Source organism: Acinetobacter sp. 797_lipA, assembly GCF_058243025.1.
This window is the reverse complement of record NZ_JBZAYQ010000001.1, coordinates 1,614,799-1,672,469: the sequence shown is the minus strand read 5'-3', so window position 1 is coordinate 1,672,469 and position 57,671 is coordinate 1,614,799. Positions and strand designations below refer to the sequence as shown.

Below are 57,671 nucleotides of genomic sequence, written 5' to 3'. Positions count from 1 at the left end.
GTACGAATCACCATACCTACATGTAGTTGCTGCTGAAAAACATTGACGCGAAAACGTGAGACATTGGGAACGCTAATTGCAAAATTACACTCCAGCTCAGTTTCGAACTCTAATCGTTGCTTTTCGTTCATTAAACTATAAGCAAAGAGTTTGGTCTGATCAGATGGCAAGTTTTGTTGACCCAATGGCTTCATAAGGCCCTGATGCTTAATACTTGGCGGAAAGTCTGCAGATATAAATAAGTCTGAGCCACCATACTCAACCACTTTGCTGAGCATGTGAAACATCATCCGACGGGCTTCTTCTAAAAGTTCTGCAGAATACATAGTGTTCTCTAAAAATTAGTGCAAATAGCTGACTTTAAAAAGCATTTCTTTTATTCAAAATACAATTTTTATCGTGTTGTTTCAGGCTTCTGATTTTGCATAAGTTTATGCTCTAGCTCAACCTAATTTATCGTTTGATAAATAACTTTTAGCTTATTTTTCAATTTATTATCTTCATTTATTGAACTAAATCACAAAAAAAGACCTTTCAATGAAAGGTCTTTTTGGCTGCATTGATTAAGCACTCCGTTGAACAGCATGGCTGCGTAATGTATCGGCAACCTCTAAAAGTACTTGCTCGGTTTTTTCCCACCCTAAACAGCCATCGGTAACAGACTGACCATAGACCATGTCATCTATAATTTTCTGATTGCCATCAACCAAATGACTTTCAAGCATGACACCACACACATTGCTTTGCATACGTTCTGCAACAATGCTACGCAGTACATCAGGTTGATTAAGTGGGTTTTTACTACTATTCCCATGACTACAGTCTATAACCAACGCAGGTAATTCACCTTTGACTTTATCTTGCATATGACGAATATCTGCTAAAGCATAGTTAGGCCCAGAGTTTGCCCCACGTAAAATCAAGTGTGGCTTCGGATTTCCTTGGGACTGAAGCATACATGCCATGCCTTGCTGCCCAATTCCCATGAATTGGTGAGGATTTGATGCAGACTGAATCGCATCCAGAGCAATTTGAATTGAACCATCTGTGCCATTTTTGAAACCAATGCTGAATGGCATATGACTCGAAATTTCACGATGAATCTGCGACTCGCTGGTACGCGCACCAATGGCTCCCCATGCCAACAGATCATCGAAATAAGCAGTCGCCATTGGACTTAAAATTTCTGTAGCAATCGGCAGTCCCATTTCAATAATCGCTAAATACAATGCTCGAGACTGCTCTAATCCCAACTGCATATTGGAAGATCCATCGAGTAGAGGATCGTATAAAAAACCTTTCCAACCCACTGTTGTCCGTGGTTTTTCAATATAAGCACGCATCACAAAGAAAATCTGATCTGAAACTTTGGTTTGTAGTTGTTTTAACTTTTCAGCGTATTCTAAAACCGCAATAGGGTCATGAATGGAACACGGGCCAGTAATGACCATTAAACGATGGTCTTTGCCATCTAATATATTTTGAATGGTTTGACGCTGTTCAGCAATTTGTAGTTTTAATGGCGCTGAAAGTGGCAACTGCGCTTTGAGTTGCTGCGGCAAACTTAAAAGTGTTTCTTGAACTGTCGTTTGAGTACTTTGTAGTGCAGTATTTAGAGCATTCATTGGTTTGTATCCTTTGGACTGTGGTCTTCAGTCCGATCTTTTATTTGAGCGTTATGGGTCTAATGGATTGCTGGGCTAAAGTCATAAATTGACTAAAGTAAAACCAATAAAAGTTGCTAAAGTATGAATAGTTAGTTGTTTTCATGAAGTACTCCAAAAATTATTAAAACAGCAGATATAAAAAAACCTGACCAGGGTTGCCGATCAGGTATTAACTAGGTGGGCAACCTTTTGATGCCCGAACGCGTTCAGGCAATTATCTAAATTGCCAAAAGTAATAATTTGCGTTAGAGATTACAGGTTGCTTTAACATTTTTATATCTTCAAAAATATGTTATCTGAAATTTAAAATACGCTGATTTTTTTGCTTTTACAACACTTTTTTATACAAAAAATTCTGTTCTATTCCGTTTAAGCCTTTGCCTTTAACTTAATGGCCTATCATGTTTGAGTTCATGAGAACAGTCGCTATGAAGCCTAGTGTAGTTTTAGCAACTGCATTTCTGCCTGCTGAGCACAAACAGGCGGACTAAACAGATAACCTTGCCCAATATGACAGCCCATATTTCTTAAAAGCTGCAATTGCATTTCAGTTTCAATCCCTTCAGCTACGATATCCATTGATAAAATCGGGCCAAGTTTGGCTAACCCTTCGACAATGGCATAAATCGATTTATCATCACTTAAACGCTGTACAAAAGAGCAGTCAACTTTAATAATATCAACGGGATAGTCACGTAAATGAGTAAGAGAGGAATGCCCTGTACCAAAATCATCCAGTGCTATTCGCACACCATTTGCTTTGAGTTTTTTTAAGGCTCGAACCACGTATTCATAGCCGCGTTCAGCCAAATGATATTCAGTGACCTCGATTTCAACAAATTTCGAGGGGATGCGGTAGGCTTTGAGACGTTTTAAAAAGATCTCTGCAAAATTATCACGCATAAACTCAACAGGTGCTGCATTAATTGAAATAGGTACAACTTGTAAGCCTTTTGCACGCCATTCAGTAATTTTTTTAAAAACCTGATGCTGCATAATCTCACCAATACGGCTGGATAACTCATAATCATTAAAGGCTGCTGCAATTCGTGCAGGACTTTGAATGTTATTCTGATCATCACGCCAACGTAAGAGCGCTTCATAACCGATAATTCTTTCTGAATCTAAACACACTTTCGGTTGAAAGAAAGCCTCGATGGCAACATTACGAATAATTTGATGCGCACAATTAAGTTGTTCAGATTGCTCCCGTACCGCATTAAACATATCCTGATCAAACATGCGCATACCACCGCGGCCCTGTGCTTTAACATCATTCAGTGCTGTATCGGCACACTTGAGTAGCTCACTGAGGTCATTGGCATCATCTGGATAGAGGCCACATCCAATACTCATGCCACCATTGATGTAGTTCCCCGAAAATGTGATGGGAATCTCGAGTTGTTGCAAAATCTGCTGGGCAATTTGGTTGAGCTCACCTATATCCTGCACATTCGGAATAATCACACCAAACTCATCCCCACCAAGACGTGCCAAGAAAGCACGCCCTTCTAAAATTTGTTTTAAACGTTTCGATAAAATTCTTAAAAGGTGGTCACCTGCGGCATAACCGAGTGTGTCATTGATGGTTTTAAAGTGATCTAAATCCATCAACATGACGGCTAACTTTTGTTTTTTATCACGTGCACTACTATACAGTTTTCTGATTTTTTCTTTAAACGCACGTCGGTTATTTAAACCGGTTAACTCATCACGTTCACTGCCTTGTTTTAATTTTTGTTCGGTGAGATATTGCAGCGTGATATCACGTGAAACACATAAAATACTCTGGGTCTCTCCGTCAACATCAAGTACAGGTGTCAGAACATTATCCCAATAATAAACTTTACCGTCCGATAAACTCATGCCATTAAAACGGGAAATTTGTCCTTGGCCTGCATCATGCAATGCTTTTTTGGCTTTTTTACGCACCGCAGGAGGCAAAAGTTCGACCCAAGACATACCAAAGTCCTTAACATCTGCACTTCCCAATAACATGACACATGCCGACTTATTCATATGTGTGACCGTGCCATCTGGCTCAACTACAATAATGCAGTCTACGCTGGCATTTAACATATCCGAATGGGCACGTAACAGCGCCAAAGACTCGATATAAATTTTCATGCCCTGATGAATATCAGTGCAACTCAGTTGAAATCCAGCTGTCGAGCGATCCATTTCACCTTGGACTAAGAACCAATGATACTGGCCCTGATGATTACGAATCCGACAGGTTTTTTCAAATGTGAGCTCGGCAATTATCGGTTGATGCAAAAATTCATCTAATGCTGGCACATCTTCTGGATGAATATATTCGACCAAATTGAAGCTATCTGCGGATAAATCCATTCCTCCCACATACTGACGTAAGGGTAAATTTATATATTTGCAGACGTCATTATGAATCCAAAAAAGCTGAGGAATAATATCAATCAGATGGTGGTCTTTTTTTGAAGTAGAACGCTTTCCTGCCTGTTGATCATAAGCAATATTTTTAGATTTATTCTTAGGCTGTGAATGGGTTCGAGACATAATAATTATCTGCAACTTAAACTTGCTGGTTTAGTCCATAACCAGACATATTGTTTAAAAAAGAAATCAAGCAAAGTCATGAAAAACAATGAAAAAACAAAAAAGTAAATATAAGTATAATGACACTGCGTGATTACCATCACAATATGCATCATATACAACTTATATCAGCGTATACCAATGAAAAATTGCAACTATTACACAAATCAGACAAATAACTGCGAGCGGTTTTCAATAGCAAATGAGCATTCATTTGAACGACACAGCAAAGCTAAACAACTTTCAGTGAAAAACTAATAATAACAATAATTTATTTTAAGTAAATAGCGACTATTCACATAATAATCACATTTAATCCTACTTACACAAAGACATCATATAGAGGGGTTTCACGCCCTACTTTTATGCAAAAAAGCAGAAACCTGATTGGTAAATATTATCCAATAATGTTTCTGCTCTGGTACATACTTGTGAGCTATGATTTAAAGATTTTTTTCTTCAATAAACTCAAATTGTGTTTCAGAAAAGACTGTGTAGGGTCACTTTTTTCATAACACTCATTTGGCAGTGAGTATTTAGCCAATTTCACCCAAACAGATGAAAACTGTTTGATAAAGCTCGCTTCATTGTAATGAATCCCATACTCTGCACACAGTGCTTTAATTTTGGGTGCTACTTGTGCGTAGCGATTGGCAGGCATGTCTGGGAAAAGATGATGTTCGATTTGATGACTCAAGTTCCCGCTTAAGATATGCAAGCCCTGTGTCCCACTAAAATTACTTGAGCCTTGAATTTGACGCAGATACCACTCGGCCCGTGTTTCATTGTCAATATTGTCCATTTCAAAGTTTTCAGCATCTTCAGTAAAGTGACCATTAAAAATCACCGCGGATGCCCATAAACTACGAATAACATTGGCTACTGCATTTCCTGCAAAGACTGGCAGTGCATTTGGCCCAGCAATGATGGGGAAAAAGACATAGTCCTTAATCACTTGGCGTTTCATTTTCTGCCTAAAATCATATGACTCTACCCAAACTTCACGCCAAGTTTTTGTTTTATAGGCCACCACATCTTCTATATGCAGATTTTGTATACCAACATACCACTCAAAAAACACCATCAATTGTGCAGCTAAAGGTAGATTCAACAAAAAGCGAGGTTCCCAAACCTGTGCATCGCTCACACGGACTAAGCCATAGCCGACATCATGGTCCATACCAACAATATTGGTGTAGGTATGATGGATATAATTATGCGTATGTTTCCAGTCGGGGCCTGTGGCCATAGTATCCCAGTCATAATTTGCCCCATTGAGACTCGGGTCATTTAACCAGTCAAACTGACCATGCATGATATTATGCCCAAGCTCCATATTTTCTACGATTTTAGATACTCCCAATAAACCTGTGCCCAAGAGCCATACTGGAGGTAACCATCCTGCAAACATGAGCATTGCACGTGCGCTTATTTCGCTATAACGCACAAAATTTCGGATTTTGTAAATATACTCAGCATCTTTTTCATTGAGATTTTCCATCACTTCACGACGGATCGCTTCAACTTTCACACCAAACTCTTCGATTTGTGCAGGACTTAAATATTTGGATTTACTGCTTTCACTAAAATAAACGGGAAGATTCATATCTATACCTTCTTAAAGGTTGATCACAACAGGACTAACCGCCTGTGAAATGCATAACTTAATTTGTGTGTTATTGTTTTGATCAAGCTCGCCTGTGAGCAGATTCCGCACCACGCCCTGAACTTTTGTACATGAACAAGTATTACAAATGCCCATACGACAGCCATGTGCGGGACGTAAACCCGCTTGTTCTGCACTGTCTAATAAATTGCTTTGGGCCTGAAACTGTTGCTGCGAACGTTGAAACGTGACCAGTTGAGCACTTTGGGTGTGATCGACAACAATTTGAAAGTATTCGGTATGCAGATGGTCAACTAAGCCTAAAGCCTGATAAATTTTTGTCAGGCTTTGCATCATATTTGCAGCACCGCAGGCATAGCATTCACGTTGTTCAAAACCTTCAACCTTTTGGCTAAGCAAGTCTTGGCTCAGATGTTGTTTATGGGTCAATGTATTGAAATGGTGATATTTAAACTGTGGATAATGTTCAGTAAGTTGTTGCAGTTCTGCATGAAAGGCATCATCCCGCGTAAAGTAAATGAGATCGATATTGGAAACTGTTTGTGGGCGTTTTAATGCTGCTTTAATCAATGCATAAATTGCGGTAATACCACTCCCCGAGGCAATCATCAATGCAGAGTGAGGCTGAGGTTTTAAAACAAATTCGCCCTGCGTTTTGGAAATTTCAACTACACTTTTTACAGGCTGTTGAGTGAGTGCATTTGAAACTTTGCCCTGTTGTTTGACAGCAATCACAAGATTGCCATTTTCTATAATCTCGACAATCGAATAGCTGCGCTGCCAACGTACACCAGCAATGAGTACTGTCACTAAGATACTTTGCCCAGCTTGATAGTCGGTTGCTTTAAAATGATGATTTGGCTGTAACTGCATGTACACGAAGTCATCTGATAAGTGATGCTTTGCAACAATCCGCGCTTTGGCTTTTTTCCATGCCCATAGCGGATTTACTTTTTCAGCCAGAAAATCGATGAAATCTTCGCGTACCCATTCAGGACGGTATTCAACATGCTTTCCCATAGTCACCCTCTGCTTTAGTTTATTTTTATACAAGTGTGCATTATTGAGACATCAAGATAAGGTGAGAACCTATTTTCGACTATGTCATAAAAGGACAAAATCTAACGAATTGACATTTTTTATCATTTTTGTCTAACAACATGAACAGTTTTGCCAATTCACTTTTCTTCAAGCAAAAAATAAAAAACCAAGCCGCAGCTTGGTTTTTAAACACATTACAGCGAATTAGTCTTCAAAATGAATCACCGTACGGATTGATTTTCCATCATGCATTAAGTCAAAGGCTTCATTGATTTTGTCGAGACCCATGGTATGCGTAACAAATGGCTCTAAACGAATGTCACCAGTCATGGCTTCTTCAACCATACCAGGCAGTTGTGAACGACCTTTTACGCCGCCAAAAGCAGTTCCTTTCCAGGTACGGCCAGTAACCAGTTGGAATGGACGTGTTGAAATTTCTTGGCCTGCACCCGCTACACCAATAATCACCGACTGTCCCCAACCACGGTGTGCACATTCAAGTGCTGAGCGCATGACATTGGTGTAGTGATCACCCCCCCCAACCAGTCATTTCAACAATGACTTCTTGTACAGGACGGTCATGATCTTTTGGGTTTACAAAATCAGTTGCTCCGAATTCTGCTGCTAATTTATATTTGTCAGGGTTCGTATCAACCGCAATAATACGGCTGGCTTTGGCTTTTTTTGCACCTTGTACAACAGCTAGACCAATACCACCTAAACCAAAGACTGCAACGGTATCACCCTCTTGTACTTTGGCTGTATTTTTGACTGCACCTAAACCAGTGGTCACGCCGCAACCCAATAAGCAGACGTGTTCAGGGTTAGCATCTGGATTGATTTTAGCCAAAGACACTTCTGCGACAACGGTATATTCAGAAAAGGTTGAACAGCCCATGTAGTGATAAATCGGTTGTCCATTATAAGAAAAACGCGTTGTACCATCGGGCATCAGACCTTTGCCCTGCGTCGCACGGACTGCAACACATAGATTGGTCTTGCCTGACTGACAGAATAAACACTCGCCACACTCAGCTGTATACAGTGGAATAACATGATCACCCGGCTGAACGCTGGTTACACCTTCACCGACCTGAACTACGATACCCGCACCTTCATGGCCTAAAACTGCTGGAAAAACACCTTCAGGATCATCACCAGATAAAGTAAATGCGTCGGTATGGCATACACCTGTATGGGTAATCTTGACTAAAACTTCACCTTTTTGCGGTGGAGCAACATCAATTTCTACAATTTCCAGAGGTTGTCCAGGTCCAAAGGCAACAGCTGCACATGATTACATTTTCGCTATCCTTAACAGGTCTTTAACAGATGCGCTACAGTAACCGCTTTTTATTCTCTGTTTCAACCTATAACATGTGAAATATATAACTTATAAAAATTAGGTCTTTAAAAGAAATATGGCGATACCAACTCATTGTCGACCCCTGATTTTGCTGAGCACCGTTTTAACACTCGCGGGATGCCAGCTCGCCCCCAATCAGGCTAAGCCTTCAGCCCCTGTAGAGGTATATGCAGAGCATTGGCTCAAGGGTCAAGATGTATCTGCACAGCAAAAACAGGGACTTACGGCTTATTTGGCGTTGGACGAAGCATTTATGAGCATTGCCTCACGCTTACACTTGATACGAGAGGCCAAGCACAGTCTAGATGTCCAATACTATATTTGGGGAGATGACTTTATAGGCCATATGATGTTGCACGAACTGCTGAATGCTGCGGATCGTGGCGTGAAAGTACGTTTATTGATTGATGACCAAAACGGCACGGCACTTGATGAAACTTTCAAAAAGCTGACCGCTCACCCCAATTTTGAAATCAAATTATTTAACCCTTACAAATACCGTCATTTACGTGTGATTGATTATGCTTTCCGCTTCAATCACATTAACCATCGTATGCATAACAAGCTGATCATTGCTGATGGTGCAATTGCGGTAACTGGTGGTCGTAACATCAGCAGTGAATACTTTGATGCCAGTGAAAAATTCCAATTTACCGATTTGGACATTTTGTTTTATGGGCAAGCTGTAGAACATGCCAATAGCGTCTTTCTAAATTTCTGGAATGATGATCTCAGTTATACAATTCCCCAATTAGTGGGTCGTGGAACAAAAGAAGAACTGGCTCAATTAAAACAGCACTATGAAGCGGATGCCTTAGATAAAAATGTGATTGAACAGAAAATTGATTTGGCTCGGATACAAGTCGATTCAGAGCTAACCAAACATCCTGTTAACTGGGCAAAAGCACATTTCATTGCCGATTCTCCCAATAAAATTCGTGGTGAAGCAAAGCCGGATGAAATCATTGTCAAACAAATGTTCGATTTGATGGGCAAGCCTGAAAAGCATATGGAGCTGGTCTCCGCATATTTTGTTCCAACCACAGCAGGTGCCGACTACCTTTCCAATTTGGCAAAAAATGGAACTCGAGTTCGGGTCTTAACCAATTCGTTATTGGCTAATGACGTTGCCATTGTGCATGCATTTTATAAAAAATATCGCCGTGGCTTACTCGAAAATGGCGTTAAATTATATGAATTTAAACCCTATATCGAACGAGAAAAATACACATGGTATGAAGTGGCAACTGGTCATGTGATTCCAGCTAAAGGTCGAAGTTCCTCACGGCTACATGCCAAATTTTTTGATATAGACGGAAAAGTCTTTGTCGGTTCGTTTAACTTTGACCCACGCTCAGCCCATTTAAATACAGAAGTGGGCTTAGTGATAGAGTCAGATCAATTGCAAAATGCAATCTCACACAAGTTAGATGAATTTCTCCCGCATATTGCATATGAGTTAAAGCTTAATCCTCAAGGCGATATCATTTGGCTTGAACATCAAAAAGATGGAAGTGTCATTGAACATCAAAAAGAACCCGAAACTACAAAATTTCAGCGTTTTATGATGAAAGCCGTGTCATACCTACCCATTGAATGGATGATGTAATTACATATGAGTGACATCATAAATATTCTCTAACGTACGATAGCTTTCCGTTTGTGCTGAGTGCTTTGTTTTTTAGGCTCAGCTTAAAAATGCTTTATCTATTGCTCTTCTTAATGAACAACTTTGAATATAAGACTCGAACAGAATAATTGGATCTGATACCTAAATTCATGCAAGGGCTTGAAAGGTTTTACTCAGTACATACTTTGATTTAACATGCAGCCCTTCTTTTTTATCTCTCCTTTATAAAGTTTAGTAATGCAATTTTTTGATTTAAGTCGTCAGTTTAATCTCAGTAATATTTTAACCCCCTACAAAACGCTAGAAGAGCTTGCTCGACAAGAATGGTTTCTAAGTAAAGTGCGTGTTGAGCATGACTGCTTGAGTAACAGTAACATCGTTGAAGGCCAAGTCGTTTTAAAATCTAATCAAAATATCCAAATTGAACTGGAGTGGCTAATCCAAGATACAGGCCATGAACTTTTGGTTCAGTTTAAAGGGATCGAAACAGCTGCAAGCGAAGAGACTTTTGTTTTGGTGAAAGGTGCACAATTGATCGATGAATCGCAACAGCCACTTTCGGCAGGTGCACTCAGCCTATGGATTGATGGAACATTATTTCCTATGCTGCCACAACTACGCAAACAGATTAAAGCGCGGCTTAATCTCTGGGACTATGTTGAGTACGAAGACTAAAGCAGACCAACTATCTACGAATGGCTGGAACATTCAGTCATGTGGATAATCCAAATAGTGACCTAAAGTAAGCCTATTTCAGAAAATAAGTTGTAATAAGCCTCGGCTTTTTTCTCTAAAGCCAAAGGATAGGCACGAGAAGAAGATGGCATCCGATAAAGCCTCAGCTCTCGCCCAGCAAAATGTGTCTCGGACTTCATGCCAATTTGTGGTTTTAACGTACCTGTAGGCATAGACAGCATAAGCGTATCAGTAGCTTTATCGCCAGTGGTCATCACACTATGACATTCGGGCATTTTTTCAAGTAAATGTTGCACATTGGTTGGGGTAATAATGTGCAAAAACTTATCTGAAGCATTGCCTTTTTGGCGAATCACTTCATAGGCCGTATCAAAAATCGCAATGCCCCTTTCATTTAAAAATGTACGGATCTGTTGTTCTTTAAATGTCTTCTGCTCGATATTGAGAAAATAATTTTTATCTTGGAAAAAACACAAGCCAAATATTTTCCACATATCATTTTGAAAATTTGGATAGTAAAAGTCCATTTTCCAGCGGGTCTTGGGCGGCGGAAAGCTGCCCAGCATCAATAATTTGGCATTAGCTGGCAGGAACGGTTTAAGTGGATGTTTTTCGATTTCAACTGAATGTGTCATAAGCTATAAAAAATTTGTCTTTATTGCATTTTAAAAAGATTGGCGTATTTTTTCAGCCACTTGTTTACTCCAATACTGATAAATTTCTTTGCTGGGGTGGAAACCATCATCGGCCATAGCTAAGTTTAAAGCCAAAAACTTCTTTAGATCGTACTCTATCCACTCCATCTGATTTTGCTGTGCGACAAATTGGCCTAATTCTAAGTTCATTGCTTTGGCATATTGACCAAACAACCATGCAAGTGGGTTTGGAAGTGCAGGAAACTGATCCATCGGGGGGACACCAGATGAAATTGTTAGTTGTGGACTAAATTTATGTTTGAGTATGTGATAAAGCTGTTTCTGTTTTGCGATCCAAGCCTGCGGCGAAGTGAATTTTGTAATGTCATTTACGCCCACAGAAGTAATGATGACATCAAAATGCTGTGTATCAAGCGTTTGGATGGACTGAATGACCTGATCTGTGGTGAATCCCGTCGTTGCGTGTAAATAAAATTGAATACTAAACTCAGAGGACAGTTCTTTTAAAATTGAACCCAATAAGGCATCATCTTGAACATTTACACCAACACCAGCCGCCGCTGAATCCCCCAAAATGAGCAAAGCAAGCGACTTACCCACGCCTTTTTGTCCAATGCGCTCTCCTTCGGGTTCAGCCAATCTTGGTGTATTTTTTTGACGGCATAACCTTGAAATAGAATGACTGGAATCAAAGCCAGCGTATAAATTTTTAATCGCATATTCAGTGACTGGGTCTAAGCTAGCGGAGAGATGAAAATAGTATACGTTGAATTGCACCGATACACAGACTTAAATATTCTTCAGAAATATTGCTGTAAAGTAAATAATAAAACATCTATTAAATCAAAAAATTATAAGACTTAATGTTATTCTAACAATTTGAATCTTTGTCTTCGGCTATTTTTCTAAGTGACAAATATAATCTACGACCTCACTTGCCATCATACTAAAGCGACTGTTGGCAGGAACATCAAAACTTTCACCTGCATGATACAGTCTCATTTCAGTCTGTAGCCCAATTTTAACTTGGCATTGACCTGAAACAATTTCAATATGCTCTGCGACATGCGTTTCAAAAGTCAGCGGTTGATCTGTAGGCAAAATAACCCCAAGGGTCTTTTGTGAACCATCTTCACATTGAATGACATGACTGATTGCGCGCCCACCAAAATGAACATTGGGCTTTTTTCTAACTGAAACAAAGTCGAATTGTGTGGACATCTTGATCACCTTTTTTCTTCAATGCTACCTCGAGTTTATGACCAACTCATGAATGCACTCAAATGATCATCTGGAAATAGCAACGTGTGTTTAGAAGGCAGTGGCATAGTTAAAAATAAAAAGGCTGATTTACAGCCTTTTTATTTCAATCATTAACCCAGTTTATTGACCAATTTCAGCGGTAAAATTTTCATTGCTAAACCAAGTGGTAACCACGGCCATTTAGGAACATAGGCTTTTACAGGGGCTTTTTCAATTTCTGCGGCCAACAGTCGTGAACCTGTTTTTTCATCCACTTCAAAAGGTAGTGGTTTTGCACCCTCATTGATTTCTGTACGAATATAGCCAGGGAAAATCGTGGTGACTTTAATTGGGGTATTGAGCAGTTCTGCACGAATACCTTCGGCCAAATGTGCAACACCTGCTTTACTTGCACCATACGCTGTCAAATGTTTCGGCATACCGCGGACTGCACTCATAGAAGAGATAACAACCAAATGCCCTGTATTTTGCTCACGGAAAATTTCAACTGCAGCTTCACACTGCGCTAGAGCTGAAATAAAGTTGGTTTCAACCGTGGCTTTATTAATCGCAAAACTGCCTTTGCCAACTCGACGCCCATCTCCAATTCCAGCATTCACAATCACACGGTCTAAATGACCAAATTCTTGTTTAAATGCACGAAAAACTTCAAACACTTGATCGTAATTGGTCACATCTAAAACTTTAGGGATGACTTTTATCCCGTACTTGCTTTCAAGTTCCTGCTTTAAACTTTCAAGGCGATCTAAGCGTCGTGCACAAATTGCTAAGTTATAGCCTTTTTGTGCAAATTCGCGCGCCATACCTGCACCAATGCCAGAACTTGCCCCTGTAATTAAAATTGTTTTAGCCATGTCTTAATCCTGTCCTTAGATCCATGTCAGTAAGTTTGAGTTTTCGGCTTTAATAAAATGATGTTCATTGAGACTTAAAAGCTGCGGTTCATTGCCCACCAGTCGTAATGTGGTCATGCTGCTGTTGGCAATGGCCCAATTAAGCGCAAAGGTTTTATTTGGACTTAAACCCAACAGCTTACCTGCAACCACTGAAATTACACCGCCTGAAGTAAACACCACAGCATAGCGCGGTTTGCTTTGAGCCAGTTCATCACACAAATCTTGTAAAGCGACTTCAATCCGACTTTTAAATTCAGGCCATGATTCATCGTATTCATGGTGATAGTCGCCACTTGTCCAGCGTTCAATTGCCCCTTCAAATATCTTGGCCAAATATGCACGTGGATTGGATTCTTTAGCCACATCAGCTTTGAGTAAATGTGGCTCATTAAAACGCGGTTCGTAATGAGCAAAGACTTGCTGATGATTGAACTCATTCCATGCAGAATTTGTTAAGACATTTACTTCAGGAAAGCACTCAGCCAAAGAAATACATGCCGTTTGTTGATGTCGCTGCATAGAGCCTGAAACCACCACGGGTGCTTCTTTTAAGATCTGGTCAAAATATTGACCCAAAATTTTAGCTTGGAGCTCACCATTGGGAGAGAGTTGATCATAACTTTCTGCACCAAAGGATGCTTGCCCGTGGCGAATGAAATAAATAGTGGTCATTTGCCTAATATTTCCTTCATTTTGACAATGTATTTTTGAGCGACTTCATTGGCTTCAATTTTTTGTAAACCAATCAATTTAAGTGCACGAATATGGAGAGCATGAATCAAAATCCAAAAATCTTTGAAGGCAGGGTTATTGGTCTGTTTGTGGTGATAGCGATAATAAATTTGCTGGGCAATCACGGCTAAACGGAAAATACCAAAGACTTCATAAAAGGTCCAATTTTCTACTTCTAAACCTGTTTTTTCTAAATAATAATCGACCACTTCTTTACGTGTGAACATGCCTTTAAGATTTGTCGGTTGACGACGTGTCGCTTTAAAAAGTGCACTATCCGACTCTTCAACCCAATATGCCAAAGCCGAACCTAAGTCCATGAGTGGATCGCCAAGCGTTGCCATTTCCCAGTCTAAAACGCCAATAATTTGTGTCGGATGATTCGGATCTAAAATAACATTATCAAAACGCCAATCGTTATGAATTACACAAGTTTTTGAGTCTGCTGGAATGTTATCTTTCAGCCACTTTCGCACATATTTAAATGAAGGGACGTTAATGGTTTTGGCTTTTTCAAAACGAGCGTCCCAACCTTCCACTTGACGACGACAGTAACCCTCACCTTTACCAAGGTTCTCAAGTTCTGTGCCTTGGTATGGCACTTGATGAAGTTCGATCAATTTATCAATCACATTGACACACAACTCACGAACTTGGGCTTCTTTAAAATCTAGCTCTCTCGGTAAATTGGCACGTGGAATAATGCCTTCTACACGTTTCATCACGTAGAAGTCACAGCCAAGAACAGATTCGTCCTGACACAATGCAACCATTTCGGGAAGTACAGGATAAAAAGGGGTTAAATTCTTTTGCACATGATATTCACGTGCCATGTCATGTGCAGATTTAGCTTTGGTACCTTTGGGTGGGCGGCGTAGAATTAGATCGACATTGTCGTATTTCAATCTATACGTCCAGTTAGATGCACCGCCTGAGTATTGCGTGACTTCAACCTGCCCTTGTAGATCGACACCTTGTGCTTTGAGCCAGTTTTCTACGGCTACAGCATCCAGTTCTTCACCTGCCCGAACTGTTCCACCTACATCAATCGCTGACATTCTTTTTTCCCAAACTCTCAATCTTTTCTTTATAACTTAGAAGATCATCTATTCTTATTTCAACACGATGAATTAAAGAGATGATCTTCTCCTCTATTATTTTTTACGACGCGTACTATAGCCACGTTTTGCCAATTCTAATTTTGCAATCATGCCTTTATGGACTTCATCTGGTCCATCAGCCAAACGCAGTGAACGTGCTTGAGCGAAGAAACCTGTCAAAGGCGTATCACGCGAAACACCTGCTCCGCCGTGAATTTGAATCGCCATATCGACCACTTTTTCAAGCACACTTGGCGCAACTACTTTAATCGCAGAAATTTCAGTTAACGCTGCCATATTCCCTAAAGTATCCATTTTATACGCAGCATACAAGGTTAATAAACGTGCTTGATCAATTGCGACACGTGCATCAGCCACGCGCTCTAGGTTCCCACCTAATTTTAAAATTTCTTTGCCAAATGCAGTACGACTCATACCACGATCGATCATCAACTCTAAAGATTTTTCCGCAGCACCAATGCAGCGCATACAGTGATGAATACGACCCGGGCCTAAACGACCTTGGGCAATTTCAAAACCTTGACCTGCACCACCAATAAAGTTGGAAACAGGAACACGAACATTACTAAAGCTAATTTCGCCGTGACCATGGGGTGCATCGTAGTCACCAAAGACTGGTAACATTCGTTCTATTTTGACTCCAGCCGTTTCAACAGGCACTAAAACCATCGAGTGTTGATGGTGGCGATCTTTAGTTTCATCTGGTGTATGTGCCATAAAAATAATTATTTTGGCATTGGGGTCACCTAAGCCTGAAGACCACCATTTACGGCCATTTAGCACAATCTCATCGCCTTCGATCACGGCTGTTGCTTGCATATTGGTCGCATCGGATGAAGCAACAGCTGGTTCTGTCATACAGAAAACAGAACGAATTTTTCCATCTAAAAGCTGCGTAAGCCACTCTTGCTTTTGAGTTTCAGAGCCATAACGCCACAATACTTCCATATTGCCACTGTCAGGCGCATTACAGTTAAATACGGTCGGCGCAAGAAGACTGCGACCTGTGAGTTCTGCAATATGAGCGTACTCTTGAACCGATAGACCTTGGCCCAATTCAGGACATGGCAAAAACATATTCCATAAACCCGCAGCTTTTGCTTTGGCTTTGAGCGTTTCAAGTTGTACAGGCCACTGCCATTTGGTCCAGTCGCCACCTTGGTTCAGTTCATGTACCTCATGCCAAAAGTCAGTTTCGATCGGCTCAATTTCGTTTTGAATAAATTGTTTGGTACGTTCTACATAATCTTGAGCACGTGCTGAAAGTTCAAACATGGCTGCTTCCTTCGATCTATTTTGATATTTTCGCTTTACATCAACATAACCTGAAAACTAATATGAACAAAATGATTTTATTTTATAGATCAGCATGAACAGTATTCATAGTAAGTCACCCATTGATATGGGGCTTTTTCATCGCATCGATATCAATTTATACCCGCTTTTTATTGCAATTTATGAGCAAAAAAGTATTTCTAAAGCAGCTCAAATCTTGTCGATTACGCAGTCTGCTGCTAGTCATGCCTTGCAGCGTCTACGTAGCCATTTAAAGGATGATTTATTTGTTCGCTCTGGCAGCCAAATGCTTCCAACACCTTTTGCAGAACAAAATTACCTAATTATTAAAAATGCTTTAATTGCAATTCAAAGTATTTCCATGCAGCAGCAAAGCTTCGACCCCAACATGGTTCAAAGCCTAAAAATTGCGATTCATGATGAAATCGAACCAATTGTTTTCCCAAAGTTAGTTGCTCACTTTCAGAAACTTGGACTAAGTATTCAGTTCATGAGTAGCAAGCTTGACCGTAAAACAGTAGATGCTGATTTAGTTTCTCAGCAAATTGATTTTGTAATTGATTTGGAACAAAACTTTGGCGATAAAATTCAATTTGAGAGCTTGGTCAAAGACCAGTTTGTGGCTTGTACTCAGCTCCAGCAAATCAATGCTGAATTGTATTTGGCTGCACCGCATATTGGTGTATCTTCGCGGCGTACTGGTGTTTTGGTTGAAGATGTTCATTTAAATCGTAAGCAGCTGTCTAGGCAGGTTTTTTTGCGTTGTCAGCACTATTCCACTGCGCTACAAATTTTAGAGCAATATCCCAATGCGATTTTAACGATTCCTCAAAATATTTTGAGCCATTTACATGTTTCCCCTCTACTCAATATTTTTGATGTTCCTGTAAAACTGACGCAAATGAATATTGGAATTTTTTGGCATAAAAATTTAATAGAGAATAAAAGACATCATTTTTTAAGAAGCGAAATTTATAAAATTTTTGCTTAGGCTATTTTATATCTCATAAATTTGCTTAGGCTATTTCTAGATAAACTAGCTATTGGCTTTTTTATTTTGTTAAAAGTTTGTTCCAGTTTACTTGTTTAATTAAACATCTATTTTATTATAAAAAATAAACACTTGAGATCACTTAACGCATTTTAAATAGTGTATCTGCCATACAATGTCTTTTTGATATTTTTATTTTCCATTGCTCTCCTCTATGTTTGATCACCTGTCCAATAGCTGGCTCATCGGTATTGGCTTCGCCCTTTGCCTGATACTGGTATTTACTTTTTATAAAATACAAAATGCTCTCAGCCAATTTCTCCATCCCTTTAAAAAAGGTAAAACCTATTGGTGCCGAATTACGGCTATAAGTGATGGTGATACGCTAACATGTTATCGATTTAACTTTCGACGCTCAGAAACCAAATTACGCTTTGCCTATATTGATGCGCCTGAGTCCACTCAAAGCTATGGGCCTGAATCAAAACGCTTAATCAAAAAAATGGTTTATCGGAAAGTGGTTCGTGTTCGCATTACAGACATTGATCGTTTCGGTCGTTGTGTAGGTGAAATCTACCGTTTTCGGAGAAGTATGAATGAAGAAATGGTCAAACGTGGTGCGGCATGGGTCTATGAAGACTATATTAAAGATAAAAAGCATTTGAAACATATGAATGCTTTACAAAGCCATGCGAAAAAGCACAAGAAAGGTTTATGGCGCGGCACCCGCCCTATTCGTCCGAGTGACTACCGGAAAATGAAGAAGTAGTCGATCTGTAAAGACTAAGTCTAAAAAGCCGCTCCATATGAAGCGGCTTTTTAATTGATTATTTGAAGACTTTAAAGCGTACAGCATCATCCACAAAGCCTTTTTCTTTGGCTTCGCCCTCAACCGAACCAAAGACCAGTTGTGCACGCAGTTTCCAACTTGCAGGCACATCCCACTCAGCATGGACTTCTTCATCTACAATTGGATTGTAATGCTGTAAAGATGCACCTAAACCTAAGGTATGTAATGTAGTCCAAGTTGCAAACTGCGCTATTGCAGTTGAATGCTCTGCCCATACTGGGAAATTTTCAGCATAAGATGGAAATTGCTCTTGTAGACCCTGAATTACATCCAGATCTTCAAAAAATAAAACTGTACCTACACCTGCTGCAAAACTGGTCATTTTTGCCGTTGTTTTAGCCGCACTTTCTTCATCTTTAGCATAAGACTTCAGTTTTTCAGCCACAAAAGTCCAAAACTTTTCATGTTCCGTATTAAATAAAATTACCGCCCGAGATGACTGTGAATTGAACGATGATGGGCTTTGTTTAATGGCAGTTTGAATCAAATCAGTTAAAAATTCAGGGCTATGGTCGACCTTTTTACCAATGGCATAAATGGTACGACGCTTTGTGATTAAGTCGATGAACTGATTTGACATATTATAAAATCCTTACGGTTATACTGTGAATGATGACGCAATGTATCAAGCAATATTAATTCCAACATTTGACCAAATAATAAAATTTATTGCTTTAGATGCAGTTTAAATACTTTCTTGTGCTCGCAAATACATAGTTTTGCTATCGATATAAAAAATCCTCCATTTGGAGGATTTTTGAATGACTTAAAATTTGGCTTCTAAGACTTGAGTGGAAATTTTATTTTTCCATAAGTCACGAAGAACGGGTAGATAGAACTTTTCACCCAGTTCAACCAATTCTGCATCGATCAATGCATGAATCTCATGCATAAATAAATAATCGAGTTCAACTGTTTTCAACTGTTGCTGTGCTTTTGCAAAGTCTTTGCGCTTTTGTTGTGCACGTTTCACTAGAGCATCGGCAAAATCTTTATCTTTAAACTGTTTGATCGCGTTTAAGCGTAATTCAATCACGCCCCAACCACTCAACAACAGTTTGAAAAGTTCAAAGTCAGCCGTAGTTGATTCCCATGTCATTTCTTCAAGATTTTCATTTTCAGGTAGTACAGGAAGTAATAACTCCATAACACTTGGGAAAATCTTTTTGAAATTTAAAACAAATTTAACAGGATGTTCACCCGGATAATCGTTAAATTGCACGTTTTTCTGAACATCTGTCAAATAAATATCAAGCATGGTAACTCATCAGCAGTTTATCTTTAGTCGACCATTGTACCGACTTCGCCCAAAGATAAAAACCGCTGATGTTCATTTGCTCTTTAGTTGAGCATCTGGACCAAGGGCTATTTTACATTTGGTGAAATCATCTGCTCAGGACGCACCACCTCATCAAACTGCTCTGCCGTGACCAAATTCATTTCTACCGCAACTTGTTTTAAGGTTTTATTTTCCTTGTAGGCAGTTTTAGCGACCTTGGCTGCATTTTCATAACCAATCACAGGATTTAATGCTGTGACCAACATGAGTGAGTCATGTAAAAAGTGATCTATTTTTTCGCGGTTTGGCTCAATACCCACTGCACAGTGATCATTAAAGCTATTACATGCGTCACCCAAAAGCTGAATCGACTGCAACAAATTAAACGCAATCACTGGCATGAATACATTCAACTCAAAGTTACCCGATGCACCCGCAACATTAATCGTGGTGTCATTGCCTAAGACTTGAGCCACCACCATGGTCATCGCTTCACTTTGAGTCGGATTCACTTTCCCCGGCATAATACTTGAGCCTGGCTCATTTTCTGGAATACGTAACTCGCCAAAACCACAACGCGGGCCACTTGCCAACCAGCGAATGTCATTGGCAATCTTATTCAAACTTACCGCAAGCGTTTTTAATGCACCCGAGGCAAACACTGCTGCATCACGCCCAGCCAATGCTTCAAATTTATTTGGTGCAGTCACAAAAGGCAGTCCAGTCAACTGTGCCAGTTGCTCCGCTGATTTTTCTGCATAATCAGGATGAGCATTCAGCCCTGTACCTACAGCCGTTCCACCTAAAGGCAGCTCATACAAACCTGAAAGTGCTTGTTGTAAACGCTTTAAGCCGTGATCGAGCTGAGAAACATAACCGCTAAATTCTTGGCCTAAGGTTAAGGGTGTCGCATCTTGTAAATGAGTTCGGCCAATTTTGACGATGTCAGCAAATGCTTGAGACTTTGCCTCTAAAGTATCTCGAAGCTGGGTAACCGCAGGAATCAGTAATTCATTGATCTGAATACTTGCTGCGACATGAATCGCCGTTGGGAACGAGTCATTGGTCGACTGAGCACGGTTCACGTGATCATTCGGGTGTACAGGTTTTTGTGCGCCTAAAGGATTGCCGAGTTTCTGATTAGCAATATTGGCAATCACTTCATTACAGTTCATGTTGCTTTGTGTGCCTGAACCAGTTTGCCATACCACCAAAGGAAACTGACTATCCCACTGCCCTGCAATCACTTCATCCGCAGCACCCACGATGTATTGCGCCAATTCTTGTGGAATTTGGTTAAGTTCAGCATTGGTCTGTGCTGCTGCTTTTTTCACTAAGCCCATGGCACGAATCATTGGACGTGGTAGACGTTCACTGCCAATTTTAAAGTTTTGCAAACTACGCTGAGTTTGAGCACCCCAAAGTGCTTCGCTCGGTACTTCAACTTCGCCCATCGTGTCATGTTCAATACGTGTTTGCATTTTAACCTCTTCCTTTTTAAGTGAATTGCAAAATGATTATTTTGCGCTTGTTTTCCTTATCTTAATGATTAAGCAGAAATATGCAAATGATAATCGTTATCCATAAATTAATTAACGGCCATCTAAACTTTGTCGGTAGAAACGCCATCCATCTTCAAGGGTCTGTTCTAAACTGCGCTTCGCTTGCCAGTGTAAAACGTTTTTCGCTTTACTACACTCTGCTGCGACCTGATCTAATTCCACAATGTTCGAATCAACTACATCGACTGTAGCAATGTCACTTTGCGTCACGCTTTCAACTTTTTCAACCAACTGCTGTATCGACACACTTTGACCTGCGATATTAAAAGCTTCACAAGCAAACTGTTGAGTGCTTAACCATTGTAACGAAGCAGCAATCGCATCACAGGCATCGAGGATATGTAAAAAACTACGCTCTACGGTATGGTCTGTGGTTTGTGCACTTTTTCTAAGTTCAATATGATCACGCTGTTTTGCAGCGACTTGCATCAACAGTGGAATAATATTTTTCGGTAAAGGCGGAAACAATTCTCCGAGCATCGCATTTTCAAATGCGCCTGCGACATTGCCCATTCTTAAAATTGCAATTTTCCATTCATTATCCGTTTTTGCTGTATCTCGAATAATTTCTTCGACCATTTGCTGCGATTTTATATACGGGTTTGGATAGCCGTAATTCAGCTCTAAATCTTCTTCTAAATGTAGGCTGGATTCACCATAGACCGCAAGACTTGAAAGATGAACCAAAGTTCGGACACCTGTGCGCTGCATGGCACGCAGTAAACTCATAATACAACTGACATTGTCATTATAGTATTCCAAAGGCTTCAGTACCGATTCTTCAAGCGATTTAAAACTTGCTGCATGGACCACTGCATCGATGGAATACTGCTCAAAAACTTTGTTTAAAGCAGGCGTATTTCGTATATCAATTTTGACAAAAGGCACGTACATGCCACTAATAAATTCTAATCGTTCAAGAGTTTGCAAGTTCGCATTGGATAAATTGTCTACAATAATGACCTCTTGCCCATGCGCCATAAAGCTCAAAGCAATATGAGAGCCTATAAAGCCTAAACCACCAGTCACTAAAATCATTGTATACTACCTTTTTATTATGAAGTCCGAATGTACCAAGCAAGGTTTGGACATTCCTCTAGTGAAGTTTGATGAGTACTTTATTACTAATTACCTCCGCACCGAGTTCAATTCATGCATGGCATGCTTTAGGTTTAGCACAAGCACTGCATGGGAAAAATGAACCCTTTCGAGTGTTTTTCTACCAAGATGCTGTTCAAGTTGCCAATGCCCTGCAATGGGTACCTGACGACCAACGGAATCTATGTTCTGAGTGGCAAAAACTCGCCATTCGCCTACCCGTTTGTGTAAGTGCAGCCTTAGCCCGAGGAATTACCGATGCCGAAAATGCACAGCGTCATCAGTTAGCACAGCATAATCTTGCTACAGGTTTTGACTTGGTAGGCCTAGGGGAACTAGCCGATGCCGTTCAGTCTGCAAAGCGCTTAATTCAATTCTAAGTGCTAAGTTTTCAAGAATTTGTTGCTTTTAAAAGGTATATTGTGTGAAATCTGTACTGGTTATTTTAACCCAAGCCAATTTGAACTCTTTGCAGGTGCATGAAAGCCTCTCTGCAACCATGGTTCTTGCGACTTTTGGCTGTGAAGTCAAAGTCTTATTACAAGATGCTGCACTCAGCTTATTAAACAATGCTCAGTCATTTGAACCCTTAAAACATGCGTTTAAACTGGCTTCAAATATGGTTGATAGCTTTGAGTTTTATGACCTGAGCCCAATTTGGATTGAAACCAACAATCAAGCTTCTGCTTTTGTTCAACAAACAGAGCAAGAAATTGAATGTGTTGAACTCAATGCCAATTTAATACAACAGTTTGACCATGTGTTGTATTGGTAAGGAAACAATTATGAGCAAAACACTTTATCTCATGCAGTCTCCATTTTCCGCGACGGAACAAGCGCTGAGTAAATTACAAAACCTCTATCAATCAGGGGATGATGTGGTTTTAATGGGTGATGCAGCCCTTTATATAGAGCATACTTTTATTCAGCAGTTAGCTTGTGTATTTGTGCTTGAACAGGATGCTGAAAATATTGCTGCTGTCCATCCGAGTAATTTAGAAACCATCAGCTATACTAGGTTTGCTGAGCTATGCTTAAACCATAGTCGTTGTATCAGTTTGAAATAGTTTTGAGTGTTTAGATGAATTTAGAATTAGACCAAGATGGTCATTTAGTCGATTACACCATTTGGAATCAAGATGTTGCAAAAGATTTAGCAAAATCTTTAGAGCTTGAATTGACCGATTGGCACTTTGAAATCCTCATGGCAGTGCGTCAATTTTACCAACAGTTTGGACACTCACCTGCAACACGTCCGCTGATTAAGTTTTTAATGAAAACAGTCAGTGCAGACATCAATAATGCCATACTGCAAGAAAAGTTTAATACTGGGCTTGTAGCGCGCCATCTGAGTCGTTTGGCAGGCGTGCCAAAACCTGCAAACTGTTTATAAACTTAAGCTTGTTTAACGTCTGATTGAGCAGCTAAAGCATCGACATAAACCTGTGTCGGTATCGCTTTGATGTCTTTGGCATGTATGACATCACCACATTCGTTACAAACCAAATGTGGCTGAATGCTATGCCCGCAGGTTTTATGAATAAATTGCACGGGACGACCTAAACCCTCGTCCATCCATTGATCGGCCCATGTTGCCATGGACATCAGCACTGGGTATAAAGCCAAACCTTTTTCAGTCAGACAATATTCAAAGCGCTCTTGACGATCTGTATAGGGTCTTTTCTCCAAAATATCATGTTCAACTAAGCGCTTTAAACGCTCAGAAAGCACATGACGAGTGACACCCAAGTTTTGTTGAAAACTTTCAAAACGGCGTGCACCCAAGAATGCATTTCGTAAAATCAACATCGTCCACCGATCGCCAATCACCGACAGCGTTCGTGCAATTGAACACGGTTGTTCCCCGATCTCATCCCATTTCATTGTAAAAAACCAAGTCTCTCTTAGGTCTAACGTTAAAAGATTTAAGACCATAAGAAAAGCTCTTTTTACCCAGCTTTTCTTATGGTTTTTTAACATTTAAGACGGCTCAAAGAAATCTGAACGTCATGAAGGCTTAAGCACAGCTCATTTCAGTATTTTGGGGTTGGTCAGGGATCATAAAATCTTCCATTCCCAGCTCACCTTTTTGATATTCATTGAGACGTTTTTGAATGACATAATACAGCGCTTTTTTGTGCGCTTTTGACAGGTTCATCTGTTGAAGTTGTTTCTTCAAATGCCCTAACAACAGATCTATGGGCTGTTCCTCTTCTTCCATCAAATACAAATAGCCAAAGATCGCACCACTTAATAGCGCTTCAAAAGAAAACCCATGCGAGACATTGTATGCGACCGATGAAAATACACGTTCAAATGCACTCAACTTACGCAATGGATCACGCCCAACCCGACTACATGGATCTTTATAGGCATACTGGCAAGATTGATCAAAACTTCGGGCTAAGCGCGTTAAATCATTTTTGCGTTTTGGCAGATAATGCGCCAGACCCTGCGTCACTTCTGCAAGCAGCTTTTCAACGTAGTACTGTACTCGCAGGTCGCCCATCGCTACACCAATGGTCTGATGCCCGAGTAGGCTGGCATACCACGCAGTCATGGCGTGTACGCCATTCCATAAGCGGTTTTTAATGAGCTGAATATCTGAAATTTGATCTACCAAAATCATTTGACGCATTTTACTGAGTAAGGGACTTTTGTTTTCCACATAGATCGGCATATCCATTTCAGCATTGAAAAGGATTAAATCCATATGCTGTAAAATATGACTCGGTTGGAAATTTTGTCTTAAATCTTCTACATATTCACTGGCACGGCGTTCTTGTTCTGCACTCAGTTTACTGACATCTTCAACTTCAATTTGATTACTCTCGTCATCAAGTTGATATTGCTTAAAAATATTGTATTTAATGCACAGTTGACGATATAGATTTTTATCGCTCAGCTTAGATACCATACGGTTGACGACCGTATCGCAGAAATAGTGTTGCTCTAAAATAAAGTCGGCAACAGCATGGTCTGTTAACTCTACCAATGCTTTACGTACTCGCTCTAGAACCAACTGCTTAGCACCAATTTTATTTAAGATAATTAACAGCGTCAGTGGCGTTTGAACTTGCTCATCTTGCGCCAGATAGCGTGCATAGAGGCCCTGTGCAATGGTTGCTGCTTCACTGACTAAAGCATTTTCCGCCAAACAAATCGCAATTAAACTCGACTCGACATACATGGCATGCATCTGCTGTAAGTCTTCAGCATCAATAATATGCATATTTTCAATACGCTCATCATAAGACACTTGCCCATAGCGAATACAATACGCCCCAAAAGCGTTTACAGCTGAACGGTATAAACTGTTTCGGGTAGATGCATAGATTTTTTTAGGACGCGTATAGCCATCCCAATGCGACAGTATTTGTGCAATATAGCCTCCGCCAATGGCACCAAATCCATGAATTCCCACGGTCAGTTGATTTAAAGTTTGGGGAAAGCTTTCTTGTAAATTGGGCATTTCCAGATGCGTGCTATAGATATCTAATTCCGTTAGATAGTCATACATATTTTCAAAATAATAATTGGCATGTGCCAACATGCTTGCATTGGGTTCTTTAATATCTTTAAACAGTACACAGATGCCCCCAGCATCATGTGCCGAGCGGATACCATTTTCCGAGTCTTCAAACATAAAACACTGCGCAGGTTCAAGGTTTAGTTTTTGTGCCGCACTTAAGAAAATTTCAGGATGTGGTTTCCCCTTTTCAACCTCATCACCACACACCAAGACGTCAAAAAACTTATAAACATTGGCATTGATTAAATACTCTTCAGCAATCGCTCTTCGACTCGAGGTCGCCACAGCCATACGTAATCCTGCTTTACGTAAGCGTTCTAGAACTTGTACCAAACCTTTTTTAATCGGCACACCATATTGGCGCACTGTTTCTAATTCTAATTCATCTGCACGCTTACGAATCTCAGCATAGGGAACTTCCTGTCCATATTGCTTTTGCGCCAAGGCCTCCGCACTTCGGGCACTTAAACCTAAACATGCCATAAGGTAGGCATCTGAAAACTCAACCCCAATCAGCTCTTTGGATGCCTGTTTCAAGGTTTGAAACCGTAAACGCTCGGTATCAAACATTGTTCCATCCATGTCAAAAAGCGCACCATGCACAATATCATTCTTAAATTTAAACATTTAGCCTCCGTTTTTATGTTTGCACTTAGACTATACAAAAATCGGGCACAGAGACTTTGATCTGATTTTATGAAACATTTTTGTCTGTTTATTGATCAATAAATTAGCATTTAGGCGTTTTTTTGTAACCACTAGGTAATATTAAGTAATCAAAACGTAACCATGTAGATCATTTTTTTAATAAAGCGTGTCTGAAGATAAAACTTCTAAAAATGAATTTGATCTTTATATTCATCAATGATCGATAACCATGCACGTGTTGCAGGATTCATCACCACGGTTGAATTCCATGCCATATTTAAGTTCCACCGCAAGCTTGGTTGTTCCACTAGACTGACGCTGAATTTTGCGCGATCTAACTGCTCACAATAAATTTGCGGCAATAAAGCAATACCGACACCTGACTCGACCATTTTGGCAATAAAGTCCCACTGGCTACTTTTGCATAACACTTTGGGTTCAAAACCAGCCGCCATCGCCGCATCTAGAATCACATGGTTTAAAGTAAAGGTGTCTGCATACAGTAAAAATGACTCTTCTTTAAGTTCAGCAAACTGTACCACATCGCGCTTTCTCCACTGTGAATCGTAGTTGGAAAGCAAACACAACGGTGAATCGATAATTTGAATGCCTTGAATGCTGGGTTTTAACTCGCCCAATAAAATCCCAACGTCAATTTTTTTGGCCAAAATGGCTTCTTCAATGCCTGTTGCACCGACTTCTAAAAAGTTCAACTCAATGTTGGGATACAATTTGTGAAATTTAACAATTAAGGAACTCAACAATACTGAGCCTAAAGGTGGCAACCCCAATCTCAGCACACCTTGTTTCAACCCACGAATTTGATCTGCTGCTTCAAAGATCTGTTGCTCCTGCTGCAAAATCTGCACGGCATGTAGATAAACTTGTTCTCCCATATAGGTCAGTTTGACTTCTCGCTTGCGCCCTGCTTCACCTTTATGAAATAGAGGCAGTCCTATCTCGTCTTCTAATTGTTTTAAAGATTTACTAATAGTGGGTTGAGTCACAGATAGTTCCTCCGCAGCAAGACTAAAACTGTGACTTTTCACCAGCTGCACAAATATTTTTAGCGCTTTAAAATCCAAAATTATTCCAATTAAACATAATTATTATTTTATTATTCATAATTACAAGATCAGGTCAAACTTAAAATAACACCAACAACTTATACTCTGTGATCTTCCAATGCGTTCGTTCAAATTGCCTTATTGTTCTACTCTTCAAGTAGGTTTGCTGATTGGGATTTGGTATATCGGAACGCTGATACAAGTCGCCCTGTCTTTACCGATATCAGGTGGGGTCGTGGGTCTAACGCTTTTACTTATTTCTCTGTTAGCGGGTCTATTTAAGCTGGACTGGATTAAGTCGGGTTCGGATTTACTTTTAGCTGAACTGTTGTTGTTTTTTATTCCTTGTATTATTGGCTTAATCAAATACAAACATCTTTTTCTTACCCAAGGTTGGCAACTCGTTTTATCTATTGTCCTTGGGACCATTTGCGTGATGACCTGCACTGCATACTGTGTTTTCTTGGGCTTTAAGCTTGAAGCCAAGTTTCAAAAAAAGCCCAAGCAGTCACAGCAGTTGAAAAGTCACATTTAAGGAACGATCATGCATATTCATTTCGTTGCCTTGATCTGTTTTATTGGAACTGTACTGGCCTATCTTTGGGGTAAAAAGTTTTATCAGAAACACCCGTATGTATTGCTCTCACCAGCGGTTTTTATTCCCTGTCTGATTATTTTATGTCTGGTGTTTTTCAACATTCAGTATGACAACTATATGTACTACAGCAAATGGTTAGTCTGGATGTTAGGTCCTGCAACGGTCGCATTTGCCATCCCGATCTATGAATATCGCAAAGTCATTCAACAGCATGCTTTTTCGATTGCTTTGGGCATTATCATGGGTATGTTGGTTGGCGTAGTCAGCTCTTTTTACTTGGCACGTTTATTCCATTTCGATGCTGCAACCAGTTATAGTTTGATGAGCCGCTCTATCTCTACCCCTTTTGCCATGGAAGTCACACAAGCCGTCGGAGGCTCAGTCGAGCTGGTGATTTTATTTACTGTGATTACGGGGATCGTTGGTGGACTCTTGGCTAACAGCGTATTACTTGTTCTAAAACTGGATTCTAAATTTGCTCAAGGTGCGTCCTTGGGTAGTGCCGCACATGGTTTTGGTACCAGCACTGCTTTCAGACGTCATAAAGAAGAAGGCGTCGCGGCCTGCCTCAGTATGGTTTTGGCAGGTATCTTTATGGTTCTTTTTGGCCCAAGTTTAATTCACGCTGTTGTTTATCTTCTTGGTTAATCCTCTTCGATCAAGGATCTCATGCCACACTACTGAGATCCTTGTTGGCTTGTATATGTTTAAAGCTAAAGTACATCATCAGCCCCGTCATCAACGCCAATAAAAAATAATAGGGTAAATGTTGATTCCATTGATATAAGCCTGTACTTAGTAAAGGTGCAAAAACGAAACTCAGTGCTTGCGTAGCTGTGCATAAACTGGCAATTTTAGTTTGTAGCGTGGCTGGTGCGGTTTGGGCTGCCCCCGTGGTAAAAGCTGGAATTAAACAGGCCACGGCGATACCATAAAAAATATAAGCTACTTGGAAAGTCCAAATCTGACTGGCACTCAGTGAAAGTAATAAACCTAAAACCATCGTCACAAGACCGGTCCAAAGTAATTGTTTAATTGACCATTTAAACCATTTTGAAATCATCAATTGCATCAAAACCAGTGCTATCCCCACAATCAATGAACACTGAGAAAAATACACTGCACTCTGATACGTATCGAAATGGAATCGATCTTGGATATAAAATCCAGCGGTTAAATTCAGGGTGACAATCGCGACATATAAGCTAAAGCCCAGCAATAACCAAATCCCTAACTTTGACCATTGCAGCTTTTCTATAGACACGTCTTGTAATTTAGCCGTGGTATCCTCCCGTTCTTGAGTCTGTGATGCTTGCTTTCCTTGAAAGCCTAGTACAATCCAAGCCGCCATACCAGTTAAAATAGCCACTGCACCCCACAATGGTGTCAACATGCTCCATGTCAACAATAATGTCGTCGCTAAAGGACCTATCACCACGCCTAAACTGTTCAGCGCGCCAAACTTCGCCATATTCTGGCTACGTTCCTGTTCACTGTGAAAAGCCGTCATGACATAACTCTGCAGCGCAATTTGTGGCATCGCCATAAAAAAGCCAGTACTGGCACGGGTCAATATCAATAAACTAAACAAAGCAGCAAATGAAATGGCATAACTCAGCCCATAACTGAGTACCGCCGCAAATAAGCCCCAAGTGATCGCCATACCGATAAAACCGATACTTAAAAGCTGATAAATACTAAATTTTTGGGTTTGTTTAGAAATATAAATAGCTGAGATGGCCATCACCAAAGCACCAGCCGAAACCAATGTACCCCCTTGCAGTTCCGTCAGCCCCAGTTGCCGAATAAACGGTGCAAGTAAAGGTAAAATCATCGAAAAACAAGCGCCATTGGCAAGGCTGCCTGCAATAAAGATTTTGTTATTGCTATTCATTTTATTATTTAAACCATTTCTTAAAGCGAGATTACAAAGCAAAGAGGTAGCTGAAAGCTACCTCTGGTTGTGCAATTAGTATTTTAATGTGTAGCTCAAACCATAGGTTCGACCTTGAGCAGGTAAGCTTGAAATAGCACCATAAACTGACTCCACCGCTTGACTATAGACTGATTTATAGTCCGTATTCCAAACGTTATATACACCAAATCCGACCGTACCTGGACCTGCTTTGGCATTGGCTATGACGTCCATTGTTGCAAAGCCTTTAATTTCAGCAGGAACCGTTGAACCGTACTTTACAGCATCTTTTTTGGCTTTATCAGTACCACCAATAGCAAGAGCTTGAACGCGCAGGCTCATGTCATTGTTAAACTGCCACTCAGAAAATGCCGTGCCTTTTAGTGGTGCAACACGGATTGCATCTAGCTCTTGCCACTTTCCTGCGGTATTTTTAAATTGTCCGCGGGTGTAAGCCATGGTTCCACCCACTGTCCAATTTGGCTGCAGTCGATATGACAGATTTCCTTCAACACCATAAACGCGCTCATCGGTATCTAGTACTTCAATCGTGTAGTTGGGACGGCCAAACTTTAAACTTTTATCTGAGTCATTATAGAAAGTGGTGACACTTGCATTTAAACCGTTTTCAGCTTGTACACGCCAGCCCAGCTCATAGTTATTGACTTTAATTGGATCAATGGTTTGACTATTCACAGTAAAACTTGCGGGTACATCACGAAGCATACGTTGAATATCAGGTAAATTTGATCCTTGAGAAAAGTTTGCAAAAACTTGTTGAGCATCCGTTAAGTGATAAAGTGCGCCAAAATTAAATAATGTCGCATCATGCTTTACCTTACCGCCATTTAAAGTTTTGGCTTGGTAGCCTGGCTGCAAGTCCGCTGTAATTGCCTCCATATACGGCGTCGACTTATCTACTTGGCTTTCTACACGCTCATAACGTACCCCTGCTTTTAAACCTAAACGATCCGTTACATCAAAGTCCGTTTGCACAAAAGTACCCAACTTTTCTGTTTCTACATCAGGTCCAAAGGCATAATAATTAAAAGGTTTATAATTTAGCCCGTTGCTGGCAACAAATGCAGCACTATCATACATTTGAATATTTTGTTCATCTTGTTCATTTTCATAATCAATGCCGTAGCTGAGTCCCAAATTGTGACCATTTAAATCAAACTGTTTCTGCAAAGCAACACGCGCACCGTACACATCAATATCTGTTTCCGATTGATAAACGAGGTATAAACCGCCACCCATGGCTTGAGCTGAAGGAAACCAACGTGCCTGTTCGTTACGATAATACGCTTCGGCATTTAAGGTATGACCCAATACATTTTGATTTTCATACTGTGTATTAAACGCATAGCGTTCAGTTTGAGGTTGAGTCTCAAGTTGCATGCCTTTAACTGCAGCAAGACTGGCTGTATAAGTCGGGTCTCGTTTTACATAAGCTAAATTTGGACCATAATCAGGCCCATACTCACTGTCTTGTTCATCATTAAAATATTGTGCACCAAAACTTAAACTTTGTTCATCTGAAATATTCCACGTCAAACGACCATTGAGGTCCAATGTGTCCGTATCTTGGCGGTCAGTCTGCGCAACCTCAGGTCCTATGCGGTTGCCATGGCTATCCTGAATTTCACCGCGTGTGGTATAACTTGCACCGAAAGCTCCTTGCAATGCACCTTGATTAAATAAGACACTTTGTGATGCTTCATAGGCCATAGCATCTGATTTAAAGTTATTACCCGCCGTCACCCCAACTTTAGTTTCAAAGCTAATTGGGTCTTGACCACCACGTTTAGTAATAATATTAATAATCCCGCCCGTTGCTCCAGAACCATAAATACTGGTCGCCCCTGAAACCACCTCAATACGTTCAATCATTGACGGTTGAATGCTATTTAATTGGCGCGAACCATCGCGATAACCTGTTTGTGGTACACCATCAATCATGTACTGCACCACTCGTCCACGCATGGTCATGCCATAGTTTGAGGTTGTTCCGCTACTCGGTGTAAGAGATGGAACCAATGTTCCCAAAATATCTGCAATGCTCTTGCCAGCATTGGCCTGTTTTTCAATTTCAGCTTGATCGATGCTATAAACTGTGCCCGCAATGTCCGCAATACTCTTTGCAGAGCGGGTTGCTGTCACCACAATCGGTGCAAGTTGTGTGGTTTCTTTTTGTTGGGCTTCAACACCGCTTGTCTGACTTGCTGAATTTGTTAGAACGTTATCTTGAGCATATAACTGTGTACATACAGCCAGTGTTAAACAAGTCAACTGCATAGGTAACATAAAACGGTTCATTTCTTTGTCCTTTTATTAAATTTCTTGATTCAACAGTTTTTGTTGAGTTTTTTGATGACGTGCAATGATGTATTGGCTCAGTAGTACACTGACTACAGACGCAACCGCCAACACCACATAAAAATTGCCATAGCCAAGTGATTTGGCTAAAAAGCCCGATGTAGCTCCCCCGATGAAATAAACCAGTAGCTCAAAGCACACTAAAATAGTGAAATCAGTGCCTGCCTGTTCTTTGGAACTGCTTTGCATGAAATAGGCATATAACGAAGTCATCGCGACATAACGAATCGCAAGCATGACAATGACAAATCCCCCCAAGAGCAAATGCCACTGGTTTAACCAGCCCAAAATAATGGCTGCACCAATCACCCCATACAACGCCGTTCGACACCACCCCACCCAAATGAGCAACTGTGTAGCCTGAATTTTTTTCAATAAAAATGCGGCACTCACAGCAGCCAACAAACCAACACCTGCTCCAATCACAGACATCAGTAGCCCAATTTGGGCAAGCGTCCATTTTTGGTCAATCAACATTGGATTGAGCATCGCCATTGCCGGTGCTTCTACCACGCGATAACACAGGATCAGTGCCAAGGCAGATAAAATTTCAGGGCGTTTAAAAGCACGGACTAAGCTTGGAGCTTGTTTGGCAATATTTGTCTGTTCGTTTGTATTTTCTTGAATATAAAAAACAGCAAACATCGTTAAAGCGGTCATAAGTGCTAAACATACCAATGCACTTTCCCAGCCATAGTACTGGTATAGCCATAATGTCGCTGCACCACCCAACATACTCCCCAAAGCGACTCCTATACTCTGAGCCATACTGCCTAGGCGGTAATCAGACGCTGAAAAAGTTTCTACGGTATAACCATCTATGGCAATGTCTTGGGTCGCCGCAAAGCTTGAAATCCACAAACCAATCACAACAAACACCACCAGCCCGTAAGAGAACTGGGTAAAGGCCAAGGCCAATACCCCAAGTACCAGTGCTACTTGTGTAAAGAGCAGCCATGTTTTTCTTTTACCTAACTTTTTGATATAAAGCCGGTCAATGAGTGGTGCCCATAAGAACTTAAACGCCCATGGAATATAAAGCAGCGACAGCATTCCAATCCAACGTAAGTCTACCCCCTGATGTCGTAAAATAGCGGGCAATGCCACATTGTAAAAATACAAAGGTAAGGCATGTGCCAGATATAAAACAATGACAACGGCTAAGCTCAAAGCTGAGATTTGGCGTGTTGCTCTTTGTGTATTTAGGTTTTGCATATCCACCTCTGCACTGCCCATTGCAGTGCATCAGAATGATCAAGTGTGACGTAGTAAGGCACCCGCCATGCAGCATGCAGCGAAGGTGTATTCAGTCGTTGTTGGTCGGTTGGGTCTTGTGCAATTCGAACCAGACCCAAGCAGTATTGAAAAAAAAGTTGTTTATACTTTTTGTACCAAGCTGCTTGTAGTTGGCGATATTCCTCAGGAAATTCCGTACCGATATCGGTTTGCATGACCAAAACAAAGTGCTGTTTTTTTAAGAAAAAACGTTCGACTTGGCTAAGCCATTGTTCAAATTCGGCGACAGTAACATGCGCTGAAAAGCGCATGTCCATGATTTGTATATGTTCTGAGCTATAGCTCATGTAAGTTCCTCAGTCCTATTGAGTGGGTTATGGTTTTGCATAAATGCATTTGAATCAGTTAAATACCCCCCAAATTTTTCATAGAATTTTTGTTTAAAGCAGTAATACAACATGGCCGTTTTTTCAGGCATCGGGATCAAGCGCTGTGCCTCATAGCACATTTCTTCCACTACTGCGGCATAAGGTTTAACGGTGTGGTCAGGCTCCCCGACAATTTTGTCGGAAGGTGCATTTTCAAAAATATAAAAACCTAATAGCCGCATCACTGGACGCAAGTAGCCTTTGCCGAAAGCCGACTTTTCACCAAACAATAAATGCCAACCGAGGTCTAAATCATCACCATCGTAATAACGTCCTAGACGGTCACGCTTGCCTTCATAGATTTCGGTATAGCCCACATCCTGTCCATCCACCCCAACGATCAACAAACGGTGATGGTCATCGGCCAGCATTTTTTCAAAATACACCGCGAGATCAACTTCAGACTTATTCAGCTGCCACTGTGGAATAACATGAGGCTCATGCATCCATTTATGTAACAGTGCTAAGTCCTGCGGATACTGTACTTGGCGCAAGTAAAATTGCGTCTCATTCTCATAGTATTCGTAGAAATCGGGAAGTTGCTGTGAAAGTGTTTTCATATGGTAGCCTGCTAAATTTTTTGGTTTTTTATGATGCAATACGCTTTGTGGTTGTATCGTCAGTTGATTTAGATACCTGCGCTGACCATCGTTTTAAGGTTTCAGGGCTGACAGGATTGGCAATTGGATCTAAAAATACCGGGACAGGACGTTCTGCTTCGTCGTTGTAACTGGTGGTAAATAGACGCACTCGGTTTAAACAAATTTTTTCAAATTCGGCTCTAAACATGGCAAATTTTTCGATGCGTTCTGCCAACTCTGGATGTGCCTGATGAAAAGCATCAATGACAGATGAAATGGTTTGCCAAAATTCAACTTCGCTATGCTCAGGGTAGTCTTGTAGGAATACATTACAGATATAACGGTAATGCACCATAAACAGCCCAGTGAAAATAAAATGACTGAGTTCATGCGCAGGATGACGCAGTAAAATTTGTCCTTCGATAGGTAAACTGGCCAATTCTGGAAAGTCTTCATCAACCAAATTGATATCATCAATAAAGTCTTTCAGCACCATTTTCTGCGGTACGCCATTGGCATGAATAAGCATGGTATTTTCCCCATGTGGAGAAAAAGCCAAGCCATATTTGTACAAGCAAATTAAGAGCGGAGTAACAGATACTTCGGCAAAGCGTTTTAACCACTGTAATGGACTCAAACCCGACGCCTGAATCAACACGGCTAATATCGACTGTCCGTTGATGTCTCGATGTAATAAAGCCGCTTGAGAAAGTGCCTGTTCACCTGTTCCAATCACTGGGTCTACACTTTCACGCCACAAACATCCAAACAATTCTTTAAACTGATACGGCGCACCTTCAATCTCATCAAAACATGGCTGATGAATAGTCAAAGTTGCCACTTCACCTAAGAATGCAACGCCTGACTGTTTCAAGTCTGAATCTTGAGATTGAATCTGCTTTAACCAAGCTGTGACGGCTGGAGCTGCTAAGTTTCGTTTAGACGGTAAGCCTCGATACACCGCAGTATTGAAGATACTGACAGGTAATTTGACATAATGACGCTCAGGCTGACTGATATTGCAAAGCGTGCGAATCGACTGCATAGGTACATAGTCATCTTGCCCAACGCCTAGTTCAATAATGCGCCGATCCACGATTTCATTGGCATAGGTTGGCACTAACCATTGATGCCACTGCCATGCATGTACTGGAATGAGGAAATAATCACGACAAGAGCAACCTCTCTCATGTAATTTTTGTTCAAAATTTGCGAGTTCTTCTGCACTTAACTCATGTTGATAAAGTCTCCCTGCTTGCCACTCCTCGGTGGAACGGAACTCTGCCAAATCACGATGCACTGCGAGCCACAGCACTTTGACCGTTGGTGAAAGTTCAGGAGCGGCACTTAAGTAGTCGTCATAACCAAAACCCATACGACCTTTGCTCATAATCAACCACGGATGACCACGGAGCATACCTTCAATTTCATGATGCGATGCCGTCAATGCCGCTTCACTGCTTAAACGACTTTCATCAAATAAATGTGCCTCGGCTAACCATGTATTGTTCATTTCTTTGATGAGATATGCCTTGGTAAAAGGCTTCACTTCGGTTTGATTTGAAAACGCGCGAATAAAAGTATGTAAGTTCCATGCAGGCAGGTCTTCAGCCACGCTCAACTCACGTACTGAACCCTCCTCAATCTGCCAATGTCCCAATAAATAGTTTTGTGCTTTAAAAGTATAGGTTTGATCATCCAACGTCAGCTGGTAACGATTGTCCTTTAAATGGGTTACTTGAATAATTTCTTCATATAAAAATTCAGCAATCGCCATTTCAATTAAGCGCTGTCCTGCCAAACGCCACTGTTTCTGATTCACTTGAAGTTGTGCAAAGCTCATATGATTTTCTCGAATGTATAAGGCTGCATAGAGGGATGTGACCCTGTTTGTATTTTGCGCTGCTCAATATTTTTTGATTTTGAACTAAATGATGCTAAAGCAGCTGTTCGTGTAGTGGATGTATCATGCTGCACATACATTTCAGGGTTCTGCTCAGCGCTGAAATGCTGAAATGTCTGTTCATTGCTGTCCAGCTCATACAGCTGATAACCCAGTAATTGATTGGCGATGGTCGCAGCACGAAATGCGCCTAAACCTAAATCTGGTGTACCTACACCATGACTGTGCATTTCTTGGTTTTGCACATAAATTTCACCCATTGCTGTATGCTGCAAACGATAGTCTTGGCTGACCGTCCACCGCCCCGCTTGATCTGTTGTAATCAAGGGCTTTAAGTATTTTAAAAATGAAAACTCAGGGCTGTAATAACCTGTAGATGCCACCACAAAATCAACATCCATATAAAAACGTTGCTTGGTTACGGTATGTTCAAGGCTCAAGCGAATCTGCTGACTTTCCAGTAACTCAGCTTCAAGCAACTGAATTTGTGCATGCAAATGTGTTGCTTGTGTAGCAGAGGCAATACTACGGTGGTAAAGTTTTTGGTAAATATCACGTATGGTTTTGGCACTAATGCCTTTGTACAACAAGGCTTGATCTTTTAACTGCGCTGCTTTTTGTGTTTCTGAAAGTCTATAAAAATGTTGGGTATAGTTTGGACTAAAATGTTCCAATCCCAATGGTGCATATTCCATCGGGAAAAAGCCATTGGAACGTGTCAGCCAATGCAGCTTAAAGTCAGCCGTTGGTACACAGTCATGTTGATACTGCTGATCGAACAAATCTAAAAAGACTTCAGCAGAAGACTGACCTGAGCCTAAGACCATAACATTGCCTTTGAGCTTGCCTTTTTTATGGGTTAAGTACTCTGCTGAATGAATACATTTTTCAGGCACTTGTTGTTGTAACTTACGCAGACATTCAGGTAAATAAGGCTGGTTGCCCGAACCAATCACCAAAATTCGACACAAGTAACGAATAAAACGCCCGCCTTGCTCAACCACCACCTCAAAACCTTCGCTTTTGGCATAAATGGCCTTCACCGTTGACTCGTACCGTATATGACCCAGTTGATCTGCCACCCATTGGCAATAATGGTTATATTCACGGCGCGGAATATGCGGCTGCTCAAGGAAGTAGAACTTATATAAGCGCTGCTGTGATTTTAGGTAATTCAAAAAACTTAACGGACTGGTCGGATCGACCATCGACACCAAATCCGCCATGAATGGAACTTGCAAGACCGTATTGGGAAGTTGCATACCTGCATGCCAGTCGAACTGCGCTTTTTTTTCAAAAAATAGATAGTGCAAATCAGTCTTTTCATGTAACAAACTGGCTAGGCTTAAGTTAAATGGCCCAAGGCCAATCGCAATAAAATCAAGCATAGAGGGCATCCTCTTGTTGGATATATAGCGGATTGGCTAACTGAATATAGACAGACTGATTTTCAACGGGTGCAATCAATTCATCCAGTTCATATAAACGGGTCAGTAAGTTACCCTTATAAGGCAGCGTCGGTTGATACAACAGACTTTGAATCAAACTACTGTCTGGATACTGCTTCAACAGGTCAAAGAGGTGTTGCTGTAAAACAGACAGTAAATCTTGCTCACTAACAAAACCTGTTGCACCGATGGCATTGATGATGCCAAACAAGGTATTGCCAAAGAAATAATAACTAAAGCGCTCATCGACAAAAGTCTTGGAGCCTACTGCATGGGCTTTATCATGCAGTTCTGGAAATTGTTGTAAAATTTCATCTGCGAGTTCTTCGATATAATAAAAACCTTGATTGTCCCGTAGCCATAGCCACTGTGGCCAGCCATCTTTCAATTCAACCAAGACATTTTGCTGATGTGACTCAAAGGCCATACCATAACGATGGTAGACGTACATGAGTGGCCTCAGACTGATGTTTAAAAAGGTCTTAAACCAATCATGAGCGATTTGTGCTTTATCATTTAACTTTTGTTGAGAAGCAATTTGATCAAATAATGCATTAAAACGATTACGTTCTTCTACGGGATGATCCTGACACAATGAAGCAATACACGTGACTTGCTGTACGGGAGTAAACGGCTGATCACGCACAATACAAATCGTTTCATCGATGATTTCACCATCCAACTGAAGAGCAATCCACGCCGGATCATTCACCGCTTTTAGGCTTGGACATTGTTTTAAAATACTTTGCCCTAACTCACTGTGCCAAAGCCGATGCGTCATTTCACCGCGGTGACATTCTTTTGCTAAATTGACGCGGATAGAGTTGGTAATCATCACTGAAAGCGATGGTTTCAGCATCCACGGCGCGTTAAATCTCGCCAAAGTACGTACAGAAGTGGTTGGTGAAAATATCCATGCTTTTTCACCCAAATCGATGATTTTTAGTTTAGCCTTTAAACTTTTAAACCATACTTTGCTTTGTAAATAGCGGGCTTGCCATGGATGCAGTGGTAGCAGTTTGTAATGTGCATATGCAGCTAAGGTTTCAAGTTCCGATTCAGACAAATGCCATTTGATTTCTTGTTTAAGTTGTATTGAAAAAGCCTGCTCAAGCGCTGTTCCTTCTGCAATATATTCAGGTGCCACCAACCAATAATGCAGTTGGGTCTGACCACAAGCTTCGGGAGAATATTTTTGCCATTCTTCATGGACAAAACCTGTTCGGCTTTTTGGTGCAGGATGCATGCTATGACCTAAAATCAAAGCCTGTTCAGACTCTATAAAACCTTGTTCAACCTGTACGAGCGCATCAAAATCCTCTGCCCGAATATTTAAAAACTGTTGTAATGCATCACGACTTTGAATCCAACGCTCAACCAAGGATGCAGCATCGACACGGCCTTCGGATTGTTGCACTAACTCTTCTAGTAACAGACTGACCATGGCTACTGCGCTAAAGTTAAGCTTTTGGCCTTTTTGAAAAATTTGCGGTAAAGCCGCAATACGATGTCGCCCAACACGACTGACATAGCTTAACGGAACAAAAAGCTGTGCTTGGATTAAACTAAGCGGCAAAGATAACAGCGTCAAACCTTGGCTAAACGCGAGTTGAGTTGAATTTTGTTGATACTTCTCAAACAAGCTTGCCTTGCCTGTTTCTTGTGAGTATGCATTGACAAGATGCTGCATCGCCAAGCGATTGGCTAGCTCTTTCATCTGACCATTTCCTCTTTTTAAAGCTTATTCCAAGCTCATTTCATGTAATGATGTTTCTTAAAGGTGTTAACGTTGGCCAACGCTGCAGAAAACATGTTAATGTTAATTATTATCATTTACCTTTGCAATTTTGTTTGCTTTTGGACATATACGCACTACACCAACATATATTATTGTTTTTTAATACTTTTAAGAATTTAATCAGTTTTTCTAATAAAGCCTATACGAAATTACACCATAGCTTTAAATGATAGTTTATGAATTTATAATTGATTCGAACTATAAAATTTCCCTATATTTCATAAGGAAAAGCCCATTCAGTCCCCTGAATGGGCTTTCATTTGTGCTCGAATTAATACTCAAAAGAGCTCAACGCTTAAATCAAATAGGGATGAAGAAGTGAAGACTTCACTGTTCTTTATTCATCCAGTACATCAGCAAAAGTGGCTGAAAGTACTTTTGCTAAATCCTGAGGTTTTAAACCGATATCTAAGCCGCGCTTCCCCCCACTGACATAGAGTTTTTCCAACTGTACTGCGCTTTGGTCTATCACGGTTTTTAACCTTTTTTTCTGTCCAACAGGACTAATCCCACCGACCAAATAACCTGTCAGTCGTTCTGCATCTTTAGGGTCGGACATTTTTAGTTTTTTTGCCCCCACTGCATGTGCAACTTTTTTCAAGTTTAACTGATAGTGTACAGGAAGAATCGCAACAAAATAGTTTTTTTCATCGGTCACTAAAAGTGTTTTAAACACCTCTTCGACACGTAGATTTAATTTTTCTGCGGCTTCAAGCCCAAAGCTTTTTGCATTGGCATCATGTTCATATTCATGAATAGAAAAATCGATTTTATTGGCTTTTAAAAGTTTGGTTGCAGGTGTCATTTCTGTTCAATATTTTCACAACATACTCGGCATTATATGCCTATTCAAAAAGAAAGTTTAGCGGTACGACTATCATGATCATCGAACTTACAGGCACTCAACGAATCAATGACTGTAAGTTCGATGTCAACTATGTATGCAGCTTGTTATCGCTGAAATATCACAATTTAGTCAGCACTTAATCCAAATTTCTTAAAGATTTGAGCACGGCGCTTTGGCAAAATATTGGCTTTGGTCAAATCACCTTCGTAGTGGTCGAACACTCGTTGATCCATCATTTTAAACCACAGCTTTGGAATTAACGCTGGAATTAACATGGTGGCATAACCACTCGGTAGCTCAGGGGCTTCATCAAAATGTCTTAAGGCCTGAAATGGGCGGGTTGGATAGGCATGATGATCTGAATGGCGTTGTAACTGGTATAAGAATAAGTTAGTCACAATGTTGTTATTATTCCAACTGTGTTCTGGCATAGTTCGCGCATACCTGCCATCTTCTTTTTGGCTACGCTTTAAACCATAGTGTTCAATATAATTAATAATTTCAAACAGACTCACACCATAAAATGCTTGTGTCACCAGATATGGCGTCACTTTTTTACCAAACAATTTCAACATGACTGCATGAAAACCAGCACTCATCGCCCATCCATGAAACAGTTCATTTTCTTTGGAGAAGAAAGACAGACCTTTTCGTTTTAGGCGTTTATGTTCAATTTCAACAGCCGACTTCAACCCGCCGAAAACGGTACGCGGCCAAAACTCATAAAAAGTCTCGCCCATTTTCGATGAAGCAGGGTCTTCTGGTGTTGCAGCACGTTTATGGTGCCCATAAGGGTGCTCAATGCGGAAATGGTTGTAGACCAACGGCGCTAAAGTCATATGTGACCAATAATGATCTGATTTTTTAGGACGATGGCACAGCTCATGTGCTGTATTTACCGCTACTCCATTAATTGCCCCCATGGAGACACCCAATAATATTTGGTCGAGCATCGATACATTTTGGCGAGTCACCACATAACCAGCAAACAAATTGGCTGCCATTTGTAGCGGAATGAACAATTTCACAATACGGTCATAGTACGGGTCATTTACCAAGACCTTAATTTCATCATCTGAAGGGTTGTTTTCATCCGCACCGACCAGACCATCTACCGCAGGAATAATCACATGCAGTAACAGCGGCCCACCCAAAGCGAAGATTTTCTTGGTGGGTTTCGGGCCAAAATGATAGCCCGCTAAAATGCCCATGCCAATCACAGGAAGCCCAGGACTCAATAACCAACCAAAACGCTTTTTATCGATCCCTGCTGCATTTTTGACGACCACGCTAGGATTCGTCATTTTCACTGATGCATTCATTACCATTCTTCCAATTTTTTTGTTATGCCTTTATATTTCTAGAAATGGGACATAAAGAACAGTTGCTAACGTCCAAGAAAACAGCGTAATCGTCCTTGGCCTAAAATGACTTAAATTGACCCTAAATCAAATATTAAGCCTAAGAAATAAAGACTAGAAACCGTAAAGTATGGATGCTTTAAGTAAAATTTTTGAAGATATACACCTCAACCAATCTGAGTACCTCTACCTTAAACCGCACGGTGAGTGGGCTTTTCGCTATACCGAACAATCTACTATGATGGCCTATGCGGTACTTCAAGGACAATTCACCATTTGTTTAGATGCTAAACAAATTATTGTTGCTGAAGTCGGAGACTTGATCTTACTCCCTTCGGGACCAAGTCATGAGTGTCGCTCCTCAACTACCGACCAACTGTTAGAAGTATTCGATATTTCTGACTTATTTGCCCAAAACCAACACAAAGAAGTCTCTTTTGGCAGTGATGCAACACAACAAAAAACCGTGATCTTGGCCTTACATGCACATATGGACCCCATTATGGCACGTCCGTTGGTACAAGCCTTACCCGCGTTTATTCACCTTCAACACAAAGATCTCAGCACGGTTCCTGAATGGTTGCAAATTGGACTACAGTTTCTCGCTCTAGAAGTCCAACGTATACGCCCGGGTCGCGACAAAATTTTGGATCATTTGGTGAGTATTTTATTAATTGAATGTGTGCGTGATTATATTGATGCACTGCAAGACTCGAACAATTGGCTGAGTGCTTTATCTCATCCTGAACTCTCCAATGCCCTTGCTAAAATTCATGCGGAACCTGCACAGCCTTGGACCGTTGAGTCCCTTGCAGAACAGTGTTGTATGTCACGTTCTAAATTTGCCACATTGTTTAGCCAAATTTTAGGCACTAGCCCTTTGGCTTATTTGCAACAACACCGTCTGCGTTTAGCCGCCCAATACCTGCGTAATGGACAAGGTACAATTCAGCAAATTGCACATCGGGTAGGATACAACTCAGAAACGGCTTTTAGCCAAAGCTTTAAACGACAGTATCAAATGAGCCCAAGCCAATATAGAAATAATCAACACCCAACTTAAAATACTCGTCCGTAATGGTTTAATAGCAGTCTTCACTTTGCTTATGTCTTTGTGCACCGAGATAAATACCTTGAACTTGCAGACAAAGATTAGCATCTTGTGAAAATCACACTATAATATCCCGCATCCTTGCTAGAGATGGCTTCAAACCACTGCTTGTTTGTTCTTTTTCGCTCTAGCCACACTTTTTTAAGTCCAGTTTTCATCCGTGATTCGGCTTATTTTTCAATATTTTATCTCTTGTATGTCCATGCTGACATATAAGAAAATTTAGGTGCCAGCATGGAAATCAAGGTTAATTATCTCGATAATCTTCGCCAAGAAGCGAAGTTCGATGATTTTACAGTCATTGCCGATCAACCGATTCGCTACAAAGGTGATGGCTCTGCACCCGGTCCATTTGACTACTTTTTAGCATCTTCTGCGCTTTGCGCGGCTTATTTTGTCAAAGTGTATTGTTTGGCACGTGACATTCCAACCGACAACATTCGTTTGTCACAAAACAACATTGTTGACCCTGAAAACCGCTATAAACAAATCTTCAAAATTCAAGTTGAGCTACCAGCGGATATTTCAGAAAAAGATCGCCAAGGTATTTTGCGCTCTATCGACCGTTGTACTGTTAAAAAAGTGATTCAAACAGGTCCTGAGTTTATTATTGAAGAAGTAGAAAGCATTGATGCCGATGCACAAGCCCTACTTATTCCAAGCCTTGCTTCTGAAACCAGCACCATCATTGCAGGTAAGGATCTGCCTTTAGAAGAAACCATTGCCAATATGTCAGGTATTTTGGCTGGTCTAGGCATGAAAATTGAGATTGCTTCTTGGCGTAACATTGTACCAAATGTGTGGTCTTTACATATTCGTGATGCTCAATCGCCAATGTGTTTTACCAACGGTAAAGGCTCAAGCAAAGAAAGTGCTTTAGCTTCTGCGCTGGGTGAGTTCATTGAACGTCTGAACTGTAACTTCTTCTATAACGACCAGTTCTGGGGTGAAGACATTGCCAATGCCGAGTTTGTGCATTATCCAGATGAAAAATGGTTCATGCCAGGTCCAAATGGTGAAATGCCTGAAGGTGTACTGGATGAGTACACCCTTGAAATTTATGACCCTGAAGAAGAACTGCTAGGTACGCATTTATACGACACCAACTCAGGGAAAACTGAGCGCGGTATTTGCGCTTTACCTTTTGTTCGCCAGTCTGATGCTGAGGTGGTTTACTTCCCATCAAACTTGATTGAAAACTTGTACCTTAGTAACGGCATGAGTGCAGGAAACACCTTAGCTGAGGCACAAGTACAGTGCTTATCTGAAATTTTTGAGCGTGCGGTAAAACGTGAAATTTTGGAAGGTGAACTGACCCTGCCAGATGTACCTCAAGAGGTTTTAGCGAAATATCCTAGCATTTTAGCGGGCATCCAAGGTTTAGAAGAGCAAGGTTTCCCTGTACTGGTGAAGGATGCTTCTCTAGGCGGTCAATACCCTGTGATGTGTGTGACGTTAATGAACCCACGTACAGGTGGTGTATTCGCCTCTTTCGGTGCACATCCAAGCTTTGAAGTTGCGCTTGAGCGTAGCTTAACTGAGCTACTTCAAGGTCGTAGCTTTGAAGGTCTGAACGACTTGCCTCGCCCAACATTTAGCTCAAATGCGGTCACTGAACCCAATAACTTTGTTGAACACTTCATTGACTCAAGTGGTGTGGTGTCATGGCGTTTCTTTAGTGCCAAATCGGACTATGACTTTGTCGAGTGGGACTTTACCAATCAAGGCAAAAACTCAAATGCAGATGAGGCTGATGAACTTTTCGGTATTTTGGAAAATATGGGCAAAGAAGTCTATATGGCGATTTACCAACATTTAGGCGCAACGGCGTGCCGTATCTTGGTGCCCGGTTACTCAGAAATTTACTTGGTTGAAGACTTGGTTTGGGACAACACCAACAAAGCACTGCTTTACCGTGAAGACATCCTCAACTTACACCGTTTAAACAACGAACAACTCGAAGCGCTGGTTGAACGTTTAGAAGAATGTGAGCTAGATGACTATACTGAAATCAAGACTTTGATCGGGATTGAGTTTGATGACAATACCGAATGGGGTCAATTGACTCTGCTTGAACTTAAACTACTCATCTATCTTGCATTAGAGCAGTTTGAGGAAGCGAAAGACTTGGTTGAAGCATTCTTACAATACAACACCAATACCGTTGAACGTGGTCTGTTCTACCAATGCATGAATGTGGTGCTCGAAGTAATGCTGGATGACGAAATGGAACTGGAAGAGTATGAAGCAAACTTCCGCCGTATGTTCGGTGATGAACGTATGGATGCGGTAATAGGCACAGTTGAAGGTCGTATTCGTTTCTATGGTTTAACAGAAACCAGTATGAAACTTGAAGGTTTGGACCGTCACTTACGTTTAATCGACAGTTATAAAAAGTTACACGCTGCACGTGCCAAGGCTGTTGGACTAAAACCTTAAAATAAAAAGAAACAACCCAAATACGTTTGGGTAGTTTCTCACTGCACTATCACGATGTCTTAAAGAGAATTAATCTAAAATATTTAAAATCGCCTCAACAGGGTTTTCACTATTACCTGCAAGTAACTGTTTATGCATGGTAATGTGCTGCATAGCCTGAATCTGTGCGGTTTCAATATTCATTAATTTTTCAATTTCAGCCGCCAATTTCTCAGGCGTTGCATCTTTTTGAATTAATTCTTGTATCACTTTCTTGCCTGCAATAATATTCGGCAATGAATAATATTGAATCTTGATCAAGAATTTCACCACATGATAGGTGAGCCAGTTCAACTTATAGAAGGTCACCATTGGTCGGTGTAACAGCATAGCTTCTAAAGTTGCTGTACCTGAAGCCAAAGCTACAATATTAGCGGCGTTCATAACTTGACGCCCAATCTTCGACTCGGTGCCTGAGTTTTCAAGCAAGTCAATTTGATCGACCAGTGCTTTTGGATACTGAATAAGCAAAGCTTCGATTTGTTGCTTACGTGCATCATTGATTGCTGGTATCACAAAGCGATAGTTTGGATATTTGGCGTAGAGCAATTTTGCAGCATCTAAAACCAGTGGACCGAGCTTTTCAATTTCACCACGTCGGCTTCCCGGCAATAAGGCAATATGCTTTTGGGTCAGATCTAAACCCAGTTCTTCTTTGGCTTGTAAAATTGGGTTTTCCAAAGGCAATTGGCTCGCCAAGGGGTGTCCTACAAACGCAGCAGGAACATCCCATTTTTTATAAAATGCTTTTTCAAACGGAAATAAACACAATACCAAATCAATTGAAGCTTTGATGCCATGAACCCGTCCCTGACGCCATGCCCAAACGGAAGGACTAACATACTGCACGGTTTTTATTGGCAGTTGTTTTTGCTTTAAACTTTTTGAAAGGCGCAAATTAAAATCTGGCGCATCAATCCCAATAAATACATCGACAGGATGGACGGTCCACTTCTCTACCAGTCCATCACGAACAGCAAAAAGCTTTTTAATGTCTTTAAGAACCTCAACCAGCCCCATGACCGACAAAATATCCATCGGATAATAGCTATTAAAACCCTCTGCAATCATTTGTGGGCCACCAATACCCTCAAATTCTGCATCAATTCCTTGCTCACGAAAACTGCGAATAAGTTTAGCACCTAAAGTATCACCTGATACTTCACCCACTACGATTCCAATTTTAAGTTTCCGAATTTGCAAAGCATTATTCCTTATTTTTCAACCCATGCATCATAACATAGCGTCTTTTAGATTGGCGTGGGTATGTTAAAGCAACAATGATAAAGTGCAGTCAACTTACATCAATGGCCTTCATAAACCCTTAACCACTTCATATCGCCTCAATCAAAGATTTCTTTTGATTTATTTTTTCAATTGTAAATATCTTGTAAAACTCACACACAAACAATAAACTTATTAATAATTATTCTCATTAGTATTTATAAATGTCCAATATCTCCTCTCGCGGTTTTAAGCTCTCTATCATTAGTTTAGCTATACTTAGCGCTCAGTATAGCTTTGCACAAGACGCTCAAAGCTTAGCAACAATTACTGTACAAGCCACTGGTGATCAAGCAACACAAAGCTCTGAACAGTCTAAATCCTATATTGTTCAACAATCCACTAGTGCAACTAAACTAAATATCCCACTCAAAGAAACACCTCAAACAGTCAATGTTGTGACACGTCAACAACTTGATGACTTCGCACTAAATAGTACACGTGAGGTTTTGCGTAATGTTCCTGGCGTCATTGTGAGTAATCAGGAAACTGATCGTACAACTTATCTTGCACGTGGTTTTGAAATTTCAAATGTGCTTGTAGACGGTGTTGGTTTTCCTCTAGAAAGTTATAACTATAATAATGACAACCCAGACAGTTTTTTGTTTGATCGAATTGAAGTGGTAAAAGGTGCAGATGCTTTAAATAATGGTGTAGGTGACCCCAGTGCAACCATTAATATGATCCGTAAACGCCCGACTCAAGACTTACAGGCTTCTTTTAATGCAAGCTATGGTTCTTGGAATACGCAACGTTATGAAGCTGATGTGTCATCTGCGCTAACCCAAGATGGTAAAATTCGTGGCCGTGTATTTGGTTATGAGCAAACGGGTGATAGTTATTTAGATAACTATGAACTTGAGAAAAATGGATTTGGTGCAATTATTGAAGCAAATCTCACTGACTCAACGTTATTTACTGCGGGTTATACCGAAACTAACAATAAATCGAATGGTAATAACTGGGGCGCAAACCCACTGATTAATACTGAAGGTGAGCAGTTAGATTATTCAAGAGACTATAACTACAGCCCTGATTGGACCTATTGGGATACCAATATCAAAAATTATTTTGCCGAGTTACAGCAAAAACTTGGTGGTGATTGGGTTGCAAAACTCTCTTATGATGAAAAGCATACAACACGGAATTCAAAACTCCTGTTTTTATCGGGTAACCCAAGTGCCGATGGCACTTCAGGGGTATACCTATGGCCTGGTATATATTTAGATGATAATAAAGCTCGCCAAGCCAATCTTAATTTTTCAGGGACTTATCCATTATTTGGACAACGGCATGAAGCCACTGTCGGATATTCATGGTCTGAAAACGACAGTAATGAATTAGGCTATAGTGGTAGTTATGCTAATCACCTCACTACGGACCTAACCAGCTGGACACCTCCTGAACCGACTTGGGATTTTTCTCAAACCAGTGGTGAAATGCATATGAAGCAAAAAAATCAAAGCTATTATGCGGCGACACGTCTGCATTTAAACGATGATTTAAGGCTGCTTTTAGGTGCAAACTATGTGCAAACTGAAAGCAAAGGCACAAGTTATGGCGCAGACACTATTTATGATGAAAATAAAGTTTTGCCTTATGCAGGCATCACTTATAATTTCACTCCTGAATATACAGGGTACATGAGTTATAGCTCAATTTTCCGCCCACAAACGACTAAAGCTGTAGATGGTGGTATTAATAAACCGATCGAAGGTGAAAGCTATGAGGTTGGTGTAAAAAGTTCGTGGCTAGATGATAAATTGACTGCAACAATGGCTATTTTCCGTACTGAAGAAAGTAACTATCCTTTACGTAATTCAGATGGCTTACCAACAACACGTAAAACTCAAGTCAGTGACTTACGTTCACAAGGTTATGAATTTGGTCTTGCAGGACAGCTCACAGATCATTTAAATCTCAGTTTTGGTTATACCCAATTAAGTTTGAAAGATTTAATTAATGGTGGTGACGCTCGTACCTTTAACCCTACTCAATCTTTTAATTTATTGACAACTTATCAAATCCCACAAATCCCTAAATTAAAATTAGGTTTAGGCATCCAGTGGCAAGATAAAACTTATTTAGATGTTCCTGAAACGACTAATGCTAGCGGCGTTGTGACTCAAAAATCAGGCATTATTCAGCAAGATGCTTATGCTTTAGTCAATGTGATGGCAAGCTATGAAGTGAATAAAAATATCACCTTACAAGCCAATGGCAATAACATCACTGATGAAAAATATTTATTTAATTTCCCAGATGCACAAGGTTTTTATGGTGCACCTGCCAACTATAGTGTTGCTGTAAAATTCAAATATTGATTCAATAGCGCCTTGTTTTCTGTTATTTAACAGCACAGAAACTGAGGCGCTTTTTTCTGGGTTAAATGGTTCGTCATGCATAAATTTCAATATCCCCTATCGATCTTATATCGTTTTTTGATCTCATTTGGCTTAGGCTATTTATGTACATCCATGTTATCAGAACTGCTTACCCTTAGTTTTTACCCTCACTTAGCTAAAGCAGAATCCATTTATTTGGCGGCTTTTCTATCTCTTATTTTCTTTATCATTTTTGTCATTTTGAGCTTTTGTGTTCAATCCCTGAAAAAGTTAAGCGCTTCAACTATTTCTCTTTCCCTTTGCTTTTTTCTATTGCTGAAGTTCGTAGGTTAAACCATGCAAAAATCTGTTCGCCAATCAATGGCATGGCTACACTCTTGGCTTGGACTAACACTGGGATGGTTATTATTTGCCATTTTTTTAACAGGTGCTGCGACCTATTATCGTCATGAAATAAATTTGTGGATGCAACCGCAATTTGCCACCATGCAGGTCAAACAAGATACTGCGATGAAGTCGGCATATCAATACTTACAAAAAAATGCTGCAGATGCACAAAGTTGGTATATCGGCGTAGCTAGTCCTAGTTCACCTGTTAATAAAATCTATTGGCAAAAGGCCGATGGTGGCTACGAAAATAAGACTTTGGATGCAAACACAAGTAAAGAAGTCACCTTGTCTGCAACCCAAGGCGGTGAATTTTTCTATGGCTTTCACTACCAGCTTTATGGTGTGCCCTATTTTATCGGTAGGCTATTAGTCACGATTGCTGCCTTCTTAATGTTGATCATCCTCATTTCAGGCATCATCACACACAAAAAGATATTCACCGAATTCTTTACCCTAAGAGCCTTCAAAGGGCAACGCTCGTATCTAGACTTTCACAATGTCACCTCTGTCATTGCTTTGCCCTTTTTCCTGACCATTACATTCACTGGTTTAGCCATTTTCTTTTATCTCATTCTCCCCAATGGCATGAAGAAACTTTATCCAGAGCAACCGTTCCAATATTTTGATGAAATTAGAAATATTAGTATCAGCTCTGAGGCTAAACCGACACCTGCTACGATGCGACCAATTGAATACTTCATACAACAATCTGAGCAGCGTTGGGGTAAAACAGAAATTGACAATATTACGGTCAAACACCCCAATACCAATATCGCTCAGGTGAACTTGGTTGAGTCAACTGACCGAAGCATCACGCGAAACCAAGCCCAACTCAGCTTTAACGGCGAATCTGGTGCCCTGCTCGGAGACACTCGAAATAATAGTGCAATTGCCACGCTCAATAATGGAGTCTATGGTTTACACATGGCACACTTTGCACAGCCCCTATTACGCTTTGCGTTATTTTTCTCAGGGCTTTTAGGCTGTGCCATGATTGCATCTGGGCTTTTACTCTGGAGCTTAAAACGTCAGCTACAAAATAAAAAACAAAGTTTCCACTTTGGACATTATGTGGTTAACCGCCTAAATACGACTGCCATCATTGGCTTGCCAATTGCCATGCTCAGTTATCTTTGTGCAAACCGTTTACTTCAGTTAGAAGCTGGTCACCCCAACTACGAAATTTACGCATTTTTCGGCACTTGGTTACTCAGTTTAGTCATTGCATTGTTCACTCCACAGCAACACCTCTGGAAAACTCAACTGAAAGTCTTCATTTTACTGGCTGTATCTTTGCCTATTTTCAACCTTTACTATTTAATCAGCCATCAATATGTGCATGACTTACATGAATATTGGTTATTTTTGCGAGTTGATCTTATGATCATCAGCCTTGCGATATTGGCTATTTTCTTACATCAAAAAATCCAGCCCATTCAACAAAAAGCTGTACAAAAAATTCAGAATAAATATGCCAACCCTACAGTTCAGGAGTCTAACTCATGATCTACCTGATTGCAGGACTTCTCATCACTTTCGCATGCTATGTGTTATTTCTGGTGAGCGATAAGCAGCGTCCAAAAACTCAAAAGTCACGTTGGGCCAAGTGTGCAGAACATTATCAAATCTGCCGATATTTAGCTTTTGCTGTGCTGGCTGTGGCATTATTTTTATTGATTCAATACACGGGTCGCGGTGTGGGAAGTGTCAGTTTATTTATATTTGCAACCCCGATACTTTTTATACTGATTCTGAGTATCAATGACTTAAAACCAAAAAAACTCAATTTAAATAATAACTTACACTTTAACTCACATGCCTTTATATTTGGTTCATGAGCCAAATATAAAGGTGTATATAAATATATGAACCAGAACCATTGCAACAGAATTTTAGAGCCTAATCAAAATCATTTAAGTTGAAGCATCGTGATTTTTTAGTTATAACACGCTCAATAATAAACACTTTTAAACCTCTTTTCACGGGACAAACATTACGTTCAGCTTTAGATTGGTTACAACAAGAAATCATCACCCCCTTTCAACAGCTCTGCAGTTGGTCGAAGCGTCATTTTGGCTGGACACTTTTTATTTCCCTCATTTTCAATTTGCTTGTATTTATTTGTTTCCCGAACAGCTGGATCCGCACTCAGATTCAGAGTAAAACCTTTGATGAATTCACCGTTGAAGTCGGTAAAGGACGAATCAGCGCGTTGAAATTTAAACAACAGCATCATTTATGGATCGCAAACTGCACATTGATGGGAGAACCTGTTCAAACACTATGTGACCAGTCATCACATCGTCACCAATTTACGGCAAAGCAGGTCGAGGTTTACTATTTAGAGCGTATTTTTTGGAATCTAAAAAACACCAAAAAGGAGGTGTTTATTCAACAGATCACATTAGTTGATCCACCTCAGCAGCAATTAGATATGACCTATGGCTCGACCGCAGCGAATTTTGAGCAATGGAAAAAGCATCAGCTAGCCCCTCTTTATGTTCTACGAACACTCATAAGTCTCAATCTATGGTGGTTGCTGACAATTGTAGGCTTAAAAATAAAAGCACGTATACAGCTCAAACAATAACTCCTATATCTCTTTTTAGAATAAGTAAATCAACAATCAAGACAACGACTTATATAAAAACGTCATAAGATATGCACGTTTTTTGATATTTTGGCATATAACAATGTTTGGTCCACTCGAATTTATTCTCGCAGGTGTTTTAGTCGGTTTTTGTGTGGGAATTACTGGTGTGGGTGGTGGTTCATTAATGACACCGATCCTCATTAGCCTGTTTAAAATCGAGCCTCACATTGCCATTGGTACAGACTTGCTCTATGCCGCAATTTCAAAATTTTGTGGTTCATTTGTACATGCCAAAAAACTAAATATTGTGTGGCCGATTGTGCTTTGGCTGGCAATTGGCAGTATTCCTGCTTCCTTTGCAACGCACTGGGTACTCGACAACTATTTGAGCCAATCTACCCACTATAAAGCCGTGCTCACCATGGTTTTAGGCTTCATGTTGACCATTACAGGTTTATCAATTGTCTTCCGTAATCAAATTGAAAAATTTTTCAACAAATTACGTAAAGATGAACTGCCAGACATGACTGAAGACTTAGAAAAAGTTCAGCTTCAAACCAGCAATAAACGTAAGTACATTGTGATGATGGGTGTGGTTCTTGGGGTCTTCGTGACACTGTCATCAGTTGGTGCAGGTGCTTTCGGAATCATGGCTTTGGTGATTATGTTCCCCAACCTACCGATGATTCGTATTATTGGTTCTGACGTTGTGCATGCGGTGTTACTTACGTTCGTTGCAGGTATGGGTCACATGACTTCAGGCAACGTGGACTTCCACCTCCTTATGTGGTTATTGGTGGGGTCTATTCCAGCAATTATTATTGGAACACTGATTAGTTCACGCCTTCCTGAAAAGATCATCCGTAAAGTGTTGGGTATTACTCTGTTTGCGCTGGGTGTCAACTTCATGTTAAATCCGATCAAAGCCAAACCTGTGAAACCTGCCGAAACTGCTCAAGTTGTTCAAATTTCAACAGTTAAGAATGCCTCAGTGTAGGCATTCTGATTTAAAATAAACCTAAGATTCATCACTTTTTTTTCAAAGATTCATTCGACTTTTTTATAACCTTTTATCAGCTAAACCGTGTTATATTCAGCTTATAAAGCAACTTAATACGATCGAACCAGTGACGGCAATGAATACTCTACAGTCAAACTCTATTACCCAAAACGACATCGATGACGTGAATTTACAAAGCATTCATCCGCTAGTTACCCCAGCGGAATTAAAAACTGAATTGCCTCTCACTGAGTCTGCATATCAAACTGTACTTCACGGTCGTGAAACGATTCGCAATATTTTAGATGGTAAAGACAAACGCATTTTTGTTGTGATTGGCCCATGTTCAATTCATGACCCAGTTGCTGCTCACGAATACGCAGACCGTTTAAAAGTTTTAAGCGATAAAATTAAAGACTCAATCTATATCGTAATGCGTGTTTATTTTGAAAAACCACGTACCACAGTGGGTTGGAAAGGTCTGATCAATGACCCTGACATGAATGACTCATTCAACATTGAAAAAGGTTTACGCATTGGTCGTAAACTTTTGGTTGAGTTAAATGAAAAAGGCTTGCCATGTGCGACTGAAGCACTCGATCCAAACTCACCACAGTACTACCAAGACTTAATCTCTTGGTCAGCGATTGGTGCACGTACCACTGAAAGCCAAACACACCGTGAAATGTCTTCAGGTTTATCTTCACCTGTAGGTTTCAAAAATGGTACAGACGGCGGTTTAACTGTTGCAACGAATGCAATGCAGTCTGTTAAACATGGACACCACTTCTTAGGCCTAAACAACCAAGGCCAAGTTTCTGTGATTCGTACTTCAGGTAACCCGTATGCACACGTGGTACTTCGTGGTGGTAACGGTAAGCCAAACTACGATGCTGGTTCTGTAGCAGAAGCAGAAGCAGCATTGGCTAAAGCGAAAGTCAGCACCAAAATCATGATTGACACCAGTCATGCAAACTCGAATAAAGACCCGTTCCTTCAACCGCTTGTTCTGAAAAATATTACCGAACAAATTATTGATGGAAATAAATCTATTATCGGCATTATGGTTGAAAGTCACCTTAAAGGTGGTCGTCAGGAAATTCCTGAAAACCTATGCGATCTTGAATACGGCAAGTCAGTAACCGATGGTTGTATTGACTGGGATACCACAGAAAAGGTATTACTAGAGATGCACGAAGCACTCAAAGACGTTTTACCGAACCGTTAAGTTTTTAAAACGCCATCTTCGGATGGCGTTTTTCATTCTAAGATTAAGAAATAATTATGAACGCTATTGAAACACACTTAAGCCAAACACTTAACTTTCAATTTATCCACGAGCATTTGTTTACTTCTGGACAACCGACTGCTGAGCAATTACAGCAAATTAAAGAGTATGGCGTAAACACAGTCATCAATCTTGCGCTCAGTAATAGCAATAACTATTTAGCGAATGAAGATCAAATCTGTTTAGAGCTCGGTTTAAACTATATACATGTGCCGATTTCATGGGATACACCCTCTGATGATCAATGCTTATTGGTCTTAGATATGATTGATCATTTGGTTCAAGAACAAACTATTTGGGTTCATTGTTCAGAAAATTATCGCGTCAGTAGTTTGATGTATTTATATCGTCAATATTATATGAATATTGATATGCCAACCGCACATGAGGCCATGCATCAAATTTGGGAACCAAATGACACATGGACAGGTTTGACGCATGCTGTTGCCTTACAACTTCAAGGTCGTAAAGCAACACAAGAATTAAAGCTAGCTATGATCAATCCTGATCATTTTGCGTGAGAAATCAGCACTGTCGCTGTAGATAAAATACCTTCCTGACGACCCGTAAAGCCCAGTTTTTCCGTGGTCGTTGCTTTGATGCTAATCTGCGTGATTTCAACATCGAGAACGTCTGCAATGCTTTGGCGCATCGCTAAATTATGCGGCGCCAACTTCGGACGTTCACATGCCACAGTAATATCGGCATTATTCAACTGATAACCACGATCTAAAATAAGCTGATAGACATGTTTGAGTAATACTCGACTGTCTGCTCCTTTAAAGCGAGGATCGGTATCGGGAAAATGCTGACCAATATCGCCTAAAGCCAACGCACCCAATAATGCATCTGTTAAAGCATGCAAAACCACATCACCATCTGAATGTGCTTTTAAGCCGTGTGTATGTGGAATTTGAATACCTGCCAGTGTGACAAATTCACCCTCTTCAAAAGCATGTACATCAAGTCCCTGTCCAATTCGAATATGTGCAACCATGCTCAGTTTCCTTTAAGAAATAAATGATTGAAATCTTGTATTCACGCTTTCTCTTTCGCTATAGTTACAAGCAGCGCAACATAGTGAAAGTATAAGCGATCATGCTGTTGAAAACCGACATAAAACTTATGAAAAAATTTAGTATTTTAGTGTGTCTAAGTTGTCTTTGTACCAGCTTTAGTTATGCTCAAGTCATTGACTGTGATGATCCGACTTCATCTAGCCTTAAAAAGATCTGTACTGATCAATTCAAGGACATTCGACAAAAATTAGACACGCAATCCATGACTGCTTTTTTAATCAGTGATGCGCCGCAGCGTTTATTGGTCGATACCCATCAGCTATGGCTAAGCCGCCTACAGCAGTGTAAATCCTTAGCATGCTATCAGCAGCAGATGGACTTTAGAATTGATGATCTGAACTTCTATACATCGTTGAATCAAAGTTTGACCCAACACTATTTAAAGTTTGAACATGGGGCCATTGCCAAACAAGCTGTGCACCTACAAGTGCATCAACTGTCTAAAGATAAAATTAAGATTGAAGGTGTTGCATATCGTAGTCCCAATAACCGCATAGAAACTCAAACTATTTCGTTTTTGGCCTATACCACACCAGACCAAAAGCAAAACATTACGGACAATGAAAATAACTGCCACTACCAGTTCAACTTTCAAAAAGCCATTCTTTCTGTAAAAAGTGAAAGTAAAGCATGTAGTCGTTTTGTCGGTGTGTACCGTGTTTATGACTAAGCTGGCAAACAGATCAAAATAATGGACATCGAGAGGCTAAAGTCGTGCAAGTACTCAAGCAATGCTGCAACCTCCTAGAACAGAAAAAATTGACCATTGCCTTTATCGAAAGTGCCAGTTCAGGTTATCTATCCAGTCAATTTTCGATTTATAAACATAGCGGAGCTGACATTTTACTCGGTGGACTGGTGAGTTATGACCCCAGTATCAAATGTGAAATTTTAAAGATTGATCCTGCACTTATTCAGCAGTATACAGCAGAGTCGATTGAAGTCACTGAAGCTATGGCGCTTTACGGTCATCGACTATTTCGTTATGCCGATATTATTGTCTCGTGTACAGGGCTGCTCAAACCTGGTGGAAGTGCGACGCCTGAAAAACCTGAAGGCACCTTTTATATTGCCATTCATTATCAAAACAGTTTAAGCACTTACCATTATTTACTACTAGGCAGTGCGCTTGAGCGACTTGATCAACTTACGAAAAACGTCGCTCAAATGGTCATTGAACGTGTTCAAAATGCTTAAATCTTTACACTAAATTTGATTTTTCTACATTTAGAGCCTTTAAACTGAACCATAATCAATAAAAATGTGGAGCGCCTCATGATGATGAAAATAATCCATCCTCTACTTTTCAGCACCTTACTTTTTTCAAGCCACAGTTTTGCAACTGTAGGGGGACCACAAAATATTGAAGTTTTAGGTCTTGACCAAGCTGATCAAAAAATTTATGTGATGCGACATTATTTAGATGGTCGTGGTCGTTTGCCACAATTGTATTATTATCAACTCAACAGCAAAACACCCTCCAAGCTGATTGAAGTAAAGTCTTTATATATCAATCCAAAAACTCAAAAAATTGACTATGATCAAGACAGCCAGAAGTTTGACCGTGACATTGCAAAAATAAAAAAACAACTCAAAGCTTTAACGCCAATTCCACCCAAGCAGGTTAAAATTCAAGTCATCAGTAAAAAGACTTCAAAAGAACCCTCTTGGTATGACCCTAAAGTCTCCATCCCGAAGTTTAGCTATCAATATCAAGTGAAATACAACAATTTGAAAAGTCCCATACACAAGGCGGTAGACTATAAAAATGGGCTGCGCATTTCGCAAAGCTATAAAGTTCCTAATCAACAAAAAACGTTGGTGACTGTTCAATATCTCGGGATTCCTTTTGAAACAGGTTATAACATTGAAGATCCTGTTTTATTGATGCCTAAAAAATAAAGCCTCAGAAGAGGTAATGACAGTCAGTGAAGAAACTGACTGGGATTTTATTTTAAAATTCATGATGTTATTCGATACACGGAAACGTCATCCGCAACTGTTCGAGGCAAAACTA

General features: G+C 40.4%; 53 protein-coding genes and 2 pseudogenes (1 of these 55 running past the window's edge). 23 read left to right on the top strand and 32 right to left on the bottom strand.

Annotated elements, in window-relative coordinates; genetic code table 11:
• Positions 1 to 326, bottom strand: the 5' portion of a protein-coding gene (locus tag AC4CU2_RS08085; RefSeq protein ID WP_234966381.1) for a PilT/PilU family type 4a pilus ATPase. 868 nt of this gene lie to the left of the window's left edge; the window shows 326 of its 1,194 coding nt (coding positions 1–326); it begins with the start codon at positions 324 to 326; its stop codon lies beyond the left edge, outside the window.
• A 237-nt stretch (positions 327 to 563) separates the two neighbouring features.
• The gene (locus AC4CU2_RS08080) at positions 564 to 1,625 is read right to left on the bottom strand and encodes a 3-deoxy-7-phosphoheptulonate synthase (RefSeq protein ID WP_419276115.1); all 1,062 of its coding nucleotides are present in this window, start codon (positions 1,623 to 1,625) and stop codon (positions 564 to 566) included.
• Between AC4CU2_RS08080 and AC4CU2_RS08075 the strand changes: the two genes are divergently transcribed.
• Positions 1,571 to 1,717: a hypothetical protein gene (locus tag AC4CU2_RS08075; protein WP_171254088.1), complete on the top strand. Its 147-nt coding sequence runs from the start codon at positions 1,571 to 1,573 to the stop codon at positions 1,715 to 1,717. The genes AC4CU2_RS08080 and AC4CU2_RS08075 overlap by 55 nt on opposite strands.
• Positions 1,718 to 2,102: 385 nt before the next feature.
• Here AC4CU2_RS08075 and AC4CU2_RS08070 read toward each other — a convergent pair whose 3' ends face one another.
• The 4 genes and pseudogenes from AC4CU2_RS08070 to AC4CU2_RS08055 all read right to left on the bottom strand — a co-directional run bounded on the left by AC4CU2_RS08070 (position 2,103) and on the right by AC4CU2_RS08055 (position 8,170).
• Positions 2,103 to 4,202, bottom strand: a complete 2,100-nt coding sequence (locus tag AC4CU2_RS08070) for an EAL domain-containing protein (RefSeq protein ID WP_490768610.1) — start codon at positions 4,200 to 4,202, stop codon at positions 2,103 to 2,105.
• Between the two features lie 475 nt (positions 4,203 to 4,677).
• On the bottom strand, positions 4,678 to 5,847 hold the full coding sequence (locus AC4CU2_RS08065) for a fatty acid desaturase family protein (RefSeq protein ID WP_490768609.1): 1,170 nt from the start codon (positions 5,845 to 5,847) through the stop codon (positions 4,678 to 4,680).
• Positions 5,848 to 5,859: 12 nt separating this feature from the next.
• Positions 5,860 to 6,888, bottom strand: a complete 1,029-nt coding sequence (locus AC4CU2_RS08060) for a flavin reductase family protein (RefSeq protein ID WP_490768608.1) — start codon at positions 6,886 to 6,888, stop codon at positions 5,860 to 5,862.
• Positions 6,889 to 7,113: 225 nt separating this feature from the next.
• Positions 7,114 to 8,170, bottom strand: a pseudogene (locus AC4CU2_RS08055) (S-(hydroxymethyl)glutathione dehydrogenase/class III alcohol dehydrogenase).
• 160 nt (positions 8,171 to 8,330) lie between these two features.
• Here AC4CU2_RS08055 and AC4CU2_RS08050 point away from each other — a divergent pair.
• Together AC4CU2_RS08050 and AC4CU2_RS08045 are read left to right on the top strand one after the other, a co-directional pair.
• Positions 8,331 to 9,884 (top strand): phospholipase D family protein, encoded by a 1,554-nt coding sequence (locus tag AC4CU2_RS08050; protein WP_490768607.1) that lies wholly within the window; start codon positions 8,331 to 8,333, stop codon positions 9,882 to 9,884.
• A gap of 258 nt (positions 9,885 to 10,142) precedes the next feature.
• Positions 10,143 to 10,580, top strand: coding sequence for a hypothetical protein (locus AC4CU2_RS08045; protein ID WP_335997104.1), 438 nt, complete (start codon positions 10,143 to 10,145; stop codon positions 10,578 to 10,580).
• A gap of 62 nt (positions 10,581 to 10,642) precedes the next feature.
• Here the strand turns inward: AC4CU2_RS08045 and AC4CU2_RS08040 are convergent, their stop codons facing one another.
• From AC4CU2_RS08040 to AC4CU2_RS08010, 7 genes and pseudogenes are all read right to left on the bottom strand, one after another.
• On the bottom strand, positions 10,643 to 11,236 hold the full coding sequence (locus AC4CU2_RS08040) for a uracil-DNA glycosylase family protein (protein WP_490768606.1): 594 nt from the start codon (positions 11,234 to 11,236) through the stop codon (positions 10,643 to 10,645).
• Between the two features lie 30 nt (positions 11,237 to 11,266).
• Positions 11,267 to 11,976: pseudogene (locus tag AC4CU2_RS08035) on the bottom strand (SGNH/GDSL hydrolase family protein).
• Between the two features lie 178 nt (positions 11,977 to 12,154).
• Positions 12,155 to 12,478, bottom strand: coding sequence for a pyrimidine/purine nucleoside phosphorylase (locus tag AC4CU2_RS08030; protein ID WP_490768605.1), 324 nt, complete (start codon positions 12,476 to 12,478; stop codon positions 12,155 to 12,157).
• Positions 12,479 to 12,630: 152 nt separating this feature from the next.
• Entirely contained in the window at positions 12,631 to 13,374 is a 744-nt protein-coding gene (locus AC4CU2_RS08025) for an SDR family oxidoreductase (RefSeq protein ID WP_490768604.1), read from the bottom strand.
• Between the two features lie 15 nt (positions 13,375 to 13,389).
• The gene (locus AC4CU2_RS08020; protein WP_490768603.1) at positions 13,390 to 14,088 is read right to left on the bottom strand and encodes a histidine phosphatase family protein; all 699 of its coding nucleotides are present in this window, start codon (positions 14,086 to 14,088) and stop codon (positions 13,390 to 13,392) included.
• Positions 14,085 to 15,206: a phosphotransferase family protein gene (locus AC4CU2_RS08015; protein WP_490768602.1), complete on the bottom strand. Its 1,122-nt coding sequence runs from the start codon at positions 15,204 to 15,206 to the stop codon at positions 14,085 to 14,087. The genes AC4CU2_RS08020 and AC4CU2_RS08015 overlap by 4 nt, the downstream gene beginning before the upstream one ends.
• 96 nt (positions 15,207 to 15,302) lie before the next feature.
• The gene (locus AC4CU2_RS08010; RefSeq protein WP_005399529.1) at positions 15,303 to 16,544 is read right to left on the bottom strand and encodes an acyl-CoA dehydrogenase family protein; all 1,242 of its coding nucleotides are present in this window, start codon (positions 16,542 to 16,544) and stop codon (positions 15,303 to 15,305) included.
• A 94-nt stretch (positions 16,545 to 16,638) separates the two neighbouring features.
• On the opposite strand from AC4CU2_RS08010, the gene AC4CU2_RS08005 reads away from it, so the two are divergent.
• Positions 16,639 to 17,556: a LysR family transcriptional regulator gene (locus tag AC4CU2_RS08005; protein WP_490768601.1), complete on the top strand. Its 918-nt coding sequence runs from the start codon at positions 16,639 to 16,641 to the stop codon at positions 17,554 to 17,556.
• 214 nt (positions 17,557 to 17,770) lie between these two features.
• The gene (locus AC4CU2_RS08000; protein ID WP_490768600.1) at positions 17,771 to 18,325 is read left to right on the top strand and encodes a thermonuclease family protein; all 555 of its coding nucleotides are present in this window, start codon (positions 17,771 to 17,773) and stop codon (positions 18,323 to 18,325) included.
• A 58-nt stretch (positions 18,326 to 18,383) separates the two neighbouring features.
• Here the strand turns inward: AC4CU2_RS08000 and AC4CU2_RS07995 are convergent, their stop codons facing one another.
• The 4 genes from AC4CU2_RS07995 to AC4CU2_RS07980 form a co-directional block, all read right to left on the bottom strand.
• Complete coding sequence (locus tag AC4CU2_RS07995; protein ID WP_490768599.1) at positions 18,384 to 18,986, bottom strand: nitroreductase family protein; 603 nt, start codon at positions 18,984 to 18,986, stop codon at positions 18,384 to 18,386.
• A 186-nt stretch (positions 18,987 to 19,172) separates the two neighbouring features.
• Positions 19,173 to 19,664 carry a hypothetical protein gene (locus AC4CU2_RS07990; protein WP_490768598.1) on the bottom strand — a complete coding sequence of 164 codons (492 nt, stop codon included), beginning with the start codon at positions 19,662 to 19,664 and terminating at the stop codon, positions 19,173 to 19,175.
• A 107-nt stretch (positions 19,665 to 19,771) separates the two neighbouring features.
• Positions 19,772 to 21,166 (bottom strand): class II fumarate hydratase, encoded by a 1,395-nt coding sequence (gene fumC, locus AC4CU2_RS07985; RefSeq protein WP_490768597.1) that lies wholly within the window; start codon positions 21,164 to 21,166, stop codon positions 19,772 to 19,774.
• Positions 21,167 to 21,277: 111 nt separating this feature from the next.
• On the bottom strand, positions 21,278 to 22,285 hold the full coding sequence (locus tag AC4CU2_RS07980; protein ID WP_262470164.1) for an NAD-dependent epimerase/dehydratase family protein: 1,008 nt from the start codon (positions 22,283 to 22,285) through the stop codon (positions 21,278 to 21,280).
• Between the two features lie 71 nt (positions 22,286 to 22,356).
• On the opposite strand from AC4CU2_RS07980, the gene tusD reads away from it, so the two are divergent.
• From tusD to AC4CU2_RS07960, 4 genes are read left to right on the top strand one after another with little or no spacing between them, the layout of a single operon-like run.
• Positions 22,357 to 22,725: a sulfurtransferase complex subunit TusD gene (tusD, locus tag AC4CU2_RS07975; protein ID WP_078425621.1), complete on the top strand. Its 369-nt coding sequence runs from the start codon at positions 22,357 to 22,359 to the stop codon at positions 22,723 to 22,725.
• Between the two features lie 44 nt (positions 22,726 to 22,769).
• A complete protein-coding gene (locus AC4CU2_RS07970) occupies positions 22,770 to 23,120 on the top strand; it encodes a hypothetical protein (protein WP_125273651.1) in 351 nt (116 codons plus the stop codon).
• A gap of 10 nt (positions 23,121 to 23,130) precedes the next feature.
• Positions 23,131 to 23,412 (top strand): DsrH/TusB family sulfur metabolism protein, encoded by a 282-nt coding sequence (locus AC4CU2_RS07965; RefSeq protein ID WP_125273650.1) that lies wholly within the window; start codon positions 23,131 to 23,133, stop codon positions 23,410 to 23,412.
• A gap of 14 nt (positions 23,413 to 23,426) precedes the next feature.
• The gene (locus AC4CU2_RS07960) at positions 23,427 to 23,738 is read left to right on the top strand and encodes a TusE/DsrC/DsvC family sulfur relay protein (RefSeq protein WP_490768596.1); all 312 of its coding nucleotides are present in this window, start codon (positions 23,427 to 23,429) and stop codon (positions 23,736 to 23,738) included.
• A gap of 2 nt (positions 23,739 to 23,740) precedes the next feature.
• On the opposite strand, the gene AC4CU2_RS07955 is transcribed toward AC4CU2_RS07960, so the two are convergent.
• The 3 genes from AC4CU2_RS07955 to AC4CU2_RS07945 all read right to left on the bottom strand — a co-directional run bounded on the left by AC4CU2_RS07955 (position 23,741) and on the right by AC4CU2_RS07945 (position 27,610).
• Positions 23,741 to 24,229 carry a winged helix-turn-helix transcriptional regulator gene (locus tag AC4CU2_RS07955; RefSeq protein ID WP_279739788.1) on the bottom strand — a complete coding sequence of 163 codons (489 nt, stop codon included), beginning with the start codon at positions 24,227 to 24,229 and terminating at the stop codon, positions 23,741 to 23,743.
• Between the two features lie 133 nt (positions 24,230 to 24,362).
• Entirely contained in the window at positions 24,363 to 26,504 is a 2,142-nt protein-coding gene (gene mtlD / locus AC4CU2_RS07950) for a bifunctional mannitol-1-phosphate dehydrogenase/phosphatase (RefSeq protein ID WP_490768595.1), read from the bottom strand.
• Positions 26,505 to 26,710: 206 nt separating this feature from the next.
• Entirely contained in the window at positions 26,711 to 27,610 is a 900-nt protein-coding gene (locus AC4CU2_RS07945) for a LysR substrate-binding domain-containing protein (protein WP_005399541.1), read from the bottom strand.
• Between the two features lie 100 nt (positions 27,611 to 27,710).
• Here AC4CU2_RS07945 and AC4CU2_RS07940 point away from each other — a divergent pair, with 100 nt between their 5' ends.
• Both AC4CU2_RS07940 and AC4CU2_RS07935 read left to right on the top strand, forming a co-directional pair.
• Complete coding sequence (locus tag AC4CU2_RS07940) at positions 27,711 to 28,127, top strand: CidA/LrgA family protein (protein ID WP_490768594.1); 417 nt, start codon at positions 27,711 to 27,713, stop codon at positions 28,125 to 28,127.
• Positions 28,128 to 28,136: 9 nt separating this feature from the next.
• Positions 28,137 to 28,838: an LrgB family protein gene (locus tag AC4CU2_RS07935; RefSeq protein ID WP_148826154.1), complete on the top strand. Its 702-nt coding sequence runs from the start codon at positions 28,137 to 28,139 to the stop codon at positions 28,836 to 28,838.
• 19 nt (positions 28,839 to 28,857) lie between these two features.
• Here AC4CU2_RS07935 and AC4CU2_RS07930 read toward each other — a convergent pair whose 3' ends face one another.
• The 10 genes from AC4CU2_RS07930 to AC4CU2_RS07885 form a co-directional block, all read right to left on the bottom strand.
• Positions 28,858 to 30,084, bottom strand: a complete 1,227-nt coding sequence (locus AC4CU2_RS07930) for an MFS transporter (RefSeq protein WP_490768593.1) — start codon at positions 30,082 to 30,084, stop codon at positions 28,858 to 28,860.
• A gap of 75 nt (positions 30,085 to 30,159) precedes the next feature.
• Complete coding sequence (locus AC4CU2_RS07925; RefSeq protein ID WP_490768592.1) at positions 30,160 to 32,424, bottom strand: TonB-dependent receptor; 2,265 nt, start codon at positions 32,422 to 32,424, stop codon at positions 30,160 to 30,162.
• 15 nt (positions 32,425 to 32,439) lie between these two features.
• Complete coding sequence (locus tag AC4CU2_RS07920; RefSeq protein WP_490768591.1) at positions 32,440 to 33,699, bottom strand: MFS transporter; 1,260 nt, start codon at positions 33,697 to 33,699, stop codon at positions 32,440 to 32,442.
• Positions 33,687 to 34,067, bottom strand: a complete 381-nt coding sequence (locus tag AC4CU2_RS07915) for a hypothetical protein (protein WP_114837024.1) — start codon at positions 34,065 to 34,067, stop codon at positions 33,687 to 33,689. Before AC4CU2_RS07915 ends, AC4CU2_RS07920 begins: the two co-directional genes overlap by 13 nt.
• Complete coding sequence (locus tag AC4CU2_RS07910) at positions 34,064 to 34,708, bottom strand: GNAT family N-acetyltransferase (protein WP_005399548.1); 645 nt, start codon at positions 34,706 to 34,708, stop codon at positions 34,064 to 34,066. Before AC4CU2_RS07910 ends, AC4CU2_RS07915 begins: the two co-directional genes overlap by 4 nt.
• Positions 34,709 to 34,736: 28 nt before the next feature.
• Positions 34,737 to 36,572, bottom strand: a complete 1,836-nt coding sequence (locus AC4CU2_RS07905) for an IucA/IucC family protein (RefSeq protein WP_490768590.1) — start codon at positions 36,570 to 36,572, stop codon at positions 34,737 to 34,739.
• Entirely contained in the window at positions 36,569 to 38,020 is a 1,452-nt protein-coding gene (locus tag AC4CU2_RS07900) for a lysine N(6)-hydroxylase/L-ornithine N(5)-oxygenase family protein (RefSeq protein ID WP_490768589.1), read from the bottom strand. Before AC4CU2_RS07900 ends, AC4CU2_RS07905 begins: the two co-directional genes overlap by 4 nt.
• Positions 38,013 to 39,797, bottom strand: coding sequence for an IucA/IucC family protein (locus AC4CU2_RS07895; protein WP_490768588.1), 1,785 nt, complete (start codon positions 39,795 to 39,797; stop codon positions 38,013 to 38,015). Before AC4CU2_RS07895 ends, AC4CU2_RS07900 begins: the two co-directional genes overlap by 8 nt.
• A 418-nt stretch (positions 39,798 to 40,215) precedes the next feature.
• On the bottom strand, positions 40,216 to 40,683 hold the full coding sequence (gene ybaK / locus AC4CU2_RS07890) for a Cys-tRNA(Pro) deacylase (RefSeq protein WP_490768587.1): 468 nt from the start codon (positions 40,681 to 40,683) through the stop codon (positions 40,216 to 40,218).
• A 167-nt stretch (positions 40,684 to 40,850) separates the two neighbouring features.
• The gene (locus AC4CU2_RS07885) at positions 40,851 to 42,047 is read right to left on the bottom strand and encodes an alkane 1-monooxygenase (RefSeq protein WP_490768586.1); all 1,197 of its coding nucleotides are present in this window, start codon (positions 42,045 to 42,047) and stop codon (positions 40,851 to 40,853) included.
• 169 nt (positions 42,048 to 42,216) lie between these two features.
• Here AC4CU2_RS07885 and AC4CU2_RS07880 point away from each other — a divergent pair, with 169 nt between their 5' ends.
• Both AC4CU2_RS07880 and AC4CU2_RS07875 read left to right on the top strand, forming a co-directional pair.
• Entirely contained in the window at positions 42,217 to 43,149 is a 933-nt protein-coding gene (locus AC4CU2_RS07880; protein WP_490768585.1) for a helix-turn-helix transcriptional regulator, read from the top strand.
• Positions 43,150 to 43,431: 282 nt separating this feature from the next.
• Positions 43,432 to 45,636 carry an OsmC domain/YcaO domain-containing protein gene (locus AC4CU2_RS07875; protein WP_490768584.1) on the top strand — a complete coding sequence of 735 codons (2,205 nt, stop codon included), beginning with the start codon at positions 43,432 to 43,434 and terminating at the stop codon, positions 45,634 to 45,636.
• Positions 45,637 to 45,705: 69 nt separating this feature from the next.
• Here AC4CU2_RS07875 and lpxB read toward each other — a convergent pair whose 3' ends face one another.
• Positions 45,706 to 46,878: a lipid-A-disaccharide synthase gene (lpxB, locus tag AC4CU2_RS07870; protein WP_490768583.1), complete on the bottom strand. Its 1,173-nt coding sequence runs from the start codon at positions 46,876 to 46,878 to the stop codon at positions 45,706 to 45,708.
• Positions 46,879 to 47,123: 245 nt separating this feature from the next.
• Between lpxB and AC4CU2_RS07865 the strand changes: the two genes are divergently transcribed.
• The 7 genes from AC4CU2_RS07865 to AC4CU2_RS07835 all read left to right on the top strand — a co-directional run bounded on the left by AC4CU2_RS07865 (position 47,124) and on the right by AC4CU2_RS07835 (position 55,096).
• Positions 47,124 to 49,283, top strand: coding sequence for a TonB-dependent siderophore receptor (locus tag AC4CU2_RS07865; RefSeq protein ID WP_490768582.1), 2,160 nt, complete (start codon positions 47,124 to 47,126; stop codon positions 49,281 to 49,283).
• A gap of 357 nt (positions 49,284 to 49,640) precedes the next feature.
• The gene (locus AC4CU2_RS07860; RefSeq protein ID WP_490768581.1) at positions 49,641 to 51,200 is read left to right on the top strand and encodes a PepSY-associated TM helix domain-containing protein; all 1,560 of its coding nucleotides are present in this window, start codon (positions 49,641 to 49,643) and stop codon (positions 51,198 to 51,200) included.
• Positions 51,197 to 51,532, top strand: coding sequence for a hypothetical protein (locus tag AC4CU2_RS07855; protein WP_490768580.1), 336 nt, complete (start codon positions 51,197 to 51,199; stop codon positions 51,530 to 51,532). Before AC4CU2_RS07860 ends, AC4CU2_RS07855 begins: the two co-directional genes overlap by 4 nt.
• 80 nt (positions 51,533 to 51,612) lie before the next feature.
• Positions 51,613 to 52,284, top strand: coding sequence for a hypothetical protein (locus tag AC4CU2_RS07850; protein ID WP_490768579.1), 672 nt, complete (start codon positions 51,613 to 51,615; stop codon positions 52,282 to 52,284).
• A gap of 103 nt (positions 52,285 to 52,387) precedes the next feature.
• The gene (locus AC4CU2_RS07845; protein ID WP_490768578.1) at positions 52,388 to 53,284 is read left to right on the top strand and encodes a sulfite exporter TauE/SafE family protein; all 897 of its coding nucleotides are present in this window, start codon (positions 52,388 to 52,390) and stop codon (positions 53,282 to 53,284) included.
• 139 nt (positions 53,285 to 53,423) lie between these two features.
• Positions 53,424 to 54,515 (top strand): 3-deoxy-7-phosphoheptulonate synthase, encoded by a 1,092-nt coding sequence (locus AC4CU2_RS07840; protein WP_010326598.1) that lies wholly within the window; start codon positions 53,424 to 53,426, stop codon positions 54,513 to 54,515.
• A 56-nt stretch (positions 54,516 to 54,571) separates the two neighbouring features.
• Complete coding sequence (locus tag AC4CU2_RS07835; protein WP_004693352.1) at positions 54,572 to 55,096, top strand: protein tyrosine phosphatase family protein; 525 nt, start codon at positions 54,572 to 54,574, stop codon at positions 55,094 to 55,096.
• Here AC4CU2_RS07835 and ispF read toward each other — a convergent pair.
• Positions 55,084 to 55,572, bottom strand: a complete 489-nt coding sequence (gene ispF, locus AC4CU2_RS07830) for a 2-C-methyl-D-erythritol 2,4-cyclodiphosphate synthase (RefSeq protein WP_004979990.1) — start codon at positions 55,570 to 55,572, stop codon at positions 55,084 to 55,086. The two genes, AC4CU2_RS07835 and ispF, sit on opposite strands and share 13 nt — an antisense overlap.
• A 101-nt stretch (positions 55,573 to 55,673) precedes the next feature.
• On the opposite strand from ispF, the gene AC4CU2_RS07825 reads away from it, so the two are divergent.
• The 3 genes from AC4CU2_RS07825 (at position 55,674) to AC4CU2_RS07815 (ending at position 57,556) form a co-directional block, all read left to right on the top strand.
• A complete protein-coding gene (locus tag AC4CU2_RS07825; protein ID WP_490768577.1) occupies positions 55,674 to 56,324 on the top strand; it encodes an A1S_1983 family putative colistin resistance protein in 651 nt (216 codons plus the stop codon).
• 44 nt (positions 56,325 to 56,368) lie between these two features.
• Positions 56,369 to 56,851: a CinA family protein gene (locus tag AC4CU2_RS07820; RefSeq protein ID WP_490768576.1), complete on the top strand. Its 483-nt coding sequence runs from the start codon at positions 56,369 to 56,371 to the stop codon at positions 56,849 to 56,851.
• 78 nt (positions 56,852 to 56,929) lie between these two features.
• Positions 56,930 to 57,556: a hypothetical protein gene (locus AC4CU2_RS07815; RefSeq protein WP_004693358.1), complete on the top strand. Its 627-nt coding sequence runs from the start codon at positions 56,930 to 56,932 to the stop codon at positions 57,554 to 57,556.
• Positions 57,557 to 57,671 lie beyond the last annotated feature (115 nt).

Bases quoted from the DNA above. Each gene is read 5' to 3' on its own strand.
- AC4CU2_RS08060 (WP_490768608.1), bottom strand. From the start codon at position 6,888: ATGGGAAAGCATGTTGAATACCGTCCTGAATGGGTACGCGAAGATTTC.
- AC4CU2_RS08050 (WP_490768607.1), top strand. From the start codon at position 8,331: ATGGCGATACCAACTCATTGTCGACCCCTGATTTTGCTGAGCACCGTT.
- AC4CU2_RS07825 (WP_490768577.1), top strand. From the start codon at position 55,674: ATGCTGTTGAAAACCGACATAAAACTTATGAAAAAATTTAGTATTTTA.
- AC4CU2_RS07905 (WP_490768590.1), bottom strand. From the start codon at position 36,572: ATGAGCTTTGCACAACTTCAAGTGAATCAGAAACAGTGGCGTTTGGCA.
- AC4CU2_RS08010 (WP_005399529.1), bottom strand. From the start codon at position 16,544: ATGTTTGAACTTTCAGCACGTGCTCAAGATTATGTAGAACGTACCAAA.
- AC4CU2_RS07965 (WP_125273650.1), top strand. From the start codon at position 23,131: ATGAGCAAAACACTTTATCTCATGCAGTCTCCATTTTCCGCGACGGAA.
- tusD (WP_078425621.1), top strand. From the start codon at position 22,357: ATGAGTACTTTATTACTAATTACCTCCGCACCGAGTTCAATTCATGCA.
- AC4CU2_RS08040 (WP_490768606.1), bottom strand. From the start codon at position 11,236: ATGACACATTCAGTTGAAATCGAAAAACATCCACTTAAACCGTTCCTG.
- AC4CU2_RS07895 (WP_490768588.1), bottom strand. From the start codon at position 39,797: ATGAAAGAGCTAGCCAATCGCTTGGCGATGCAGCATCTTGTCAATGCA.
- AC4CU2_RS08080 (WP_419276115.1), bottom strand. From the start codon at position 1,625: ATGAATGCTCTAAATACTGCACTACAAAGTACTCAAACGACAGTTCAA.
- AC4CU2_RS07925 (WP_490768592.1), bottom strand. From the start codon at position 32,424: ATGAACCGTTTTATGTTACCTATGCAGTTGACTTGTTTAACACTGGCT.
- AC4CU2_RS07995 (WP_490768599.1), bottom strand. From the start codon at position 18,986: ATGTCAAATCAGTTCATCGACTTAATCACAAAGCGTCGTACCATTTAT.
- AC4CU2_RS07990 (WP_490768598.1), bottom strand. From the start codon at position 19,664: ATGCTTGATATTTATTTGACAGATGTTCAGAAAAACGTGCAATTTAAC.
- mtlD (WP_490768595.1), bottom strand. From the start codon at position 26,504: ATGTTTAAATTTAAGAATGATATTGTGCATGGTGCGCTTTTTGACATG.
- AC4CU2_RS07880 (WP_490768585.1), top strand. From the start codon at position 42,217: ATGGATGCTTTAAGTAAAATTTTTGAAGATATACACCTCAACCAATCT.
- AC4CU2_RS07845 (WP_490768578.1), top strand. From the start codon at position 52,388: ATGTTTGGTCCACTCGAATTTATTCTCGCAGGTGTTTTAGTCGGTTTT.
- AC4CU2_RS07955 (WP_279739788.1), bottom strand. From the start codon at position 24,229: ATGAAATGGGATGAGATCGGGGAACAACCGTGTTCAATTGCACGAACG.
- AC4CU2_RS07930 (WP_490768593.1), bottom strand. From the start codon at position 30,084: ATGAATAGCAATAACAAAATCTTTATTGCAGGCAGCCTTGCCAATGGC.
- AC4CU2_RS07860 (WP_490768581.1), top strand. From the start codon at position 49,641: ATGCAAAAATCTGTTCGCCAATCAATGGCATGGCTACACTCTTGGCTT.
- ispF (WP_004979990.1), bottom strand. From the start codon at position 55,572: ATGGTTGCACATATTCGAATTGGACAGGGACTTGATGTACATGCTTTT.
- AC4CU2_RS07865 (WP_490768582.1), top strand. From the start codon at position 47,124: ATGTCCAATATCTCCTCTCGCGGTTTTAAGCTCTCTATCATTAGTTTA.
- AC4CU2_RS07980 (WP_262470164.1), bottom strand. From the start codon at position 22,285: ATGATTTTAGTGACTGGTGGTTTAGGCTTTATAGGCTCTCATATTGCT.
- AC4CU2_RS07915 (WP_114837024.1), bottom strand. From the start codon at position 34,067: ATGAGCTATAGCTCAGAACATATACAAATCATGGACATGCGCTTTTCA.
- AC4CU2_RS08070 (WP_490768610.1), bottom strand. From the start codon at position 4,202: ATGTCTCGAACCCATTCACAGCCTAAGAATAAATCTAAAAATATTGCT.
- AC4CU2_RS08005 (WP_490768601.1), top strand. From the start codon at position 16,639: ATGAACAGTATTCATAGTAAGTCACCCATTGATATGGGGCTTTTTCAT.
- AC4CU2_RS08015 (WP_490768602.1), bottom strand. From the start codon at position 15,206: ATGTCAGCGATTGATGTAGGTGGAACAGTTCGGGCAGGTGAAGAACTG.
- AC4CU2_RS07900 (WP_490768589.1), bottom strand. From the start codon at position 38,020: ATGCTTGATTTTATTGCGATTGGCCTTGGGCCATTTAACTTAAGCCTA.
- AC4CU2_RS07835 (WP_004693352.1), top strand. From the start codon at position 54,572: ATGAACGCTATTGAAACACACTTAAGCCAAACACTTAACTTTCAATTT.
- AC4CU2_RS08020 (WP_490768603.1), bottom strand. From the start codon at position 14,088: ATGACCACTATTTATTTCATTCGCCACGGGCAAGCATCCTTTGGTGCA.
- AC4CU2_RS07920 (WP_490768591.1), bottom strand. From the start codon at position 33,699: ATGCAAAACCTAAATACACAAAGAGCAACACGCCAAATCTCAGCTTTG.
- AC4CU2_RS07940 (WP_490768594.1), top strand. From the start codon at position 27,711: ATGCGTTCGTTCAAATTGCCTTATTGTTCTACTCTTCAAGTAGGTTTG.
- AC4CU2_RS07885 (WP_490768586.1), bottom strand. From the start codon at position 42,047: ATGAATGCATCAGTGAAAATGACGAATCCTAGCGTGGTCGTCAAAAAT.
- fumC (WP_490768597.1), bottom strand. From the start codon at position 21,166: ATGCAAACACGTATTGAACATGACACGATGGGCGAAGTTGAAGTACCG.
- ybaK (WP_490768587.1), bottom strand. From the start codon at position 40,683: ATGACACCTGCAACCAAACTTTTAAAAGCCAATAAAATCGATTTTTCT.
- AC4CU2_RS07840 (WP_010326598.1), top strand. From the start codon at position 53,424: ATGAATACTCTACAGTCAAACTCTATTACCCAAAACGACATCGATGAC.
- AC4CU2_RS07910 (WP_005399548.1), bottom strand. From the start codon at position 34,708: ATGAAAACACTTTCACAGCAACTTCCCGATTTCTACGAATACTATGAG.
- AC4CU2_RS08045 (WP_335997104.1), top strand. From the start codon at position 10,143: ATGCAATTTTTTGATTTAAGTCGTCAGTTTAATCTCAGTAATATTTTA.
- AC4CU2_RS07815 (WP_004693358.1), top strand. From the start codon at position 56,930: ATGATGATGAAAATAATCCATCCTCTACTTTTCAGCACCTTACTTTTT.
- AC4CU2_RS07875 (WP_490768584.1), top strand. From the start codon at position 43,432: ATGGAAATCAAGGTTAATTATCTCGATAATCTTCGCCAAGAAGCGAAG.
- AC4CU2_RS07960 (WP_490768596.1), top strand. From the start codon at position 23,427: ATGAATTTAGAATTAGACCAAGATGGTCATTTAGTCGATTACACCATT.
- AC4CU2_RS08065 (WP_490768609.1), bottom strand. From the start codon at position 5,847: ATGAATCTTCCCGTTTATTTTAGTGAAAGCAGTAAATCCAAATATTTA.
- AC4CU2_RS08025 (WP_490768604.1), bottom strand. From the start codon at position 13,374: ATGGCTAAAACAATTTTAATTACAGGGGCAAGTTCTGGCATTGGTGCA.
- AC4CU2_RS07935 (WP_148826154.1), top strand. From the start codon at position 28,137: ATGCATATTCATTTCGTTGCCTTGATCTGTTTTATTGGAACTGTACTG.
- AC4CU2_RS07855 (WP_490768580.1), top strand. From the start codon at position 51,197: ATGATCTACCTGATTGCAGGACTTCTCATCACTTTCGCATGCTATGTG.
- AC4CU2_RS08000 (WP_490768600.1), top strand. From the start codon at position 17,771: ATGTTTGATCACCTGTCCAATAGCTGGCTCATCGGTATTGGCTTCGCC.
- AC4CU2_RS08030 (WP_490768605.1), bottom strand. From the start codon at position 12,478: ATGTCCACACAATTCGACTTTGTTTCAGTTAGAAAAAAGCCCAATGTT.